At 63.1% G+C, this 43,480-nt stretch carries 35 protein-coding genes; 21 read left to right on the forward strand and 14 right to left on the reverse strand.

Annotation, left to right across the window (positions count from 1 at the left end):
• Window positions 1-452 precede the first annotated feature (452 nt).
• The 3 genes from SAZ10_RS32280 to SAZ10_RS32290 form a co-directional block, all read right to left on the reverse strand.
• Window positions 453-1,619, reverse strand: a complete 1,167-nt coding sequence (locus SAZ10_RS32280) for a DUF2865 domain-containing protein (protein WP_318613636.1) — start codon at window positions 1,617-1,619, stop codon at window positions 453-455.
• 68 nt (window positions 1,620-1,687) lie between these two features.
• Window positions 1,688-4,009: an NADP-dependent malic enzyme gene (locus tag SAZ10_RS32285; protein ID WP_318613637.1), complete on the reverse strand. Its 2,322-nt coding sequence runs from the start codon at window positions 4,007-4,009 to the stop codon at window positions 1,688-1,690.
• Window positions 4,010-4,093: 84 nt separating this feature from the next.
• Window positions 4,094-4,858 (reverse strand): SDR family oxidoreductase, encoded by a 765-nt coding sequence (locus tag SAZ10_RS32290; protein WP_318613638.1) that lies wholly within the window; start codon window positions 4,856-4,858, stop codon window positions 4,094-4,096.
• A 120-nt stretch (window positions 4,859-4,978) separates the two neighbouring features.
• On the opposite strand from SAZ10_RS32290, the gene SAZ10_RS32295 reads away from it, so the two are divergent.
• Both SAZ10_RS32295 and SAZ10_RS32300 read left to right on the forward strand, forming a co-directional pair.
• Window positions 4,979-5,803, forward strand: coding sequence for a UDP-2,3-diacylglucosamine diphosphatase (locus SAZ10_RS32295; RefSeq protein WP_318613639.1), 825 nt, complete (start codon window positions 4,979-4,981; stop codon window positions 5,801-5,803).
• Between the two features lie 180 nt (window positions 5,804-5,983).
• Entirely contained in the window at window positions 5,984-7,213 is a 1,230-nt protein-coding gene (locus tag SAZ10_RS32300) for an MFS transporter (protein WP_318613641.1), read from the forward strand.
• Here the strand turns inward: SAZ10_RS32300 and dgcA are convergent.
• A complete protein-coding gene (gene dgcA / locus SAZ10_RS32305; protein WP_318613642.1) occupies window positions 7,161-8,144 on the reverse strand; it encodes an N-acetyl-D-Glu racemase DgcA in 984 nt (327 codons plus the stop codon). The genes SAZ10_RS32300 and dgcA overlap by 53 nt on opposite strands.
• 79 nt (window positions 8,145-8,223) lie before the next feature.
• Here dgcA and SAZ10_RS32310 point away from each other — a divergent pair, with 79 nt between their 5' ends.
• The 4 genes from SAZ10_RS32310 (at window position 8,224) to SAZ10_RS32325 (ending at window position 12,360) form a co-directional block, all read left to right on the forward strand.
• Window positions 8,224-9,411, forward strand: coding sequence for an ABC transporter permease (locus tag SAZ10_RS32310; RefSeq protein WP_318613643.1), 1,188 nt, complete (start codon window positions 8,224-8,226; stop codon window positions 9,409-9,411).
• Window positions 9,411-10,229 (forward strand): ABC transporter ATP-binding protein, encoded by an 819-nt coding sequence (locus SAZ10_RS32315; protein ID WP_318613644.1) that lies wholly within the window; start codon window positions 9,411-9,413, stop codon window positions 10,227-10,229. Before SAZ10_RS32310 ends, SAZ10_RS32315 begins: the two co-directional genes overlap by 1 nt.
• An 18-nt stretch (window positions 10,230-10,247) precedes the next feature.
• Complete coding sequence (locus tag SAZ10_RS32320) at window positions 10,248-11,690, forward strand: MlaD family protein (protein WP_318613645.1); 1,443 nt, start codon at window positions 10,248-10,250, stop codon at window positions 11,688-11,690.
• Between the two features lie 79 nt (window positions 11,691-11,769).
• Window positions 11,770-12,360, forward strand: a complete 591-nt coding sequence (locus SAZ10_RS32325) for an ABC-type transport auxiliary lipoprotein family protein (protein WP_318613646.1) — start codon at window positions 11,770-11,772, stop codon at window positions 12,358-12,360.
• Between the two features lie 74 nt (window positions 12,361-12,434).
• Here SAZ10_RS32325 and SAZ10_RS32330 read toward each other — a convergent pair whose 3' ends face one another.
• Entirely contained in the window at window positions 12,435-18,260 is a 5,826-nt protein-coding gene (locus SAZ10_RS32330; RefSeq protein ID WP_318613647.1) for a kinesin, read from the reverse strand.
• A gap of 326 nt (window positions 18,261-18,586) precedes the next feature.
• On the opposite strand from SAZ10_RS32330, the gene SAZ10_RS32335 reads away from it, so the two are divergent.
• Window positions 18,587-18,961, forward strand: coding sequence for an Hpt domain-containing protein (locus SAZ10_RS32335; RefSeq protein WP_318613649.1), 375 nt, complete (start codon window positions 18,587-18,589; stop codon window positions 18,959-18,961).
• Window positions 18,962-19,024: 63 nt separating this feature from the next.
• Here SAZ10_RS32335 and SAZ10_RS32340 read toward each other — a convergent pair whose 3' ends face one another.
• Window positions 19,025-19,672 carry a phosphotransferase-like protein gene (locus tag SAZ10_RS32340; protein WP_318613650.1) on the reverse strand — a complete coding sequence of 216 codons (648 nt, stop codon included), beginning with the start codon at window positions 19,670-19,672 and terminating at the stop codon, window positions 19,025-19,027.
• Window positions 19,673-19,819: 147 nt separating this feature from the next.
• On the opposite strand from SAZ10_RS32340, the gene SAZ10_RS32345 reads away from it, so the two are divergent.
• Together SAZ10_RS32345 and SAZ10_RS32350 are read left to right on the forward strand one after the other, a co-directional pair.
• Complete coding sequence (locus SAZ10_RS32345; protein WP_318613652.1) at window positions 19,820-20,140, forward strand: 2Fe-2S iron-sulfur cluster-binding protein; 321 nt, start codon at window positions 19,820-19,822, stop codon at window positions 20,138-20,140.
• 118 nt (window positions 20,141-20,258) lie between these two features.
• Window positions 20,259-21,284, forward strand: coding sequence for an NAD(P)/FAD-dependent oxidoreductase (locus SAZ10_RS32350; RefSeq protein ID WP_318613654.1), 1,026 nt, complete (start codon window positions 20,259-20,261; stop codon window positions 21,282-21,284).
• Between the two features lie 6 nt (window positions 21,285-21,290).
• Here SAZ10_RS32350 and SAZ10_RS32355 read toward each other — a convergent pair whose 3' ends face one another.
• A complete protein-coding gene (locus SAZ10_RS32355) occupies window positions 21,291-21,905 on the reverse strand; it encodes a DUF922 domain-containing Zn-dependent protease (protein ID WP_318613656.1) in 615 nt (204 codons plus the stop codon).
• 241 nt (window positions 21,906-22,146) lie between these two features.
• Here SAZ10_RS32355 and folK point away from each other — a divergent pair, with 241 nt between their 5' ends.
• Window positions 22,147-22,662 carry a 2-amino-4-hydroxy-6-hydroxymethyldihydropteridine diphosphokinase gene (gene folK, locus SAZ10_RS32360; RefSeq protein WP_318613657.1) on the forward strand — a complete coding sequence of 172 codons (516 nt, stop codon included), beginning with the start codon at window positions 22,147-22,149 and terminating at the stop codon, window positions 22,660-22,662.
• Between the two features lie 164 nt (window positions 22,663-22,826).
• Window positions 22,827-24,011, forward strand: coding sequence for a low temperature requirement protein A (locus SAZ10_RS32365; RefSeq protein WP_318613658.1), 1,185 nt, complete (start codon window positions 22,827-22,829; stop codon window positions 24,009-24,011).
• Between the two features lie 59 nt (window positions 24,012-24,070).
• Here SAZ10_RS32365 and SAZ10_RS32370 read toward each other — a convergent pair whose 3' ends face one another.
• The 5 genes from SAZ10_RS32370 to SAZ10_RS32390 form a co-directional block, all read right to left on the reverse strand.
• Window positions 24,071-24,532: a GNAT family N-acetyltransferase gene (locus SAZ10_RS32370; protein ID WP_318613659.1), complete on the reverse strand. Its 462-nt coding sequence runs from the start codon at window positions 24,530-24,532 to the stop codon at window positions 24,071-24,073.
• A gap of 176 nt (window positions 24,533-24,708) precedes the next feature.
• The gene (locus SAZ10_RS32375) at window positions 24,709-25,245 is read right to left on the reverse strand and encodes a hypothetical protein (protein ID WP_318613677.1); all 537 of its coding nucleotides are present in this window, start codon (window positions 25,243-25,245) and stop codon (window positions 24,709-24,711) included.
• Between the two features lie 121 nt (window positions 25,246-25,366).
• Complete coding sequence (locus SAZ10_RS32380; protein ID WP_318613661.1) at window positions 25,367-26,452, reverse strand: TIGR01620 family protein; 1,086 nt, start codon at window positions 26,450-26,452, stop codon at window positions 25,367-25,369.
• A complete protein-coding gene (locus tag SAZ10_RS32385) occupies window positions 26,449-27,924 on the reverse strand; it encodes a YcjX family protein (RefSeq protein WP_318613663.1) in 1,476 nt (491 codons plus the stop codon). Before SAZ10_RS32385 ends, SAZ10_RS32380 begins: the two co-directional genes overlap by 4 nt.
• Before the next feature lie 130 nt (window positions 27,925-28,054).
• Window positions 28,055-28,558 (reverse strand): histidine phosphatase family protein, encoded by a 504-nt coding sequence (locus SAZ10_RS32390; protein ID WP_318613665.1) that lies wholly within the window; start codon window positions 28,556-28,558, stop codon window positions 28,055-28,057.
• Between the two features lie 421 nt (window positions 28,559-28,979).
• Between SAZ10_RS32390 and dksA the strand changes: the two genes are divergently transcribed.
• The gene (dksA, locus tag SAZ10_RS32395) at window positions 28,980-29,396 is read left to right on the forward strand and encodes an RNA polymerase-binding protein DksA (protein ID WP_318613667.1); all 417 of its coding nucleotides are present in this window, start codon (window positions 28,980-28,982) and stop codon (window positions 29,394-29,396) included.
• Window positions 29,397-29,465: 69 nt separating this feature from the next.
• Here the strand turns inward: dksA and SAZ10_RS32400 are convergent, their stop codons facing one another.
• Entirely contained in the window at window positions 29,466-30,551 is a 1,086-nt protein-coding gene (locus SAZ10_RS32400) for a citrate synthase/methylcitrate synthase (protein ID WP_318613668.1), read from the reverse strand.
• A 103-nt stretch (window positions 30,552-30,654) separates the two neighbouring features.
• On the opposite strand from SAZ10_RS32400, the gene SAZ10_RS32405 reads away from it, so the two are divergent.
• Complete coding sequence (locus SAZ10_RS32405; protein ID WP_318613669.1) at window positions 30,655-31,800, forward strand: citrate synthase; 1,146 nt, start codon at window positions 30,655-30,657, stop codon at window positions 31,798-31,800.
• A 39-nt stretch (window positions 31,801-31,839) separates the two neighbouring features.
• On the opposite strand, the gene SAZ10_RS32410 is transcribed toward SAZ10_RS32405, so the two are convergent.
• Window positions 31,840-32,613, reverse strand: a complete 774-nt coding sequence (locus SAZ10_RS32410; protein WP_318613670.1) for a flagellar biosynthetic protein FliO — start codon at window positions 32,611-32,613, stop codon at window positions 31,840-31,842.
• 205 nt (window positions 32,614-32,818) lie between these two features.
• On the opposite strand from SAZ10_RS32410, the gene cckA reads away from it, so the two are divergent.
• The 8 genes from cckA (at window position 32,819) to SAZ10_RS32450 (ending at window position 43,350) form a co-directional block, all read left to right on the forward strand.
• On the forward strand, window positions 32,819-35,440 hold the full coding sequence (gene cckA, locus SAZ10_RS32415; protein WP_318613671.1) for a cell cycle histidine kinase CckA: 2,622 nt from the start codon (window positions 32,819-32,821) through the stop codon (window positions 35,438-35,440).
• Window positions 35,441-35,586: 146 nt separating this feature from the next.
• Entirely contained in the window at window positions 35,587-36,306 is a 720-nt protein-coding gene (gene deoD / locus SAZ10_RS32420; protein ID WP_318613672.1) for a purine-nucleoside phosphorylase, read from the forward strand.
• 326 nt (window positions 36,307-36,632) lie between these two features.
• Entirely contained in the window at window positions 36,633-37,943 is a 1,311-nt protein-coding gene (gene urtA, locus SAZ10_RS32425) for an urea ABC transporter substrate-binding protein (RefSeq protein WP_318613673.1), read from the forward strand.
• Between the two features lie 102 nt (window positions 37,944-38,045).
• Window positions 38,046-39,845 (forward strand): urea ABC transporter permease subunit UrtB, encoded by a 1,800-nt coding sequence (gene urtB / locus SAZ10_RS32430; protein ID WP_412535339.1) that lies wholly within the window; start codon window positions 38,046-38,048, stop codon window positions 39,843-39,845.
• On the forward strand, window positions 39,842-41,065 hold the full coding sequence (gene urtC / locus SAZ10_RS32435; protein WP_412535340.1) for an urea ABC transporter permease subunit UrtC: 1,224 nt from the start codon (window positions 39,842-39,844) through the stop codon (window positions 41,063-41,065). Before urtB ends, urtC begins: the two co-directional genes overlap by 4 nt.
• Window positions 41,066-41,070: 5 nt before the next feature.
• Window positions 41,071-41,832, forward strand: a complete 762-nt coding sequence (gene urtD, locus SAZ10_RS32440; RefSeq protein ID WP_318613674.1) for an urea ABC transporter ATP-binding protein UrtD — start codon at window positions 41,071-41,073, stop codon at window positions 41,830-41,832.
• Window positions 41,833-42,108: 276 nt separating this feature from the next.
• Complete coding sequence (gene urtE, locus SAZ10_RS32445) at window positions 42,109-42,804, forward strand: urea ABC transporter ATP-binding subunit UrtE (protein ID WP_318613675.1); 696 nt, start codon at window positions 42,109-42,111, stop codon at window positions 42,802-42,804.
• 309 nt (window positions 42,805-43,113) lie between these two features.
• A complete protein-coding gene (locus SAZ10_RS32450) occupies window positions 43,114-43,350 on the forward strand; it encodes an Lrp/AsnC ligand binding domain-containing protein (protein ID WP_318613676.1) in 237 nt (78 codons plus the stop codon).
• Window positions 43,351-43,480 lie beyond the last annotated feature (130 nt).

Consider the following 43,480-nt stretch of genomic DNA (forward strand, 5'->3'; position numbering starts at 1 on the left):
CTGGATGGAGGCCAACCGCTACATCAACATGGACGACCTGCGCGAGCACAAGAAGCTCGCCCTACGCCAAGCCGCATGACCAGCTCCAACGGCCGCCCCAATTTGCTGAACTTGACGCACAGAACCAGCGCCTGTTGAGGCGCTGCCGGGTTCTGATGAGGAACAGATGACTTCGTGGGATCGCCGGGAATAATAGCGCCAGCGTGCCGACCGCTCTCTCATACCTCTTTCGAGGTAGGCAGCGCTTACCTAAAATGAAGTATTAGGCGGCTACACTTTTTTCTGAAACGATACTTCCTGCAGGGGATGCAGCAAGTGCTGCGGGCGGGCCTGTAAGGCGAGCGGAGGAAGCTTTTATTCCCTCTAGCTCGCCGATCCCGTGCTTTCGAGCACAGCCAAGCCAAGCTAAATGCGATGGTGCATATACAAACGATCGTCACGGCGCTCCAGCACTATTTCGGGTGTTTCAGATCGATATTTTCTCCTTGGTCGGGAAGGAATACCGGCCCGACGACCCTGACCTTGCGATCGCCGGGCGGCGGGATCGGCGCTGCTGAAGGCTTCGGCTCCAGGTCGGGCTCGCTGGCGTCCATGTCGGGCTTGCTCCTGGCGTTGGCGAGCGTCTCGGGATCGGGTTCAGGATCGGCCCGCGCAGCAGGCGCCGGGATGACCGGTTCGGCGGGAGCCTTGCTATTCGCCGAGCCGCCGCCGATGACGGAAAAATTCGGATTCGCCGCCACACTGTTGCAGCCGCAAGCCGCGACGCGCGGCTTCGAGATGTCGCGGTAGACATAGGCGGTCGGCAATGAGGAATAGGGCTCGCCGCTTGCCGCCGAAATCATCGTATCGGTCTCTTCGCTTTGCGTCGGGCGATAATAGAGCTGCACCTCCGCGCCCGGGCAGGTCGCGGCACAGTTCCTCTGATCGCGCTCGAAATCGGCCGCTGACGAGTTGGGCGACACCGGGAAATAATAGCCGTCGCAGGTGCGCACGCACATCGTGCTGAATTGACCTTCCGGCCCGCCCAGAACCGTGGTTTCCCCGTTCGGGTTGAGGATGCGTGTGACGTTCATCGGCGCGCCGAGATCTTTGGAAGAGACGCCTTCGTGGGCATTGCTCCCAAACAACCGGTTGAACAGGTCCGCATCGCTTTCGCGCAGGCGATCCGGCTCCTCACCTGCGGGGTTGCGACCAGCAACCGCCTCGTCACGGCAGCCATTGGCATCGAGCGCGGCGAGGATGCGCGCGCGGCTGCGCTGCGGAGCAGCATCCAATGCGAGCTGCTCGCGTTTGCGCTCCAGCGCGGCGAGATTGGCCTCCATCCGCGCGATCTGTTCGTTCAGCGGTCCGCAGATTTGCGGCGACAGAAGGCCGAAACCGCAGCCGGCGCGCTCTGCGCGGCTTTCCGCCGTCGCAAGCTGCTGGCGCTGTGCATTCACGGCGCGGTCGTATTTCCTAAACATGGTCCCGCTGTCGACCCTGCCGGCAGAGCTAAGCTCGGCTTCGAGCTGCCGGCAAATGCGGGGGACTGCGAAAGACGGGCCGGCAACCGCAAAAGACAGCAGCACCGCACCGATCGCTGCCGCGGATAGCGCCCCGCTTCCGACAAATCGCCTCAATCCATCCGCTCCCGCCGGAGGTTAGTCCACTATGCCAGATTCGCTGCGCCTTCGGAATGAGAGGGCGGTCACGAAGCCGGCACGACCGCCTGCGCCTTGTGGGCGGCCTCGACTACGGCAAGCGCGGTCATGTTGACGATGCCGCGCGAGGTGACCGACGGGGTCAGGATATGCGCCGGCATTTCGGTGCCGAGCAGGATCGGCCCGACGTGCAGCGCGTCCAGCATCTGCTTGGCGATCGTGAGGGCGATGTTCGCCGAATCGAGGTTCGGGAAGACCAGCAGATTCGCTTCCCCCTTGAGGTCGGAATGCGGGTAGACGCGGTTGCGCAGCAGCTCGGAAAGCGCGGAATCGCCGTGCATCTCGCCGTCGCAGATCAGCTCCGGCGCAACACGTTTCAGAGTGTCGGCCGCTGCGCGCATCTTCAGCGCGCTCGCCGAATCGCGCGAGCCGAAATTCGAATGCGAGAGAAGTGCTGCCTTGGGCTCGATGCCGAAGCGCCTGATCTCTTCCGCTGCAAGCATCGTCATCTCGACGATCTCCTCCGCCGAAGGGTCGACGCTGACATAGGTATCGGTGAAGAAGGTGATGCCGCGCTGCCAGATCAACATCGACAGCGCTGAAAGGTCTCGGTCCCTGACGCCCGCGCGCCGGCCGATGATGACATTGACATTGCGAAGGTGCCGCTCGAAGCGGCCCTCGAGGCCGCAGATCATGGCGTCGGCGTCGCCGCGCTTCACGGCGAGCGCGGCGATCACAGTGGTATCCGTGCGCACGACAGTGCGCGCGGACTCCTGGGTAAAACCGCGCCGGCCGCCCAGCTTGATCAGGAGGTCCACATAGTCGCGATAGCGCGGATCGTCCTCCGGGTTGATCAGGTCGAAGTCAGTGCCTGCCCTGATCTTCAGCCCGTAGCGCCGCAGCCTGACATCGATTACCTGCGGACGGCCGATCAGGATTGGCTTGGCGATCCCCTCCTCCAGCACGACCTGCGCGGCGCGCAGCACGCGCTCGTCCTCGCCGTCGGCATAGATCACGCGCTTCGGCATTGTCTTGGCGGCCGAGAAGATCGGCTTCATGACGAGGCCGGAGCGGAAAACGAACCGCGTCAGCCGGTCCATATAAGCTTGCCAATCTTCGATCGGCCGTGACGCCACGCCGCTCTCACAGGCAGCCTTCGCAACGGCCGGCGCGATCCTGAGGATCAGTCGCGGGTCGAAAGGCGAGGGGATCAGGAAGTCGGGCCCGAACATGGGCGTCTCGCCGGGATAGGCCCGCGCCGCTATGTCCGATGGCTCCTCGCGCGCCAGCGCTGCGATCGCCCGGACCGCCGCCATCTTCATCGTCTCGTTGATGGCTCGCGCGCCGCAGTCCAAGGCTCCCCGAAAGATGTAAGGAAAGCACAAGACGTTGTTGACTTGATTGGGAAAATCCGATCGACCCGTGCAGATCATGGCGTCCGGACGCGCCGCGCGGGCCACGTCCGGCATGATCTCCGGGACCGGATTTGCAAGCGCGAGGATCAGCGGCTTTTCCGCCATGTGGGCAAGCAGTTCCGGCTTCAGCACGCCGGCGGCCGAGAGCCCGAGGAAAATATCTGCGCCGCCGATCACGTCGGTCAGTGTGCGGGCATTCGTGTCCTTGAGGTAAGGCTCCTTCCAGCGATCCATCTCCTCGACGCGGCCTTTGTAGGCGACGCCGAAGCGGTCCGTGACCCAGATGTTTTCACGCTTGGCACCGAGCGAAACGAGCAGGTTGAGGCAGGCGAGTGCCGCCGCGCCCGCGCCAGAGGTCACGATCTTTACCTCCTCCAGCTTCTTGCTGGCGAGTTCCAGCCCGTTCAGAACTGCGGCGGCTACGATGATCGCCGTGCCGTGCTGGTCGTCGTGGAAGACCGGAATACGCATATGCGCTTTCAGCTTCTCTTCCACGTCGAAGCATTCAGGCGCCTTGATGTCTTCCAGATTGATGCCGCCGAAGGTCGGCTCCAGCGCCGAGATCGTCTGAACCATCTGGTCGATGTCCGGCGCCTCGATCTCGATGTCGAACACGTCTATGCCGGCAAATTTCTTGAAGAGGACGGCCTTGCCCTCCATCACCGGTTTTGCCGCAAGTGGCCCGATATTGCCGAGGCCGAGCACGGCCGAGCCGTTCGAGATTACGGCTACCAAGTTGGCGCGGCCGGTATAGTCCGCGGCCAGGTCGGGATTGTCCTTGATCTGAAGACAGGGTGCGGCGACACCCGGCGAATAGGCGAGTGCCAGGTCGCGCTGGTTGCCGAGCGGCTTGGTTGCCTGGATCTCAAGCTTTCCGGGAACTGGATATTTGTGGAAGAACAGTGCTTGCTCGTCGAGATCGGAAGGCCCCGGCTTCATGATCTCGGCGCTCATGTCTCTCTCCTTAAATCTGCTTTCGTTTCAAACAATTGAGGCGCGTCTCTCCAGTCGACTATGCAACTGGGTTCCGGTGTGCCCTCAGAACGCGCTGGTATAGAGCCCGCCGTCGACCGGGATGTTCTGGCCGGTGAGATAGCCGGCATGGATGGAACAAAGGAAGGCGCAGACCTGACCGAACTCCTCCGCCGTACCGAGCCTCTTGGCCGGGATTTCGGCGACCAGCCGCGCGCGATGCTCGTCTTTGTCCGCACCCTTGGGCACGCCGCCCCACAGCCGGTCGGTATCGAGTTTGCCAGGGAGCAGATTGTTGATCGTCACGTTACGGCTGGCGACGGTGCGGCCGACGCCGGCAAGAAACGAGGTGAGCCCGGCACGGGCGCCTGACGACACGTCGAGCCCGGGGATCGGCACATAAACCGACAGCGAGGTGATGTTCACGATTCGGCCGAACCCGCGCTCCGCCATGCCGCCTATCACCGCCTTGGTAAGCTCGATCGGCGTGATCATGTTCTGGATCACTCCGTCGAGTATGTTCTGGCGCGTCAATTCGCCGAACTCACGGCGCGGCGGGCCGCCATTGTTGTTGACGAGAATGTCGGGAGAGGGACATGCGGTAAGGAGTTCGGCCTGTATCTTCGGGTCTGAGACATCGCCCGCGACCTCCGTCACCTTCACGCCGAAGCGTTCACGGATTTCGGCCGCGGTGGCGGCAAGCGTCTTTGCGTCGCGGCCGTTGACGACCAGCTCGCAGCCTGCCTCGGCCAGTGCGAGGGCCGAGCCTCTGCCAAGTCCGCGACTCGAAGCGCAGATGATTGCCTTCCTGCCTCTGATGCCGAGATCCATGATGCAAGCCTCCTTGAATGCGAGTTTGGTCTAGCGCAGCGCGCCTGCAGCCTGCAACCGTCACATGCTTGTTGCATGAATCGGCGCATAGCCTGCGCAGCAAACGGGCTTGATTGGCGCATGGCGAAAAACACGACCCGCAGGTTCAGGTCGCTTTTCCTCTCCGACATCCATCTCGGGTCGAAGATAGCGAAGGCGGAATACCTGCTCGACTTTTTGAAGCATCATGACGCGGAGACGATCTACCTCGTCGGCGACATCGTCGACGGCTGGCGCCTGAGGCGCTCCTGGCACTGGCCGCAGAGCCACAACGATGTCATCCAGAAGCTCCTGCGCAAGGGCCGCAAGGGCGCCAGCATCATCTACATCGCCGGCAATCACGACGAGTTCCTGCGGCCATTCCAAGGCGTCCATTTCGGCGGCATCGTTGTCGCCGATCGTGTTCTCCATAAGGCTGCCGACGGCCGCAATTTCCTCGTCATCCACGGCGACCAGTTCGATGCCATCGTGCACAATGTGCGCTGGCTGGCCTATCTCGGCGACAAGGCCTACGACCTTTCCATCATCATCAACCGCACGGTGAGCAGCGTGCGCCGGCTGCTTGGCCTTCCATATTGGTCGTTTTCGTCCTGGGCCAAGGTCAAGGTCAAGAAGGCGGTCAAGTTCATCAGCCATTTCCAGATGATCGTGGTGGACGATGCGCGCCGTCACGACGTCGATGGCGTGATCTGCGGCCACATCCATCATGCCGCGATGGAAATGATGGACGGCATTCAGTACATCAACACCGGCGACTGGGTCGAAAGCTGCACGGCAGTTGTCGAGCATTTCGACGGCAGGATGGAGATCATTCACTGGATGGACCAGGAAGCTCGGCATCTCGCGCCTGCCGAACGTTTCCTGCCCGTCATTGTGGAAGGCATCGACAGCAAGGCAGCCGCCTGACTGCAGCCTTCGAGCCCTGCTTGCAGTTCTCTTCACTCTGCCTTTCCGCTTGTGACGAATTGTGGCTGCCAGATCATGAATCGATTCAATAAGCCGTTTCGACAACGACAGCAGCGTGCTATGCCGGAGACGCACCGGTGAATTCCCTGCGCCGGGTCGCTTTCCAGAACCCGTCGCCAAATGCAGCGCCCCCCGCTCCGCCCGGAACAGCTTATCAAGCCGCGCCATTTCGAGGCGCGGATCGCGTTGATCTTCGCCTCCCTCTTCGTTTCGACCGGCATCAACCTGCCCTACTTTCCGCTTTGGCTGGAGGCGAATGGCTTCGGCGCCGAGCAGATCGCCGTCATTCTCGCGGCGCCGATGTTCCTTCGGGTCGTTACCACGCCCTTCCTCACGGCTTACGCCGACAGGGCAAAGGACCGCGTCGACGTGCTGCTGACGCTGGTCGGCGGCTCCGTGGTGCTGTCCTGCGGTTTCTTCCTGCCGCCGGTCTACGGAATCGTGCTCGCAGTCTCATTGGCGCTCTCGGTCGTCTGGACCCCGCACGGGCCACTCGCCGATTCCCTCGCCCTTTCAGGGGTCAGGCGCTTCGGCTCGAACTACACGAGGATGCGTATCTGGGGCTCGATCTCTTTCCTGGCCGCCAATCTCGGTGGTGGCATCATCCTGTCCCGGACGAGCCCGAATGCCGTTCCGGCGATCATCACGGCAAGCCTGGCGGTTGCATTTGTCGTGGTGCTGATGGCGCCACGGCTCGGCAGGCCGCGGCTCGCCTCGCCGCTCTCGGTAGAGGAGCTGCAGGAAGCTCCCAAGCTGCTCAATCGACAATTCCTGCTGTTCATTGCCGGCGCGGGCCTGATTTCCGGCAGCCACGGCTTCATGTACGGCTTCGCTTCAATCTACTGGAAATCGATCGGCCTGGGCGACACGCTGATAGGCTTCCAATGGGCGTTCGCCGTTGTTGCAGAAGTCTGCGTGTTCATGATCTTCACGCGCGTCTTTGGACGTTTTCGCGCCACGACCCTTGTTCTGATAGGCGGCGCGGCCGCTATCGTGCGCTGGATCGCCTATCCGCTTGTCTGGCCGGCAGGTCTCGGCGTTGCCGGCTTCTTCTTCGTGCAGGGCCTGCACTGCCTTTCGACGGCTATCGTCATCATCGCCGTGCAGAAGTTCATCGCCGAGGCGGTGGACGAAGAGCGTACGGGCGCGGCACAGGGAGCAGCCTTCTTCGCCAACGGGATATGCATGGCAGTGGTCACGCTGCTTTCGGGCCCGCTCTACGGCCGCTTTGGCGCCGACGGCTTCTTCGCCATGATCGGCGTCGCCGTGCTCGGCATAGGCCTGATCCTCGTGGCTCTCAGCCCCAGAGTGCCGGTTCCGGCGGCGATACGAGCGAGCCGCGATAGGTAAGCGCAGGCGAACGATCCCGCGCGAGCAGAAGCGGCCCGTCGAGGTCGACGAAATCGGCATTCTGCGCAAGAAGCACGGCCGGAGCCATGGCGAGCGAGGTGCCGACCATGCAGCCGACCATGATAGTGAATCCGGCCGCCCTCGCACTGTCCCGCAACTCGATGGCGGCCGTTAGCCCGCCCGCCTTGTCGAGCTTGATGTTGATGGCGTCGTACCGGCCTGCGAGTTTCGGCAGATCAGCGGCTGTGTGCACGCTTTCGTCGGCGCAGATCGGAACCGGATGCGGTATTTTCGCCAGGATCGCATCACGGCCCGCAGGCAATGGCTGCTCGATCAGCGCCACTCCGAGCTCGGCCGCGGCGGCCAGGTTCGCGGCGATATTCTGCTCGCTCCAGCCTTCGTTGGCGTCGAGAATGATCCGGCTTTGCGGCGCGGCCCCGACCACGGCGCGGATGCGCTCGATGTCGCCTTCGTCGCCGATCTTGACCTTGAGCAGCGGGCGGTCGGCATTGGCCCGTGCCTGCGTGGCCATCGCCTCGGGTGTCCCGAGCGACAGCGTATATGCCGTAACGATTGCCGCCGGCTCGGCCCTGCAGATGCGTGACGCTACGCTGCGCCCCGAGGATTTGGCCTCGAGGTCCCACAGCGCGCAATCGAGCGCGTTGCGGGCGGCGCCCGGGGGCAGCAGCTTTCCGAGCTCGTCGCGGCCCACCCCGCCCACTATCTCATTACGAACGTTCTCGATCGCGGCGGTGACGCCCTCCATGGTTTCCCCATAGTGCCTGTACGGCACGCATTCGCCATGGCCGGTAAAGCCGTTTTCCGAGATCGTGCAGCGTATGACCTCCGCCTCGGTCTTGGAGCCGCGGGAGATGGTGAAGGTTCCGGCGATCGGGAAGCGTTCTGCCGCGACTGAAAGGACACGCTGCATGAAATTCTGGTCTCCAGGGCTTCCGGCAGGCGGTGTGCCAAAGTGACAGGTCCACCGCGTCCGGCTAAGAGTCTGCGCCATGTTGTTCAAACGTCGCAGCGATGCAAGCCAGGCCGATGCCGCCGATGCGGATATCGAGCCTCGCATCGCGCTTGCCGAAAACGAAGGCATCCATGAGGCAATTCTGAAGGGGAACTGGACGACCCGCCGTGTTGCAGTCGTCGACGCGACTCTTCGCAAAATTGAAAAAAATAACAACATCAAGAATTTGCGGGTCGATCTTTCGGGAGTAGGCAGGATCGATACCGCCGGAGCCTGGCTGATCGAACGACTGCTTACCGCCATGCGCGCCCGGGGACTGCAGCCTGAGGTGACGGGCGCCAGCAACGCCGCCAATATTCTCCTCACGGCTGTCCATGACGCGACCACACGCGAGGGCGAATCGGCCCCCGAACGCCGTGACAACATCCTGATCAGGGCGCTTGGGGCGATCGGAGAGGCTGTTTACGGGATTTTGGAAGACCTGATCGCTGCCCTTTACATCCTCGGCGCCACGATCCGTGGAGCGCAGATGAAGATCGGCCGCGGCCACAGCGTCAACGTCGCCGCGATCGTCACTCAGATCGATCGCATGGGCGTTGGCGCGGTACCGGTAATCGTTCTGATGTCCACCATTGTCGGGGCCATCGTAGCGCAGCAGGGCGCTTTCCAGCTGCGGTTTTTCGGCGCTGAGATATTCGTCGTCGATCTGGTCGGAATCCTCGTGCTGCGCGAAATGGGGGTGCTGCTCACCGCGATCATGATTGCCGGCCGCTCAGGAAGCGCCATTACCGCCGAGATCGGCTCCATGAAGATGCGCGAAGAAGTGGATGCGCTGACGGTGATCGGGCTGAACCCTGTCGGCGTGCTGGTTTTCCCCCGCCTTGTCGCGCTGGTCATCGTGTTGCCGTGCCTGACGATCATCGCCAATTTTGCCGCGCTCGCAGGAGCGATCGCGATCGCCTACTATTATTCGAACATTGCGCCGGCGGCCTTCATCGACCGGCTCCGCGCCGCCATCGATCTCAGCACCTTTCTTGCCGGGCTGATCAAGGCGCCCTTCATGGCGCTGGTTATCGGCATCATCGGCTCTGTGGAGGGCCTGAAGGTCGGGGGCAGCGCTGAATCGCTTGGCTTGCACGTCACGGCGTCTGTGGTGAAGTCGATCTTCATCGTCATCCTGCTCGATGGCTTCTTCGCGATCTTTTACGCACAGATCGGTTTCTGATGCCGCAACAGGATGGAACCATAGAGCATCTGAATGGCGGCCCGCCGGGGGACGACGTCGTGCTTTCGGTACGCGACGTGACGGTCGCTTTCGGTAACAAGAAAATTCTCAAGAAGTTGTCGCTCGACGTCCGCCGCGGTGAGATACTTGGGTTCGTCGGCGCCTCGGGGGCGGGCAAGTCGGTGCTATTGCGCACGGTACTCGGGCTCAATCGCAAGCAGTCCGGCACAATCAAGCTCTTCGGCGTCGATCTGGACAAGGCGAGCGAGCGCGAACGGCTGCGCCTGGATACGCGATACGGTGTGCTCTTTCAGCAAGGTGCACTGTTTTCGGCGCTCACCGTTCAGGAGAACGTGCAGGTGCCGATGCGCGAATATCTGGATCTGCCGAAGAAGCTGATGGACGAACTGGCGCAGATCAAGATCGAGCTCGTCGGCCTGCCACGCGATGCTGGCGCGAAATTCCCGTCGGAGCTCTCTGGCGGCATGATCAAGCGTGCCGCCCTTGCCCGTGCGCTGGCGCTCGATCCGGACCTGATCTTCCTCGATGAGCCCACGTCCGGGCTCGACCCCATCGGCGCGGCCGAATTCGACGAATTGATCTCCAAGCTGCGAGATACGCTCGGCTTGACTGTTTACATGGTGACCCACGATCTGGACAGCCTATTCTCGGTATGCGACCGCATCGCTGTGTTGGGAGACAAGCGTGTTCTGGTCGAAGGCACGGTCAAGGACATGCTGGCAAGCGAGGAGCCCTGGGTGAAATCCTATTTCCGCGGTAAGCGCGCGCGCCAGCTCGATCTTGCTGCGCGGCATTGACGGAAGCCTGAGAAGCATATGGAAACCAAGGCAAACTACGTCATCGTCGGCATCTTCACGCTGCTCGCGATCCTGGCCGCCTTCGCCTTCGTTTACTGGTCGGCGGCAATCGGCGAGCGCGGCGAGACCGCGCTGCTGCGCGTGCGCATCCCCGGTTCGGCTGCCGGGCTCAGCCGCGGCAGCGGCGTGCTCTTCAATGGCGTCAGGGTAGGCGACGTCCAGCGCGTCTACATCGACGTCAATGACCCGACGCTCGCGATCGCCGACACGCAGGTCGACCGGCTGACCCCCATCACCAAATCGACGCGCGCCGACATCGGTATCGCCGGCCTCACAGGACAGGCCAATATCGAGCTCAGGGGCGCAAACCTCACCGAGCCGAAGCTGCTCGATCAGGCCGAGGAAGAAGGCAAGATCGCCGAGATCACGGCAAGCCCCTCCGCGGTTACCAACCTGCTCGAGCGGGCGCAGGACATCTTCAATCGCGCCGACAAGGTGCTCACAGGCCTCGACGGATTCGTCACGGACGTACGCACGCCCCTGACCAACACGATCACGAATGCCGAAAAGTTCTCCCAGGCGCTCGGCAACAATGCGCAAGGTGTCGACGAATTCCTGGCGAGCGTCACCAAACTATCCGGCCAGCTTGCGCGCGCCTCCGACAAGCTTGATGCGACCCTGGATGCCGCCGAAGGACTGATCAGATCTGTCGACAAGGAACAGGTGAAGGAGATCGTCAGTAATGTCGAGACGCTGACCAAGAGCCTCAGCCAGTCCGTCGACAAGGAACAGGTGAAAGACATCGTCGGCAACATCGCGACGCTGACCAAGAACCTCAGCGAGAGCAGCAAGCAGGTCGAGGGTGTTGTTGCCCGCGTTGACGGCGCAGTGAAGTCGATCACTGAATTTTCGGACGGGGCGCGTGAGACGTTGGCCAGGGTCGACAAGGTCATCGAGAGCGTCGATCCGAATTCGGTGCGCGAAACCATCGGCAATATCCAGACCGCCTCGAAGAACGCCAACAAGGTTGTCGAGGATGTCTCCAAGGTGACCACGAGATTCCGCGACCGTGCCGATGACGTCGACAAGTTTATCGCGGATGCTCGCCAGCTTGCCGACAGGCTGAACAGGGCTTCCGTGCGGGTCGACGGCATACTCGCGAAGGTCGATTCGCTGCTTGGGTCGGGTGAGACGCGAGGCCTTGTCACCCAAGCGAGCGAGACCTTGAAATCGTTCAAGCAGGCGGCCGACACCCTGAACTCGCGGCTTGGCACGATCATGGATGGCCTTTCCCGCTTCTCTAACCAGGGGCTGCAGGATGCAACCGGCCTGATCCGCGACGCCCGACGCTCCATCAACCGTATCGAGGAAGCCGTCACCGACTTCCAGCGCAATCCGCAACGCCTGATTTCTGGGGGAGAGGGCACCGTGCGCGAGTTCGACGGGCGGGCGCGGCGTTGACATTACGCAGGCTGCACAGCAAGAGAAATGCCAGGGGGTTTTCCGCTCATGGTTGCGGAGTTGCGGGGAGCAAGCGCTTTTGAATCCACGCATTTTGTCGAGCGTCGCGCTGCTGGCTTTGCTGCTACCGGGCTGTGCGCTGCTCCGGGGGGCACCTGCACTCGACACTTATGAGCTTTCTGCGCCGACCCCGGAGGGCGGTCCGCGCCACTCGCACCTGCAGGTGCTGATCGCTGAACCGTCGGCGCTGAAGGCGCTCGATGGTCAGAACATCGTCATCAGGCCCGCCCCTGGCGAAATCCAGTATCTGAGTGGTGCGCAGTGGGCCGATCGCCTGCCGAGAGTCGTGCAGGCGCGGCTCGCGGACGCCTTCCAGAAGTCCGGACGTTTTGGCGGCGTCGGCAAGCCGGGTGAGGGGCTCGCCATCGATTATCAGGTAATCGTCGACATCCGCGCCTTCGATGTGATGGTGGATCGGAACGATTATGCCCACGTCGTGCTGTTCGTGCGCGTGCTCAACGACCGCAATGGTCAAGTCAAGGCTTCGCGCAACTTCGAGGCGAGTGCCCCTGTTTCCGGCAGCGGCAATAGTGCCTTTGTCGCGGCCTTGAACGCTGCCTTCGGCGAGGCTGCGAGCGAGATCGTCCGATGGTCGGCATCGGTCATGTAGGCTTCGCTGCCACCTGCAAGCAATGAAAAAGGCGGGCCAAGCCCGCCTTTGTTCATTCCGCTCATCACCGAGCGCTATTTCAGTCGCCCTGAAGCATGCGCGAGCATGGTGTAGACCTTGCCTGTGTCCGAGGTCAGGTAGGTTTGCGCCATGATGTTGTCGCGGTCGTTGCGGGCTATGTCCTTGAGCAGCTTCTCGAAATCGTCGCAGTAGCGGTCCACGGCCGAGCGGAATTCGGCATCGCTTTGATACTTGCGGCGGATGTCGTCGAAGGTTTGCTGGCCTTTCAGCGTGTAGAGGCGCCGCGTGAACACATCGCGCTCGCCCCGCCGATAGCGGTCCCAGAGCTCGATCGAGGCTTCATGGTCGATCGCCCGGGCAATGTCGACCGAAAGCGAATTGAGCGATTCGACGACATGGATGGGCGAACGCTGCGGCGTGGCAGGGCGCGGCGCCGGCTCGGCTGCGACGGCGACCTCGTCTTCCTCACGGGATGCCCCACGCAACAGGTCACGGACCCAACCGCTTTGCGGCTGGCTGTTGCCGTTGCGCGTCGGAGCCGTCTCGGCCGGGCGCTCGAGTTCGAGCGTGCCGCGGAGCGGTTGCTCGGTCGGTGCACGCCGTTCTGCAGCAGGCGAGTTCTGGCGGCGAGGCTGTTCGGGATTACGCAAGGTCGGCTGCGCGGGCGCGGCACGAGGTTGGGAGTTGCGATCGGAAACGTCATACACGCGGCCTGATTTGGCAACGATGTCGGACAATTCCTTCAGCGCGTTGATCTGCTCGGTCACTGCGCGGCGGATCGCAGTGGTCGATTCTTTCGCCTCGACCGGCATGTCGATCACACCCTTCTTCAGCTCGGCGCGCGTCTCCTCAAGCTCGGTGCGGATGGCGGCCGCGGTGCGCCGCATGTCCTCCGTGGCGTCAGAAAAGCGCTTTGTCGCTGCCTCGACGACCTGATTAATGGAATCGCGCATCTTCTCAGTTGATTCCAGCGTCCGGCCCTCGGCCTTCTCCAGCGCCGACCCGACCAGGTTCTCGAACGACTTCATGACCCGTTCCAGGTCCTCTGACTTCTGGACGAGGCCGACCGCAAGATCCTCCAGCGAGGACTGCCGCTCGAGCGTGTGCTCGAGATTGGACTGCGCCGCCGAAATCAGGTTCGAGGCATTGGAGAGCAGCCTGCCGTGCTCGTCGAAGCGGCTGGCGATGGCCGCCACTTCGCGCAGCGCAGACTGTGAAAGCTCCGTAAGCCGCGTGGTGTTGGTATCCATAAGGCGGGCAGAGCTCGCAAAAGTCTGTGCCGCTTTGTCGGTGGTCGTCGAGAACTTGTCGGTCGTCACGGACAGCTTCTCGTCGACGCCGAGCAGATTCTCCTTGGCGGCCTCGACGAGGACGCTCAGCTGAGAGCTCGAAGCGGCGAGGCGGCCGATGAGGTCGGTGATGTTCTCCGAAAGCGTGTGCCTGGCGCTGTCGACCGCAGCGAGCGTCTCGGCAGTGCGATTCGCCATCGCGTTGACGAGCGCTGCGTTCTCGGTGCGAAGCCGCTCGGTCGCCTGCTGCGTCGCAGCCTCCAGGCTCTTCTGCAGCTCGCCGCCGCTGTCGGTGAAACGCTCGACCAGCGGCCGTGCCGTCTCGTCGAGGATTTTGTTGAGCTCGGCGGAGCGGGCGGCAAGCATTGCATTGAGCTCGCGTGTGTTGACGCCGATCGTCTTGGCAGCCTCGTTGGTGCTCTTGCCGATATGATCACCGACCGCAGCGAAGGTCTGGGCGATGACATTGGCGCGCGAGACCAGCTGAGTTTCGGCCTGGGAGACCTGCTCGCCGATCTGCTGCGCCATGGCGTCGGCACTGTAGGATAGCCGGCGCTGGGCCTCGTCGACCTGGCCGGCCACTCTCGCGGCAGCCTGCGCAGCGCTTTCGGCAATGCGCTGGTCCGCTGTCGTCAGCGCCTCCTCGATCGCCCGGGCGCGATTTGTCAACTCCGCCGAGGTGATGTGGGTGCGCGCCGCGATCTTTTGCTCGGCGTGCTCGAATACACCGACAACGTCATTGGCGCGTGCACCCAGCGTCTCGGCACTTTCGTTCACCCGCGCCGCAATCTGGCGATCGACTTCCTCGAAGATGCGGCCGAGCTCGCCAGCACGACCGACGATGGCGCCGGCGGTCTCGTCAACGCGCGCCGCAAGCCGCTGGTCGGCAGCCTCGAAGATATTTCCGAGTTCAGCGGCACGGCCGGCAATGGCGCCGGCTGTCTTGTCGACGCGCGCGGCAAGCCGCTGATCGGCCGCCTCGAAGATGCTTCCGAGTTCCGCAGCACGGCCGGCAATGGCGCCGGCGGTCTCTTCGACCCGTGCGGCGAGTCGCTGATCGGCGGTCTCGAAAATGCTTCCGAGTTCAGCGGCACGGCCGGCAATGGCGCCGGCTGTCTCGTCGACGCGCGCGGCAAGCCGCTGATCGGCGGCCTCGAAGATGTTTCCGAGTTCCGCGGCACGGCCGGCAATGGCGCCAGCGGTTTCGTCGACGCGTGCGGCAAGCCGCTGGTCCGCGGCCTCGAAAATGGTTCCGAGTTCTGCAGCGCGCCCGGCAATTGCGGTGGCCGTCCGGTCGACGCGGGCAGCAAGGCGCTCGTCCGCAGTCTCGAAGAGCCGGCCGAGCTCGCTTGCGCGGCCGGCAATTGCTTCCGCACTCTCCTTGACACGTGCTGCGAGACGATCGTCCGCGGCCTCGAAGATGTTTCCGAGTTCCGCCGCACGGCCAGCGATTGCGTCGGCGGTCGAGCTTACGCGCTCGGCAAGGCGGCCGTCAGCCTCCTCGAAGCTGCGTACGATTGCATCGGCACGCGAGCTGAGCGTCGCATCGCTCGCCGAAATGCGATCCGCCAGGCGCTGATCCACCGCATCGAAGATGCCTGACAGCTCGGCCGCGCGGGTGGCAAGCGCCTCGGCTGATTCGCTGATACGGGCACCGAGGCGCTGGTCGGCATCATCGAAGCCGCGCACGATATCGCCGGCTCGAGCCGCAAGCATCGTCGCCGTCTCTGCCGCTTGTGCTGCGAGCGAACGGGCGTTCTCTTGCGCGCGGCCCGCCAACTGACGATCGGCCTCGTCAAAGGCGCGGGCAATATCCGCTGCCCGCACGATCAGCGCATTTGCGGTCTGCTCGGCGCGTTCCGCAATCCTGCGGTCGGCATCGTTGAAGGCGTTGCCCGCTTCCTGGGTGAGCGCCGTGGTGACCTCGAGCACCTTCTCGCGCAGTGCGCCTGCGACTACCACCGCGCTCCGCTCCAGCGCGTTGCGCACATTGTCGACACCCGCCGCGAGCGCCCGCTCCATGGTGCCTGTGCGCTCCTCGATCACTCCCGTCTGCCGGCGGAAGGCATCTTCGATCCTGGTCACGTCTGCCGCGAGCACTTCGGAAATCTCGGTGCGGCGATCGGCAAGCGCCTTGATGTGCCCTTGCACGACCTCATCGAGTTCGCCGCGCGCTTCCAGGATCTTGCGCATGTCGTCCTCGAGTGCGCGAGCCAGCATGTTGCGGCCATCGGCCAGCTTGCCGACGTGACCGGTGACTGCCTCGTCGATCGCCGTACGGCTTTGATTGACCGATTCAAGATCGGCCTCGAGGGCGCGGGTAAGGATGTCCCGACCCTGAGCAAGCTTCTCGACCTGTCCGGCGACGAGGCCGTCGATGCTGGCGCGGCTCTCGGCAAGCTTCTTCAGGTCGGCCTCGAGGGCGCGAGTGAGGATGTCGCGGCCCTGGGCAAGCTTCTCGACCTGTCCCGCGACAAGGCCGTCGATGCTCGCACGGCTCTCGGCGAGTTTGGCAAGGTCGGCCTCAAGCGCTCGAGTGAGGATCGAGCGGCCCTCGGAAAGCTTGCCGACATGCCCCGCGATCATGTCATCGATGTTCGACTTTGTCTGGTCGAACGTCTGCAGATCATCAGCGAGCGCACGCGTAAGGTTCTCGCGGCCGGCATTGAGGCGGGCAAGCTGGTTCTCCAGCGCCTGGTCGATGCTGGAGCGCGTCTCCGCAACTTTGCGCAGATCCTCTTCGACCGCGCGTGACAGCATTGCACGGCCCTCGGCGAGCTTCTGCACGTGCTCCCCGACAATACCTTCGATGGAAACCCGATCGTCGGCAAATTTCTGCAGGTCCTCGTTGAGCGCAAGCGACATGCGCTCGCGGCTCTCGGCCAGCTTCCGGGAATGCTCCTCGATCGCCTCGTCGATGCCGGCCCGCGCCTCCGAGAGGCGCTGGATATCGGCATCGAAAGCGCGGGAAACGACGTCCCGGGCCGCATTGAGGCGGCCGGCGAAATCGCTCACGCGGCCTTCGAGCATGGCTGCCGTCGAATCGACGATGCCGGCCATTTCGGAACCGATGCGGGTCTTGCCTTCCTCGATCATGTCGGCAAGCGTCTGCCGGCTGTCTGTAAAGGTCGCCGAGATCTCGCGGGCGCGCTCGACCAGCGTCTCATTGATTTGGCGTGCGCGCGCCTCGAGCGCTGCGTTGAGCTTCTGCGTGCCTGTGTCGAGCGCCTCGGCGCGCGTCTGGAACTCGCTGATCAGTGCCTGACCGCGTTCAGCCAAAGTGTTTTCTATGTCGCGCAGCCGGCTCTCGAACTCGGTGTTGAGCTCGCGCGTCGCGCCGCCGAGCAGCGAGACCATGCCCGTCGTGCGCTCGTTGAGCATATCGGAGAGCGAGCGGGTCGCGTCGTCCGTGCTCTGAGTCAGTTTGGCGATGCGCGTGTCCAGCAGGCTCGCGAACGCCTCGCCCGAAGTCGAGATTCGGTCGGAAATCGTATCCATTCGCTGGTCGATGGATTCGTAGATCGAATTGCCGCTCTCGTTGATTCGGTCGATCAGCGTGTCGCCGGAATTGGTGATCGTCATCGACAATTTGGTCGAGGCCGAAAGGATCGAATCACGGATGATGTCGCTCACCGAACTGATCTCTTCGCGCAGCGTCTCATGCGCACCGGTGATGGAGGCACGCACGCGCTCCGAGTGGCTCACAACGGCATCGCGTTCCTGCCCGAGACCGTCGACGAGCGTACGGATACGCGCTTCATTTTGGGCATAGGCGCGCTCCAGCTCGTTGACCTCGGTATGGACCAGAGTTTCGAGTTCCACTGCGCGCGCCAGCGTGCGCTCGATCCCTTCGCCCATCGCGGCAACTTCGCGGCGGACAGCCTGCCCGACCATCATGACGCGGTCCTGGGCAAGTGATTCGGGTTCGGCGAGCCGGAAGGCGACTTCCGTCATCGATTGTGCCGCAATACGCATGTCCTGCGCGCGGCGCACCATCACGGCGAAGCCCCAGAACAGGATGATCGGAATGATGATGCCGAGCGCGAGCCCGATAAGGGCGGGCTGGGCGAGTAGCGCCTCGACGGAGCGGACCTTCAAGACGTCCGGGCCGAGCAGGAGACGGGCAAGCACCACGCCGCCGCTGACCCAGACGACGGAGAGCAGCGCCACCATCCAATAGACGCTGTTCGAGCCGCGGCGGCTGATTGCGCGCTTGAAAGCCCGGAAATCCCTCTGGCGGTCGTCATTGGCGGGCGACAGCCCGGCCGGCTGCAGCGGCTGCTGCTCGGGCGTCGAGGGCTGCCAATCATTGGCCGGCTTGCTTTGAGATGCGCCGCCGTTCAGCGCCCTTGCGCCGTTCTGCTGTTTGGCAGCAGGAGCAGGCGGAGGATTAGGCGCTGCGGCCTGATTCTTGCCGCTTTCCCTCGCGAGCTCGTCTGCCGCTTGCGAGATCTGGGCTTCGAGGTCCTCCATCGAAGCAGCGATGTCCAGATCTTCACCGCTACCGATCAAGTCGAGATCGAGGGCCTCTTCGAGTTCTTTCGCGACGTCATTATCCAGATTCTTCGTGGTCGTCGGTTTTTGCGCCATGCCGCCGTTACCCTGTACAAACGATGCGGACAGCCATCCGACTGCCCGCAAAGTGGCCCATTATGCACCGCCTTGCGTATCGTACTGACACAGCCGGGTAAAGGAAACCTTCATTCCGCCACATGTGTAAAACTTTAAAGATACGGTTAACACCGCATCGATTTGCCGGCCTTTTGATGCCCGTTTGCCGCACCAGAAAAATTAACCTGATTTGCACCTGCTCGACCTAAGCAGGCTCAGCAGAATTTTCCCATGATTGCACTGTAAGACCCCCCGCGACAGGCAAAGCGTGCCGGGTTCTTGGGGTGAGTGCGAGGAGTTGATTGATGTTTCCGCGTAGTTCCGCCGCTGCGGCGTTTGCGATGCCGGGCGGCGAGGGGTCCGCTGCTCCCCGTGCCCGGCCAGTCGATCTTTCCCATCTCGCGAAGCAGACGCTGGGAGATCGCGCTCTCGAGCAGGAGGTACTTCGGCTTTTCGTGCATCAGGCGCTTGCCGTGCGCGACCAGATCGCCGAGGTGACGATGCCGGAGCGTCTGCGGCTTTGCCACTCGCTGAAAGGCTCGGCGCGCGGCATCGGCGCGTTTGGTGTCGCCAATTGCCTCGCCGAGATCGAGGCGAAGCCCGATGACAAGCAGCTGTTGAAGCGGCTTTCCTCTCTGATTGACGAGGTTCGCGACTTCATCGCTGCGATCAGCCGCTGATTTTCCCCTTGTCCGAAGTGCCTGCAATTTTTTGCGACGCTGACCCCCCGTGGGGATCATGCTCTACCCCGAGGCGCTGGCGATTCGCTGAATGGCGGTGGCGTTCTCGAGCCCTTCGGCAAGCCGCCTGCGGATGGTCTCCGCGCACTCCTGCGGGCTCATGACGGCGGTATCGACCTCGAGATCGTAGATGCCGGGAATGTGGACTTCCCGCTGCCAGGCGGACACCGGCTCCGGGATGGGCTCGTCCCTGGAACCTGTCACGTAATGCCCTTCGCGCCCGGCCTGCACGACCCTTCGCCGCTCCATGATCACCTCGATCGGGCAGCGGACGCCGACGATCAGGACAGGCAGGCCGATCAGCCTTCGGGTGCAGTCGATCAGAATGCTGCGGCGCCTTGCATAGGCCTCGTGGTGCCCGACGTCGACGACCACATTGAGGCCGAGCCGGCTGTGCGCGGCGACCGATTCATAAAGTGCGGCATAGAACGCTGCTACGAATGGTTCGAGGTCGGGCCTTTCGCCGCCTGGCCTGAGGCCAATGCCCGGGCGGTAGCGCTGCGGCGTCATGTGCCGTGCGTGGACATCGACGCCGAGGTTCATCCATGGCCCGTCGAACGTTTCCTGGATGACCTCGACGATGCTCGACTTTCCTGAGCGCGGTGCTCCGTTCAGGATGACGATCTGCCCGGTCGCGCTTGTCTTTGCCATTTCGCTCATCGTCGCTCACAGTCGATCTTGTCGCCCGTCGGGAACTTCGGTTCGCATCTGACCGGGTTGGCCGGTTGATTTGGCCGGTTGACTTGGACAGTGGAGTCATTATGTCCGCGAGGGGCTTTCTCGGGGACCCGGGCTTCTATGACCAAGATTTCCTATATAGCGTTTGATGGGACGCGCTTCGACGTCGAGGCAGAAAACGGCTCGACCGTCATGGAGAATGCGATCCGTAACGCCGTGCCGGGTATTGAGGCGGAATGCGGCGGCGCTTGTGCGTGCGCGACCTGCCATGTCTATGTCGACGAGGCGTGGACCGACGTGGTCGGCAGCCCCGAGGCGATGGAAGAGGACATGCTCGATTTTGCCTACGACGTCAGGCCGAACTCACGGCTCTCGTGCCAGATCAAGGTGCGCGACGAGCTCGACGGCCTTGTCGTAAGCATTCCCGAACGGCAGGGCTGAGCCGGCGCGCCGAATTGCGGCGGTTTGCGGGTTTTCACCGACCCACCTGATGCTTTTTCCGGCATTCCGTGCCGGTTCTGAAACAGCGTCCGCGTACAAGGTTTTCGAGGATCACCTGATGAGCGACATAAAGAAGACAGACGTGCTGATCGTGGGGGCAGGGCCGGTCGGTCTGTTCGCCGTGTTCGAGCTCGGGCTCCTCGACATGAAGTGCCATCTCATCGACATCCTCGACCGGCCAGGCGGGCAATGCACGGAGCTCTATCCCGAGAAGCCGATCTACGACATCCCGGCCTGGCCTACCATCTCGGCTCAGGGGCTGGTCGAGAAGCTTATGGAGCAGATCGCACCCTTCAAGCCGGAATTCACCTTCAACCGCATCGTGGCCGGCCTGGAGAAACTCGAGGACGGCACCTTCCGCGTCACCACGGACGAGGGGGAGGTGTTCGACGCGAAGGTGGTCGTCATCGCTGCCGGCGGCGGCTCCTTCCAGCCGAAGCGCCCGCCCATCCCAGGTATCGAGGCTTTCGAGGGCAAGAGCGTCTTCTATTCCGTGCGCCGCATGGAGGATTTCCGCGGCCATGACATCATGATCGTCGGCGGCGGCGATTCAGCACTCGACTGGACGCTCAATCTGCAGCCGATCGCCCGCAGTGTGACGCTGGTCCATCGTCGCCCGGAATTCCGCGCCGCCCCGGACAGCGTCAACAAGATGTATGCGCTGCAGGAAACCAAGGAGCTCGAATTCCAGATCGGCCAGGTAACGGCGCTGACCGGCAGCAATGGCGAGCTGCGCTCAGCCACCGTGAAGGCGCCGGAAGGCGATATTGAAATACCGGTTACCCGGATGCTGCCCTTTTTCGGGCTCACCATGAAGCTCGGGCCGATCGCCGAATGGGGGCTCAACCTTCACGAGAACCTGATCAAGGTCGATACCGAGAAGTTTGAGACGTCGGTGCCCGGCATCTTCGCGGTCGGCGACATCAACTGGTATCCGGGCAAGTTGAAGCTGATCCTCTCCGGGTTCCACGAGGTTGCTTTGATGGCGCAGGCGGCCAAGCGCATCGTCAGCCCCGGCGAGCGCGTCGTCTTCCAGTATACGACCTCTTCGACCAACCTGCAGAAGAAGCTCGGAGTGGCTTGAGGCTACTCACCCGGGCCGCTGGCCGTTGGCGATGCGTTCCATGCGGTAACGCAGAAGCCTGATGATGCGCCGCTCGAAATTGATGCCTTCGACGCGGTCGAACTCGACCTGCGCGCGGTCGTGCTTGGCGAGGATCTTCTGGGTGACCTGCTTCGCTTCGGCCTGGGCGGTCTCGCAATCGGGCTGGCGTGGGATCTTGAGGAGCGCCTGCTCGAGCTCGCGCGCATGGTTCTTGGCGATGATCACGTGACTTTCCTCATGCCGCTTGATGTCGGCTGAGAGCGTGTCCCAGATCAGTCGGACGTCGTTTTCGGCCCCACGAGGCCGCGTCCATTGCGGCAGGATGATCTTGGCCTTCACGGTCACGGACGCTTTGGCGATCGTGCAGCCTTTCGTGCCCTTGGCGTAACCGACGCGGCTGGTGAACTCCATCTGCGTCGCGCCGGGATGGCGGCGCCCGGTGGTCTTGACTTTCGGGCCGCGCACGTCGAGCTGGTTCTGAATCTCCTCCAGCGTCGACCCGCCGATCGAGAAATAGCTGTAGCTCTTCGCGACGCTGGCGGCGTCGGCGGGGGAAACAAGCCCTGCGATCAGCAAGGCGAAAATCAGCTTCGACTTCATCTCTTGGCTCGATGGGCAATCTGCGCGGGACTGCGCGGGTGCGCAACGGCAAAGGAGATGCGACATCCGATAGCGCAACCGGCGTTGCATTTTTGCGACGCACAAAGCTAGAGCACGATGCAAGAGCGCAGTTATCCACGCTGCACTAGCTTTTTGTTTTTGCAGCATTATCTCACCCGAAAATCTGCAACTTTTCGGGACCATGCTCTAGAAGCAGGATCGTGACCACAGAGGTGACTATTTGTCTGGCCCGAGCAACGAACGCGTCTTTCTGGGGCTGGGAGGCAATCTCGGCGACCCGGCTTCCGCGATGGCCGCGGCGTTGCGCATTCTCCAGGACGATGAGAGCACGCAGGTTATAGCCGTCTCCTCGCTCTATCGCACGCCGCCATGGGGCAAGACCGATCAGCCTGATTTCATCAATGCCGCTGCAGAATTGTGCACCAGCCATTCGCCGCAGGATTTGCTCGAACTTTGCCTCGATGCCGAGCAGGCGCTGAAGCGTGTGCGCCGCGAGCGCTGGGGGCCCCGGGTGATCGACATCGACATTCTTCTCTTCGGTGAGCGAACCGTCCACGAGGCAAATCTCGACATCCCGCATTCGCGCATGCTGGAGCGCGCCTTCGTGATGGTGCCGCTGGCCGAGATCGCGCCCGGCCTGAGCATCGGCGACAGGCCGTTGTCGGAACATATTGCTTCGATCGACAGCTCCGGGATCGTAAAGCTGCCCGGCGGCAAGGATTGGTGGAAAGCGTAGCCGCTGTTGCCAAGCTACTGCGTCCGCGTGCTATTTGCGGTCGGGAAACTATTGCAGCAGACCGAAAACTACGTAGCGGTTTCCGGACAAATGCGGTGCGTAAGAAAAGAGATAAAGCGGCGTAGCGATTCATCTCGATCGTACGGCGCTCTATGCGAGGCGCAATGGACGGTTTCGGATCGAGGCATGATCTGGCGCGCAGCCTGGCTGAGGGCGAGGAAGCGAAGGTCGAGTATGTCGAGCTCTTCTTCGACCTGGTCTTCGTCTTTGCGGTAACCCAGATATCGCATTTCCTGCTCGGCCATCTCTCCGTCCTCGGCGCGTTCCAATCTGCCTTCCTGCTGCTCGCAGTCTGGTGGGTCTGGGTCTTTACCGCCTGGGTCACCAACTGGATGGACCCGCAGCGCACCGCCGTAAAGTTTCTCCTTTTCGTCTTGATGCTCGCCGGGCTGGTCCTGTCCAGCTCGCTCCCGGAGGCGTTCGAGGATCACGGGCTCGCCTTTGCCGCAGCCTATGTTTTCATGCAGGTCGGCCGTTCGTTCTTCATGATCTGGGCACTCAGGAATCACGACCCCGACAATTTCCGTAACTTCCTGCGCATCACCCAATGGCTCGTTCTCTCCGGCATTTTCTGGCTGGCTGGGGCCTTCGCTGAGGGCGAGAAGCGCTTCGCGATCTGGATCGCCGCTCTCGCCATCGAATATGCGTCGCCCGCGCTGCGTTTCTGGACGCCATGGAACGGCGCATCCTCGACTGCCGATTGGGATATAGAGGGCGGTCACATGGCCGAGCGCAGCGCGCTCTTCGTCATCATTGCGCTTGGCGAATCTGTGCTGGTTACTGGCGCCACCGTCGCCGAGATGGAATGGAACGGCTCGGTCGTTGCCGCCTTCCTGGTCTCTTTCCTCGGCACGGTCGCGATGTGGTGGCTCTATTTCAACATCGGCGCCGGGAAAGCCCGGCACAACATAGAGCACGCTGACGATCCAGGCCGCATCGCACGTGTGGCCTATACCTACCTTCCGGTCATGCTCATTGCGGGCATCGTCGTTGGCGCAGTTGCCGACGAAGTGGTGCTCGCCCATCCTGTCGGCCGCCACGCAGACCTATCTGCCATCTTGGTTATCCTGGGCGGTCCGGCGCTCTACGTGACCGGCAACATGCTGTTCAAGCGCATCTCCTTCGGCCGGTTGCCGCTTTCGCATATCGCGGGGCTTGGCCTATTCGTCGTGCTGGCCACGGCCTCGCCGGCCTTGGGCCCGTTGCCGCTCAGCGCGTTTGCAACGACGATCCTGATCTTGGTGGCGGTCTGGGAGAACGTGTCGCTGAGGTCGGGCCGGGACCGGTAGCGGCTCGGAAGACCGAAGTCTCCGCTTGAAGCATGGTGATCCTTCCTCCTGCTCCGGCTTTATGCAGGAAGACGTTCCAGGATGATGAGTGGTCGCGTCGGCTGGCGCATGCGGAAGACGCGCGCAAGGCTGCTCATCCGCTGGTTGCGCCGTACCTCAACCGGTGCCGACGGCGCCTCGATCGGGCGGAAGCCCCACCGTTTGCAAACGGCTGTGAAAACATGTGCCGTGACCATCCATACCGGCCCGGGTTCCGCAGCGACGAGCGCATCCATGAGCCGCTTGGCAACGCCTTGCCCGCGCATTTCCTTGCGTACGACGAGAGGGCCGAGCTCGTGTGAGCCGTCGGAATGCCTGCGCATCTGGACGATGCCGACAATCTGCTGCCCAGCTGCCGTGGCCACCCAGCAGCTTGACCATTTCACGTCGGTCCGGTTCAGTTGCCCAGTGCGCGCCAAGGCGCGAATTGCCGGCTGATCCAGCTCCGTCGCCCGGCGAATGCTGATATCAGCTTCGCTCATGAAAGCCTCCTGCGGTGCCGTGGGCATTGCTGCCATTACAACATGCTGCAGGGCGTCTGTTTCGGACGAATGCCGCCGCGCTCGGATCCGTATCTCAGATGTTTCGGATAGATCTCGGCTTTGTAACGGTCGGCCTGTGCAGCGCCTGCACGTCGACAGAGCGAGGTGCGTTCGGACTACTGCTGCGCGACCGAGCCGACCGGAGTGGCGTCGACACGCTTGAGGTTCATGCCGATCACCGGCACCATCTCCTTCTCGACGCGCACGGAGACTGTAACGACCATCGAATTGTCGTCGGGAAGCCGCGCCAGCATGGCACCCTTCAGCGCTTTGCGGTTGAGGCCGAAGACAACCTTGCGGCTGTTTACGACATTGCCGGAGACGACGTCGAGGCCTTTGCCTGCAGAACCGTCATTGAAGACGCCGGTATAGCCGCTCTCGGTCTTCTTGATGGAAGCGCTCATCTTCTGAGTGAATACGCCGACCCGACAGCCGCCGTCGAGGGTCATGCCGGTCTCGCCCGAAGCCGGCATGCCAGTGAAATTACAGACGAATTTGGTGCCCTTGTACTTGCCCGCGACCACTTCGCCTGGTCCCGTCCAATGTCCCGCGACAGATTGGAAGAAGAGTTCGTCGCGTTCCCCCGCCGAAACAGTGCCGGGCACGCATGCCGCGGCCGCGAGCGTCAGGATTGCGGACAGCACTGTGCGCATCATCAGGAAGACCCGAAACACCAATGGGACAAGAGACGAAACCCCTGAAACCATGGACAAGATTGGTTAATGCTTCGTCTATTCGAAGCAGAGAATGGACGGCTGAGGCTCCCGCCGCAAGCTATTTTTCTGCTGAGCTTTGTTCCGACGCTTTGCGGGTTGTGAAGGTCGTCAGAGCCGTGAGAAAGTCGCCGAGGCCGGGTCGCTTCACGGCGCTGAAGGGCAGTGGACGCGCCGTCTCCATGGCGGCGATGCCGATGCGCGCCGTCATCATGCCGTTGACGACACCTTCGCCGAGTTTCGCTGAAAGCCGTGCAGCGAGCCCGTGGCCAACGAGCTGCTGCACAAGGCTGTCGCCCGCGGCGAGAGAGCCGGTGACCGCAAGATGAGCGAGCACGTCACGCGCCAGCCGGAAGAAGCCGAGCGTGCCCGGCCTGCCGCCATAGAGTTCGGCAAGTCGTCGGATCAGGCGCGCGCCCTCGAACACTACATAGGCAATGTCGACTAACGCACGCGGGCTGACGGCCGTCACGATCGAGACTCGCTTTGCCGCATCGAGGATGAGAACCTTCGCCTTGGCATCGAGCGGTGCCAGGATCTCCGCTTCGGCCAGGCGGACGAGATTGGCGCCATCGATGATCTCGTCGCTCAGATCCGCCAGCGAGCGGCGGCCTGCTGCCGTTTCCGGCTTGCCGGAGACGAAGGCGGTAAGCTCCCTGACCACGGCGCGCCCCGCCTTGAGGTCGTCGCGCGCGATGGCGTCGAGCGCGCGCCTCCTGATCTTCTCGACAGATGCGAGGCGGGCGAGCGCGATGAGCTCGCGGCCAAGAATGATCACCAGCGACAGAAGCGCGACAACCGCGGCCGCAGCGGCAAGCCAGCCGAGCCACCCGTAGTGCGCGAAGAGGTCGCGGATCAGCCGGTCGGTCCACAATCCGATCCCGAGCGACACCAGTGCGCCGAGCGCGGTGAGGAAGATCGCGCCGAGCCTCGAGCGACGCCGCGGTGCGGTCGCCGGCGGCGGCTCGCGCAACTCGAGATCGCCCTCATCGAAGACATCTATCTCGGCCGGCACGACGACAGCCACCTGCGATTTCGGCAAGGCGCGCGGTCTGCGATTTGCCTCGGCCTGTCGACTTTCCTCCGGCTCGCGCCGCTCTGGCTCCGGCTCGACACGGAATGCGGCGGGTCTGCGCTGTTGGCTCATGCCAGCCTGTCTCCGACCAGGAATTGCAGCGCGCGGTCGAGCCTGATGTGCGGCAACGACAGCGAGACGCCTTCGGAGGTACGCTCGATCCGGGGCGGCCGAAAACGCACAAAGCGTATCAAAGGGTCGTCCATTACCTTGGCTCGTTCCTTTGGCGGTGCAAACACGGCTCCAGGCTTCTCCGGCAAATCTCCGGGAAATACAGCGGTTTCGGTCTCTCCGTCGAACGTCTCGTTGCCTATCGTTTCGCCCTTCAGCGGCGTCCCGATGATGACCGGCAGCGTCTCGCGGCCCTGCTTTACCGTGCCTTCGCGCGTTGCCCGCACTGCGGCCATGGCGAGCACGTCGACATCCGCCCCAGAGAAGTTGGCCCGTGCGATCGCGCGGTCGGCGAGCCGACGCACGATCGCCTGGAGCCGATCATGGCTTTCGTGGTGGAGATGGTCGGCCTTGGTCGCCGCGATGAGGATGCGGCCAATGCGGTGTGAGAAAAGATCGCTGAGCAAATTGCCGCGTCCCGGCCTGAAGCAGCTGAGGATCTCCGTCAGCGCCCTTTCCAGGTCGACCAGGGCGTCCGGACCGGCATTCAGCGCCTGCAAGGCGTCAATCAGCACGATCTGCCGGTCGAGCCTCGCCACATGCTCTCGGAAGAACGGCTTAATGACATGCGTCTTGTAGGCTTCGTACCGGCGCTCCATCATCGCGTGCAGCGAGCCGGGGCGGCCGCGGTCTCCCGCGAGCTTCGGCAGCGGCGCGAAGGTCAATGCCGGCGAGCCATCGAGGTCGCCCGGCATCAGGAAGCGCCCGGGCGGTAGGGTCGAAAGCGCCCGCTGGTCCTGTTTGCAGGCCCTGAGATAGCCTGCGAACACTTCCGCAAGACGCCGCGCCAGCGTTTCGTCGGCCGGCGCCGAAGCATCGACCGTTGCTGCAAGCTCACGCCACTCGGCTGAAAGCTCCTCGCGTACGGGCAAGTGTACCAGCTCGAACGCCTCATGCGAAAATTCGGCATAGCTCTTGCCGAGCAGCGGCAGGTCGAGCAGCCATTCGCCGGGATAATCGACGATGTCGACCGAAAGCCGGCCGCTGGAAAGCAGGCGGCCCCAGGCAGAGGCCGATTCATATTCGATAGTAAGCCTGAGCTCGGAGATGGCGCGGGTCGAATCCGGCCAGACTCGGTCGTCGACAAGCGCGCCGATATGGTCCTCGTACTGGAAGCGCGGCACCGCGTCGTCGGGCTGCTCTTCGAGGAAAGCGCGTGCGATGCGCCCCGACTTCTGCGCTTCGAACAGCGGCAGCCGGCCGCCATGGATCAGATTGTGAACAAAGGCCGAAATGAATACCGTCTTGCCCGCGCGCGATAGCCCTGTGACGCCCAATCTGAGCGTGGGCGAGAAGAGCCCGGTTGCACGCTCCGCGAGCGTGTCGAAGGCGATCAGCGCCTCGTCGGTGAAGGTCGTCAGCGATGTCGCCAAATTGTATCTCTCGGCTCGCGGCTTCCCGATATAGGCAAAGCCGCGGCGCTTTGAAATGGTGAGCGTGAGCGGAGTGCCGCCCAAACCGGTTGAGCGGGCATGCGACGGTTGCCCGACTGATCGGGCAACCTCAGAGATCTGCCGGCGTCAGGAATGCCTCGAGATAGCCCTTGCCGGGTGCGGCTTCGCTCAGCTTGCCGGGAAAGCGGATCACAGCCAGCGCCGATGTCGGGAAGCCCTGATGCAGCACGGCGTTCGCATGGGGGTCGCCCTCGCCGGAAAGCGCCTCTGCCACGTCCTCCATCATCGGGTTGTGGCCAACCAGGAGAACCTCGTTTGCGTCGGCCGTCTCGCGGATGAAATCGACATAGCCGGCAGCATCGGTGCTGTAGAGGGAATCGGAATAAATGACTCGGCCGTTATCGATATGGCGGGCGATCCAGTCGAGCGTCTCGCGCGCCCGCTTGGCCGAAGAGCACAGCACCAGTTCCGGAATGTAGGAGCAAGCCCGCATCGCGGCGCCGATCGCGTCGGCATCGGTTCGGCCGATCGGTTCGAGCGGCCGGTCGAAGTCGCGCATTCCAGGCTCTGCCCAGCCTGCTTTGGCGTGGCGCAGCATAAACAGACGGCTCATCGACGCTGGGTCCTCCCGGGCTCGGCCGGCTCATCTAAAGCATCGGACCCGAAAGTGGAAACCGGTTTCGGGAATAATCCGATGCGAGAGGAAAGCATCGGACCCGAAAGTGGAAACCGGTTTCGCGACTAATCCGATGCGTGAGATGAACGTCGGCGCCGAAAGTGGAAACCGGTTTTGAAGAAAATCTTGCTGAGAAAGGATCGGCCGATCTCGCGCAAAGCGCGGTTTGTGCGAATGCGGCGCCATAAAAAGCTGATGGCCTTCGCTGAATTTCGGCCACAAACTTAGTGAATAGCGCGCCAGTTCACGCCTTTCGCCTGACGCTGACAAATGCGTGAGAGGTAGTTTCTTTGGCCTTGTGCGGGTTTTTTCTGCCGAGTATATGGGCCCGCAAAACAATGGGTTGTGGGGTGAGTCGATGAACGACCTCGTTGATGCGGATTATATCCCCTCCGAAGACGAACCGTTCATGAACGAGCGTCAAAAAGCCTACTTCCGGGCCAAGCTCATAGCCTGGAAAAACGATATCCTCCGCGAAGCGCGCGAAACTCTCGAAATCCTTCAGCAAGAAAACGCCAATCACCCCGACCTCGCCGACAGAGCCTCTTCCGAAACCGACCGCGCGATCGAGCTTCGCGCCCGCGACCGGCAGCGCAAGCTGATCGCGAAGATCGACGCTGCGCTGCAGCGCATCGAGGAGGGGACATACGGCTATTGCGAGGAAACCGGCGAGCCCATCGCGCTCAAACGCCTCGATGCGCGTCCGATCGCGACCCTGTCGATCGAGGCGCAGGAGCGCCATGAGCGCCGCGAGAAGGTCTATCGCGACGACTGATCGGGAAGCGGGCGGCAGGGCCGGCTTTTGATTTGATGAATTCGAGGCGGCCTTCGGCCGCCTTAGCTGTCACGCCGCCTGCTTCGGCACCGGCCCGACATAGCGCGACTGGGGCCTGATCAGCCGACCGTTCATTTCCTGCTCGCGGGCATGTGCAATCCAGCCGATGATGCGCGCGGTAGCGAAGATCGATGTGAAGCTGTCCGCCGGGAAGCCGAGCGCATCGAGCAATACGGCGGTATAGAATTCGACATTGGTCTCGAGCGGCCGGTTCGGCTTTGTCTTGTGCAATATGTCGAGTGCCGCCTGTTCCACCGCTTCCGCAAGGGTCAGGCGGTTCGGCGCACCGCCGGCGCGGGCAAGCGCCTTCACCGCCGATTTCAGCGCGTCGGCGCGCGGGTCGCGCACCTTGTAAATGCGATGCCCGAAGCCCATCAGCCTGTCGCCGCGCGCGAGTGCCTGGATGAGCCAGGCTTCCGCCCTGGATGCTTCCCCGATCTCGTGCAGCATGTCGAGCACCGGCCCTGGCGCGCCGCCATGCAGAGGCCCCTTGAGCGCTGAAAGGCCGGCGATCACCGCAGATCCGAGCCCGGCCTTCGTCGAGGCAGCGATCCGCGCTGCGAAGGTGGACGCATTGAGGCCGTGCTCCGAGACTGTCGCGAGATAGGCGTTCAGCGCACGCTCTTCCGCCTGCGAAGCTGGAGCGCCGGAGGTCATCCGGATCATGTCTGCCGACTGGCCTATCTTCGGGTCTGGCGCGATGGCCTGCTGGCCGCCGTTGAATCGGATGATCGCGGGCGTCAGAACGGCCGCTGCCCCTGAGAGCATCAGCGCCGTATAAAGATCGTCGCCGTCTGGAATGAAGGACAGTCCTGCTCGAAGCGCCTCGACCGGCGACAACGCTGCGATTGCGGGGAGGTGCGGCTCCAGCCGCTGGAATGCGTGTCGACGTGCGGTGCCGATCGCGCGGGCGAGGCCTCGCTCATCGGGCAAATCGGGAAAGAAACCCTCGAATAACAGGTGTGCGACGGATTCGGCGGTGCCGTTACGGGCAAGTTCCTCTACCGGAAGGCCGCGTACTATCAGGCGGCCATTCGCCCCGTCGACATCCGAGAGCACGGTTTCGGCCGCGATCACATCATCGATTCCAGGCATGTATTTCTCCTTCGGATTCTCTTGAGATGTGTGATACGAACGGACGATCGTCAATCTTGATCAACATAATCAATATGCCTCACAATCGAATCGCTTGGCTGACATGGCTGCGTGGCTGAACCGCGACGAGACGCTCGACCTGCTCGGCATCAAGCCGCAGACGCTCTACGCCTATGTCAGCCGCAAGCTGATCGCTGCGCGGCCCGACCCGAAGGATCCACGCTACAGCCTCTATTCCCGCGCCGACGCGGAACGGCTCCTGGCGCGGCGAGGGCGCCGGGCGGCGGAGGTCGCCGAACATGCGATCTCCTGGGGAGAAGGCGTCCTGCCTACCTCCATTTCGACGGTTTCCGGCGGCAGGCTGTTCTATCGTGGCCGAGATGCGGTGAGGCTCGCCGGCAGGGCCACGTTGGAAGAGGTCGCCGCGTTGCTATGGGATGCGCCGGCCATTCCTTCCTTCCGCAAGCTGCTGGCGTTCGATGACGGCCGGCCGCCCGTCGAGGCCGCACTTTCGATGCTGGCTGGCGCCGCCGCTCGCTCCGACCCGACATTCGGCCGCGCGCCGGCTTCGCTGCTCGATGAAGCAGCCCTTCTGTTGTGTTCGACAGCCGCGGCCCTCGGCGCTGATCTTTCGAAGGGACTCGGGATTGCCGACGGCTTTGCTCGGCACTGGAAGTGTGACAGCCAGGCCACCGCGGCGATCCGGACGGCACTGGTGGTCTTGGCCGACCATGAACTCAACGCCTCGACCTTTGCCGCGCGGGTCACCGCCTCCACCGGGGCCCCGCTCGCCGCGGCCGCGCTTTCGGGGCTATCGACGCTGCTCGGACCGGTGCATGGCGGTGCGACGCTCAGGGTTCGCGCACTGTTCGGGGATGTCGAGCGTGTGGGCGCCCAGCGCGCGGTCCAGGAGCGTCTCGCGCGCGGCGAGCCGCTTCCCGGTTTCGGGCACCCTCTCTATCCCGATATCGATCCGCGTGGTGCCGTGCTTCTCGAACTGGTTCGCTTGCCGGCTGACCTCGATGAGCTGGCTCGATACGGATCGGCAGCCACCGGTTTGCAGCCGAATGTCGACTTTGCCACGGCCGCGATGGCGATGGCTTATGATCTGCCGAAGGATGCGGCTTTTCGGATATTCGCCGCGGCACGCATGGCAGGGTGGCTGGCGCATGCCATGGAGCAGGCGCGGAGCGGCCGGTTGATCAGGCCGCGCGCCCGCTATTCCGGGCCACCCCTGGAATTCACCTAATGCGATCGGAAGTCCGGCAAGTGTCGCCGCGGGAGCCTGCTACTTCTTGTTCGACAGCTCGCCGAGCAGGCGGTTCATCTCGTCTTCGAGCGACAGATCGCCCGACTTCTGCCTCTGGTTGGCATCGCCGCGGTTGCTGTCGCTGGCCGGTGCCTTTGGCGGATCGACCGGCTTCACCCGCGGTGCTGCAGGGGTGGCGATGCTGGCTGAGCCAGTGCCGCTACTCGGCGGGGGAGGAGGCGTGCGCGGCATCGAGAAGTTAGGCTCCTGGGCCGGCGGCAAGCGCACCGGTCCGGCCTTTGCCGCCGGTGCCGCCGGGGTCGCGGGCGCGGCCGCAGTCTTCGCCGGCTGCGAGGGGGCGCTCTGCTGCGCCGGTTGGGCGGGGCGTGCCTCCGTCCTCACGGGCTGCTGCACCGGCCGCTGCGGCTCGGAGCGAGGTTGCGGTGTCTCGGGCGGGCGCTGGCGTGCCGGGGCCTCGGCCAAAGGCTCAGCCTGCCCAGCAGGCCGTCGCGAGGGAGTGTGGAGCCTGATGTCGCGCTCGACGACGACGTCGGTCGGCCCGCCGATCAGGATCAGATGCTCGACATCGTCGCGGCGCACCAACACCAGCCGCCGCTGGCTGTCGACCGCGGCAGCGTCCATCACGGCGAGCCTGGTCTTGCGGTTTCGGCCGCCGGCGACGAATGTCCCGAAGGTCATGGAGCGGAAGATGCGGATGACGATGAGGACGATCACCAGGACGACGAGAGCCAGCACTGTCCACAGCACCGCGGGCGCGAAATTCGGCCCCGCCACGTCATTCAACCAGTCCATCGACATCTCCCCGCATCCATCTGGGCGCGAAAGGTAACGGTGCCGGCCGGCGACGGCAAGCAGCGTTTGGTGTCGCCCGCGGTCCTTTCATCGCAGTTGACCACACGTTTTTTAGGCTGCAATCCGGGTCGGGTCTTTCCGGTGTATAGAGAATGTGATTCAACCGGCTGGGCGCGAACGCATCAGAATGGCAAGCATTGGGCGAATGTCGAGGGAGACCCGCAGCGATTTCTACCCGGCGCCGATCGTGGACAAGGATCTGCGGTCCGGCGTGATCGCGCGCCTTGTCGTCTTCTTCATCGTGCTGACCGGCGCGTCTGTCGTCTTCGCAATATATCGGGAGCGTCTTGGCGATCCGTTCCTGCTCGGCATGCTGGGCGTTCTCGCCATGATCGGCGTGGGCTATCTTTTCGCAACGGCCATCGGCTTCGTGCAGATTGCGCCGCGCGCCAGCAATGACGAGCTCGCCAAAGCCTTCGCCGATTCCATGTCGCAAGGCCTCATCGTCACCGACCTCAAGGGCCGCATCATTTACGCCAATCGCGCCTATGCCGAGATGACCGGCGCAACAACGGCCGCCGACGTCAAGGCTGTCGAAGCCTTGCTTTCAGACGTTCCCGAAGCGTCTTCGACCGTCTACCGTCTCGCATCCGGCATCAAGGATGGCCAGGGTGGCGACGGCGAATTCCGGCTGGGCCAGGCGATCCGGCCGGGTGCGGAGCCCGGCGCGCGCTGGTACAGGCTGAGGGCCCGCACATTCAGCGTTCCAGGAGAGCGTCAGCCTCTCGCGGCTTGGCAGCTCGCCGATGTCTCGCGCGAGCGCGCCGAGCAGGAGCGGTTCTTCCTCGACCTGCAGCAGGCGATCGATCACCTCGACCACGCCCCGGCCGGCTTCTTCGCTGCCGACCAGGAGGGTCGAGTCACCTATATCAATGCCACACTCGCCGAATGGCTCGGCATCGACCTTGCAAGCTTCTCGCCGGGTGATGCGACGCTCCCCGAGATCATCGCCGGCGATGGAATCGCGCTTGTCCGCTCTGTCAGGGCCGAGCCGGGCACGACGCGCGACACCATCATCGACCTCGACCTCGCCAAGATGAACGGCGAGGCGCTCCCGGTGCGCTTCATGCATCGCGTCAGCGCCACGCGCGAAGGCGTGCCAGGGCCGAGCCGGACCATCGTGCTCAACCGTACGCTCGGGGAGGATTCCTCCGCCGAGCTGCGCGCCTCCGAGATCAGGTTCACGCGCTTCTTCAACTCGACGCCGATGGCGATCGCCGGCGTCGACAAAACCGGCCGGATTCTGAGGACCAACGCGCCTTTCCTGTCGCTGTTCTCCTCGGTGGTCGATCGCGACGCCGTCGACCGTCGCGTCAGGCTCGAGACCGTGGTTCACGAGCGCGACCGGGCCGCCTTTGCGGCTGCGCTCGACAAGGCGAAGCAGCGGCAGGCTAACATCGCGCCCATCGATACGGTGTTGCCCAACAACGAGGAGCGGCACGTCCGTTTCTACGTCAACCCGCTCGCTGACGGCGCCGCTGGCGAGGGGGCGGAGGAATCGGCAATCGTCTATGCCGTCGAGACGACCGAGCAGAAGGCGCTCGAGCTCAAGATGGCACAGACCCAGAAGATGCAGGCGGTCGGGCAGCTTGCGGGCGGCATCGCGCACGACTTCAACAACGTGCTCACCGCAATCATCATGGCCTCGGACCTCCTGCTCACCAATCATCGTCCGTCGGACCCATCCTTCCCGGACATCATGAATATCAAGCAGAACGCCAACCGAGCGGCTTCGCTGGTCAGGCAGCTGCTGGCCTTCTCGCGCAAGCAGACGCTCAGGCCCGAGGTGCTGAATCTCACCGACGTTCTCGCCGACCTCAGGATGCTTCTTGCCCGCCTCGTCGGTCCCGATGTCAGGCTCGCCATTGACCATGGCCGCGATCTTTGGCCGGTGCGCGCCGATATCGGCCAGTTCGAGCAGGTGATCGTGAACCTCGCCGTCAACGCGCGCGACGCGATGACGGAGGGTGGCGATCTCACCATTCGCACCCGCAATTTCGGCCTGGAGGAAAGCAGGTCATTCCACCATCGCGAGCTCATGCCCGGTGATTATGTCATGGTCGAGATCGAGGACACGGGTACCGGTATTCCACCTGATGTCATCGAAAAGATCTTCGAGCCATTCTTCACGACCAAGGAGGTGGGCAAGGGCACCGGCCTCGGCCTGTCCATGGTCTACGGCATCATCAAGCAGACCGGCGGCTTCATCTTCTGCGATTCCGAGGTCGGCAAGGGCGCGATCTTCCGCATATTCCTGCCGAGGCACGTCGCTCAGACGAAGCCGGCCGAGCCGGCGGCGGCGTCCGCGAACGGGCAGGGCGAGCTCATTTCGGCGAATGGCTTCCGTAACGGCGAGGCTGCCGCCAAGCCGCAACCCGAGCTCGCTCGCGATCTCTCCGGCACAGCGACCGTGCTGCTCGTCGAGGACGAGGATGCGGTCCGCATGGGCGGGGTAAGGGCGCTCACCTCGCGCGGTTATACCGTTCGCGAGGCATCGTCGGGCGTCGAAGCGCTCGAGATCTTCCGCGAGCTAGACGGCAAGGTCGACATCGTCGTTTCCGACGTGGTAATGCCCGAGATGGACGGGCCGACCCTGCTGCGCGAACTGCGCAAGCTGCAGCCCGACATCAAATTCGTCTTCGTCTCCGGTTATGCCGAGGATGCCTTCGCCAAGAACCTGCCCGAGGATGCGAAGTTCGGTTTCCTGCCGAAGCCCTTCTCGCTGAAGCAGCTCGCGACCGTCGTGAAGGAAGTGCTCGAAAGCTGACGAGAAATCGGCGCTATTGCGCGCCTCCCCGTGAACTGCTTCACTGAGCCATTCGCCCTGGGGAGGGGAATGAGACGGGTTGTCACTTCAGCTTGGCCGGTGCTCGATGCGGCGCGCCCTTTGATGCGCCCCGATGAAACGTCCCTATGACGCCGCACATCGAGGCGAGAAAGGGAGACTACGCCCCTGCCGTCCTGCTGCCCGGCGACCCTCAGCGCGCAGAATGGGCGGCCGAGAATTTCCTCGATGACCTCCGCTGTGTGAACCGCTGGCGCGGCGAGCCGGGTTTCACCGGAATATTCCGCGGCGTTCCGATCAGCGTCCAGTCGACCGGCATGGGCGGGCCTTCGCTCGCCATCTATGCGCACGAGCTGCTCGATGCCTATGGCGTTCGCACACTGATTCGCATCGGTAGCTGCGGAGGACTTATCGAAGAGGCGACGCTAAGGACGCTCGTGATCTCGCAGGCCGCATGTGGCGACAGCGCGGGCAATCGGCAGCTGTTCGCCCCGTTCGACTACGCGGCCTCGGCCGACTTCGGGCTGTTGAGGCTTGCCGCTGATCGTGCGGCAGCGCTGAAGCTCGACCACCTCATCGGTCGGACAGCCTCAAGCGACTTCTTCTACCACCCCGAAGGCCTGGAGCGCCTTGCCCGCCTCAGGCAATATGGTGTCATCGCCATTGATATGGAGACCAGCGCTCTCTACACGATTGCGGCGCGCTTCTCGGCTCGGGCGCTTTCGATCTGCACGGTGGTCGACAATATGATCACCAGGGATGCGATCGCTCCATCCGAGCGCCAGGAAGTGTTCCGGCCGATGATTGAGCTGGCGCTGGACATCGTCGCGGCGAACGGCGGCTGCTGAAGCGCTTTCTTTTCTGAGTGGAAGGCAGGTACCCATGCCTATCCCCAAAGATTTACCGCAGCGCGTATGCGCCTTCGCCTTGGCTGCTCAGGAGATAGGCATATATAAAAAATGCCTAAATAAAAGGCAGCTGCATTGTGCGCTGCGTAAAGATGCCTCAACCCCTCGATAGTTGGCGAAAGAACCTCCGCGAATCTGCATCAGGAATGGCGCGTAAGACGTTCTAAAACTGGGATTTATACCCGACATCCGAAAGCCGGATTTGCAAGTGGCACGGCGGTTGCATTGCTTTGTGCGATGCAACAACCGGTTCGGAGGCGTCATCCATGAGGGGAACTTACACAACCATAAAGGGCCTGGCCGCAGCCAGCGCCATCGCGGCGGGCCTTGCCGTTGCCGCTCCGGCCCACGCGGCCGACGAGACGATCAAGGTCGGCATCCTGCATTCGCTGTCGGGCACCATGGCGATTTCGGAGACGACGCTGAAGGACACCATGCTCTTCCTGATCGACGAGCAGAACAAGAAGGGCGGGCTGCTCGGCAAGAAGCTCGAAGCCGTCGTCGTCGATCCCGCCTCGGACTGGCCGCTATTCGCCGAGAAAGCCCGCGAGCTGATCGAGAAGGACAAGGTTGCCGCGGTGTTCGGCTGCTGGACCTCCGTCTCGCGCAAATCCGTGCTCCCTGTCTTCGAGGAGCTCGATAATCTGCTCTTCTACCCCGTCCAGTACGAAGGCGAGGAAAGCCAGCGCAACGTCTTCTATACGGGTGCTGCTCCGAACCAGCAGGCCATTCCAGCTGTCGACTATCTGATGAGCGAGGAAGGCGGCGCGGTGAAACGCTGGGTGCTCGAAGGCACGGACTACGTTTATCCGCGCACGACCAACAAGATCCTCGAAGCCTATCTCAAGTCCAAGGGCGTGCCCCCCGAGGATATCAGGATCAACTACACGCCCTTCGGCTTCTCCGACTGGCAGACCGAAGTTGCTGCGATCAAGGAATTCGGCTCGGCCGGCAAGAAGGCGGCAGTGGTCTCGACCATCAACGGCGATGCCAACGTGCCCTTCTACAAGGAGCTCGGCAATGCCGGGATCAAGGCCGAGGACATCCCTGTCGTCGCCTTCTCGGTAGGCGAGGAAGAGCTTGCCGGCCTCGACACCGCGCCGCTCGTCGGCCACCTCGCCGCCTGGAACTATTTCGAGAGCGTCGACACGCCTGAGAATGCCGAATTCATCAAGAAGTGGCACGAGTTCATCAAGAACGACAAGCGCGTCACCAACGACCCCATGGAGGCCCATTACATCGGCTTCAACATGTGGGTGAAGGCGGTCGAGAAGGCGGGCACCACCGACCCAGACAAGGTGATCGACGCGATCGTTGGCGTCTCAGTATCCAACCTCTCGGGCGGCTACTCGACCATGATGCCCAATCACCACATCACCAAACCCGTGCTGATCGGCGAGATCCAGGCCGATGGCCAGTTCGAGACGGTGTGGCAGACCCCGGGCCTCGTGGTCGGTGACGAATGGTCCGACTTCCTGCCGGACTCCAAGAACCTGATCTCGGACTGGCGTGCCCCGCTCTCCTGCGGAAACTTCAACGTCGCCAGCGGAAAATGCGGGGGAAAGGGCACCAACTGACGCGCAGCCAGCGTGTCGGGAACTTCTGACCGCGAGGCTTCCGGGCGGATCCTCCTCCCTCCGCCTGGAAGCCGAGATCAGGATGCAGGCGCGAATTTAACGATGCTTTTTGCCCCTTCGCACCCCCCTCTGGCCTGCCGGCCATCTCCCCCTCAAGGGGGGAGATTGGACGGCCGGGTTGCTTTCGCCAATCTGCAGCGTTGCAGATATAGAGCCGTCCGAAATGAAGGCCAATCTCCCCCCTTGAGGGGGAGATGGCCGGCAGGCCAGAGGGGGGTGCGAAGGGGCGCCCTGCTAGCCGTTCTCGCGCTGATTCTTGCATCCATCTCCGCCTTGGCGCTTCCCGCCCAAGCCGACGAAGCCTCTCTGCGCACCACCATCGCCAAATTCGCCACCGCCAAAGGCTTCCTCGCCATCGAAGCCGTCGTGCGGGAGCTCGTGTCAACCGGCGACCCGGCCGTCGGCAAGGTGCTTACCGCACTCTCCGAGGGCAATCTCAGCTTCCGCAAGTCCGACTCCGAGGTCTTCATCGTCAAGGAAGAGGGCGGCAGCGTCAGCCTTTTCGACCCGCTGAGCAGCGAGCCGGCCGGCCAGATGCAGAAATCCGAACTCACCAAGGTGAAGGTCAACAACGGGCTGCGCGGCGTCATCCGCGACATGCTGGGATCGCTGACGCTGGGCTCGCCTGACCCGACGGTACGCCTTGCGGCGGCCGAGACCATGTTCAGGAGCCCAGCCGCTGACACCATCCCCGCGCTCGATGCGGCGATCGCGAAGGAGACGGACACAGCCGTCAACACAAAACTCGAGCAGGCGCGAGCCGCCGCGGTGCTCGTTTCCGATCGTTCCGAGGCCGAAAAGCTGAGGGCCATCGACGTCATCAAAACGCGCGGCGACCGTGATGCGCTCTCGCTGCTTACCGCCTTCGCGGCAAGCGCCGAAGGCTCCTTGAAAGAGACCGCGACCGCAGCCGTCGCCGGCATCAACAGCACGCGCGCGGTCTGGGGTGCCGCTCAGAACGTCTGGCATGGCATCTCGCTGAGCTCCGTGCTGCTGCTCGCCGCAATCGGGCTTGCCATTACCTTCGGCGTGATGGGCATCATCAACATGGCACATGGCGAGATGGTGATGCTCGGCGCCTATACGACCTTTGTCGTGCAGGAGGTGATGCGCGCTCACGCGCCTGGTTGGTTCGATTGGTCGCTCGCCTTCGCGCTGCCACTTGCCTTCCTCGTTTCCGGGGCGGTGGGGCTGGCGATCGAGCGCGGCATAATCCGTTTCCTCTACGGTCGGCCGCTGGAGACCCTGCTTGCCACCTGGGGCATCTCGCTCATCCTGCAGCAGGCGGTTCGCACTATTTTCGGGCCGACCAACCGCGAGGTGGGCAACCCGTCCTGGATGTCGGGCGCCTTCGACCTCGGCCAGATCGCCATCACGTGGAACCGGCTCTGGATCCTGCTTTTTGCGCTAGCTGTTTTCGCTGTGCTGCTCGCCGTCATCAACCGCACGAACTGGGGCCTCCAGCTGCGCGCCGTGACGGCCAATCGACGCATGGCGTCGTCCATGGGTATTCGCACCCCCTGGGTCGATGCGCTCACTTTCGCGCTCGGCTCGGGCATAGCGGGCATTGCCGGCGTAGCGCTCAGCCAGATCGACAATGTTTCGCCCAATCTTGGCCAGGGTTACATCATCGACAGCTTCATGGTCGTGGTGTTCGGCGGTGTAGGCAATCTCTGGGGCATGCTCGTCGGCGCGCTTTCGCTCGGCATCGTCAATAAGTTCCTCGAGCCCTATGCCGGCGCCGTGCTCGGCAAGATCGTCGTGCTCGTCCTCATCATCCTCTTCATCCAAAAGCGACCGCGCGGCCTGTTCGCGCTGAAGGGCAGGGCGGTCGAAGCATGATGACGGGCCGTTTCTTCTTGGGCACAGCCGACCGCCGCGTCTCGACCATGATCGCGCTACTGGTTGCGGTAGCGATGGTCGTGCCGATCCTGGCGTTAGTCGTTCCGGCCGGCAGCGTGATGCACATGCCGCCCTACATGGTCGCGCTCACCGGCAAATATCTCTGCTACGCGCTGCTTGCGCTCTCGCTCGACCTGGTGTGGGGCTATTGCGGCATCCTGTCGCTCGGACACGCCGCCTTTTTCGCGCTCGGGGGCTATGCGATGGGCATGTACCTGATGCGCCAGATCGGCTCGCGCGGGGTCTACGGCAACCCGCTGCTGCCGGATTTCATGGTGTTCCTCAACTGGCAGGAATTGCCCTGGTACTGGTACGGCTTCGACCGGTTCTGGTTCGCCGCAATCATGATTGTGCTCGTGCCTGGCAGCCTCGCCTTCGGCTTCGGCTGGCTCGCCTTCCGCAGCCGAGTGACCGGCGTCTATCTGTCGATCATCACCCAGGCGCTCACTTACGCGCTGCTGCTTGCCTTCTTTCGTAACGACATGGGCTTTGGCGGCAACAACGGCCTCACCGACTTCAAGGACATCCTCGGCTTCAACGTCCAGGCCACGCCTACCCGCGTAGCGCTGTTCTCGGCGAGCGCGCTGATCCTGGCGCTTGCCGTTTTCGTCACCTGGCGCATCGTCACCTCCAAATACGGTAAGCTGTTGGTCGCTGTGCGCGACGCCGAGAGCCGCACACGCTTCCTCGGCTGGCGGGCGGAGAATGTGAAGCTCTTCGCCTTCACCGTCTCGGCAGTAATGGCCGGCGTCGCCGGCGCGCTCTATGTCCCGCAGGTCGGAATCATCAACCCCGGCGAGTTCGAGCCGGGCAACTCCATCGAGGTGGTCATCTGGACGGCGGTGGGTGGCCGCGCCACGATCGTCGGACCGATCGTTGGCGCGGTCTTGGTCAACGCAGCGAAATCCTGGTTCACCGGCGCATTGCCGGAGCTGTGGCTGTTCGCTCTGGGAGGCCTGTTCGTGCTGGTCACGCTGTTCTTGCCCAAGGGTATCGTCGGCGTGTGGGGTGAGTGGCGTTCTGCACGCCATGTGCGGGCCGCCAAGCCAGGCGAGCGGATCGAGGTCGAGGCTCCCGCCGCGATCGCGCGCCCGGCTGCAAAGCCGGCCAGCTGGGTACCGCCGCAAGATGCCTCGATCAAGGCACAGCCTGCGGAGTGACACCCATGAGCCACAATCGAACCAGCCGCAGCCACACGATCCTTTATCTCGACGGCATCTCGGTCTCCTTCGATGGCTTCCGCGCCGTCAACAATCTGTCCTTCACGGTCGACAAGGGCGAGATGCGGGCGATCATCGGCCCAAATGGCGCCGGCAAGACGACGATGATGGACATCGTCACCGGCAAGACCCGGCCCGACGAGGGCGAGGTCTTCTTCGACGGCGATATCGATCTCACGCGCCACGACGAGGCGGAGATCGCCATGATGGGCATCGGCCGCAAATTCCAGAAGCCGACCGTGTTCGAGAGCCATACTGTCGAAGACAACCTGCTTCTTTCGCTGAAAGGCCCCCGGTCGATCCTGCCGGCCCTGTTTCACCGCCGCTCCGCCGCGGAAGCGAAGCGCATCGACGACATCCTGGGCATGATTCGGCTGGCTGACCGCCGCGATGCGCTGGCGGCCAGCCTGTCGCATGGCCAGAAGCAGTGGCTTGAGATTGGCATGCTGCTCGCCCAGGACCCCAAGCTCCTGCTCGTAGACGAGCCGGTCGCCGGCATGACCGACGCAGAGACCGAGGAGACGGCCCGGCTCCTCAAGGACATCGCAGAGAGCCATTCGGTGGTGGTGGTCGAGCACGACATGCATTTCGTGCGCGAGCTTGGCGTGAAGGTCACCTGCCTGCACGAGGGCTCGGTGCTCTCGGAAGGCACGCTCGACTTTGTCTCCGCCGACGAGCGGGTCATCGAAGTTTATCTCGGAAGGTGACCATGTGGTGGCGGGTGGACATTGAGAGGTTTGCTGGCGGTTGCGCTGCCGGAAAAACCACGACCGACATGCCGCCAAGCCTGACGATTTTCACCAACCCCCTCTGGCGTACCGGAAGGACCGCCACCTCCGCTGTCAACAGTGGAGGCGCAGGGGGACCAGAGCGGGCAGATGGGGGCAGTTTACTTCTTCCCGCGCACGCCAAGATGCGCGTTGCCGAGCCCTATCTGCGGGAAAAAGTAAACTGTCGCCGGCAACCGAACCGGGAGCCTGCCCGTGCTTGAGGTCACCAGCGCCACTCTCCACTACGGCGCGGCGCAGGCGTTGCGCGGCGTCTCGCTGAAGGCGCCGGCGGGCAAGATCACCTGCGTGCTTGGGCGCAACGGCGTCGGCAAAACCAGTTTGATGAGATCGATCGTCGGCCATCACCGGCTGACGTCGGGAAGCATAGCCTTCGAGGGGAAGGCGCTCGACCGGAGCGCGGCGTACGACCGCGCCCGGTCGGGCATCGCATTCGTGCCGCAGGGCAGAGAGATCTTTCCGTTGCTCACGGTACGTGAGAATTTGGAAACGGCCTTTCCGTCGTTGAAGCGCGCCGAACGTGCGATCCCGGACCACGTTTTCGGGCTGTTTCCGGTACTGAGAGAAATGCTGTCGCGCAGGGGCGGCGACCTCTCCGGCGGCCAGCAGCAGCAACTCGCGATCGGCCGCGCCCTGGTCATGCGGCCAAAGCTGCTCGTGCTCGATGAGCCCACCGAAGGCATCCAGCCCTCGATCATCAAGGAAATCGGCCGCGCCATCCTTTATCTGCGCGATCAGTTCGGCATCGGCATCTTGCTGGTCGAACAATATCTCGACTTCTGCCGCGACCTTGCCGACGAGGTGAACATCATGGAGCGCGGCGAGATCGTGCACACTGGCCCGGCTGAAGACCTCGACAGGCCGGAAATCCGCAAGCTGCTGACGGTGTGATCGATCAACGGCGATTGACAGCCATCTTTAGGATCCGCGTCCGCCGCTGTTGCGGGTAAGCGCTATGCAGCTCCTGTGGCAACGTCACGGGCCACAAATTCCGCGTCGAGCGTGGCATTACGCAACGTGTGAGGGAAGGGAGGTGACCGAGATGGTTTTCTGGTTTCGGCTCGCATGAGACTGCCGATGCTTCGGCGTCGTTGCGGGAAAGGTCAAACTATCCTCGGAGTGGCCTCGTACGAGGGGAACTGGAAACTCCTGCGCCGGCGTTGTAGGAGGTGTTCGAATTCTCCTGCAGAAAGCGGAGCGATGAGAGCTGTCTTCGTCCAATTGCAATGCGCGCCCGGCCGCACCTATGAGGTGGCCGATGCGCTTTATGAGAAAGAGATCGTCTCGGAGCTCTATTCGACGAGCGGCGAATACGATCTCCTGATGAAAATCTACATCGAGGACGAATCCGATATCGGCAAGTTCATAAACGAACAGATCGCAGTCGTCCCCGGCATCGTGCGCTCGCTGACGACGCTGACTTTCAAGGCATTCTAAAATAGTCGGCCGTGAAGAATTGCCAAGTCGCTGATTTGCAGTGGGAATTTGGGGCAGTCGAAGCTGCCGATTTTGCCGGAAAATAAGTCTTCGGCTGGGGATTCCTTGCAAAATGGATTTGTGATTCCGT

This window comes from Mesorhizobium sp. BAC0120, assembly GCF_033542235.1.
GTDB lineage: Bacteria > Pseudomonadota > Alphaproteobacteria > Rhizobiales > Rhizobiaceae > JAWRCU01.

Excerpts from the sequence above, each read along its gene's own strand:
- SAZ10_RS32285 (WP_318613637.1), bottom strand. The coding sequence starts at position 4,009 with ATGAGCGCCGAGATCATGAAGCCGGGGCCTTCCGATCTCGACGAGCAA.
- SAZ10_RS32290 (WP_318613638.1), bottom strand. The coding sequence starts at position 4,858 with ATGGATCTCGGCATCAGAGGCAGGAAGGCAATCATCTGCGCTTCGAGT.
- SAZ10_RS32295 (WP_318613639.1), top strand. The coding sequence starts at position 4,979 with ATGGCGAAAAACACGACCCGCAGGTTCAGGTCGCTTTTCCTCTCCGAC.
- SAZ10_RS32300 (WP_318613641.1), top strand. The coding sequence starts at position 5,984 with ATGCAGCGCCCCCCGCTCCGCCCGGAACAGCTTATCAAGCCGCGCCAT.
- dgcA (WP_318613642.1), bottom strand. The coding sequence starts at position 8,144 with ATGCAGCGTGTCCTTTCAGTCGCGGCAGAACGCTTCCCGATCGCCGGA.
- SAZ10_RS32310 (WP_318613643.1), top strand. The coding sequence starts at position 8,224 with ATGTTGTTCAAACGTCGCAGCGATGCAAGCCAGGCCGATGCCGCCGAT.
- SAZ10_RS32315 (WP_318613644.1), top strand. The coding sequence starts at position 9,411 with ATGCCGCAACAGGATGGAACCATAGAGCATCTGAATGGCGGCCCGCCG.
- SAZ10_RS32320 (WP_318613645.1), top strand. The coding sequence starts at position 10,248 with ATGGAAACCAAGGCAAACTACGTCATCGTCGGCATCTTCACGCTGCTC.
- SAZ10_RS32330 (WP_318613647.1), bottom strand. The coding sequence starts at position 18,260 with ATGGCGCAAAAACCGACGACCACGAAGAATCTGGATAATGACGTCGCG.
- SAZ10_RS32335 (WP_318613649.1), top strand. The coding sequence starts at position 18,587 with ATGTTTCCGCGTAGTTCCGCCGCTGCGGCGTTTGCGATGCCGGGCGGC.
- SAZ10_RS32340 (WP_318613650.1), bottom strand. The coding sequence starts at position 19,672 with ATGGCAAAGACAAGCGCGACCGGGCAGATCGTCATCCTGAACGGAGCA.
- SAZ10_RS32345 (WP_318613652.1), top strand. The coding sequence starts at position 19,820 with ATGACCAAGATTTCCTATATAGCGTTTGATGGGACGCGCTTCGACGTC.
- SAZ10_RS32350 (WP_318613654.1), top strand. The coding sequence starts at position 20,259 with ATGAGCGACATAAAGAAGACAGACGTGCTGATCGTGGGGGCAGGGCCG.
- SAZ10_RS32355 (WP_318613656.1), bottom strand. The coding sequence starts at position 21,905 with ATGAAGTCGAAGCTGATTTTCGCCTTGCTGATCGCAGGGCTTGTTTCC.
- SAZ10_RS32365 (WP_318613658.1), top strand. The coding sequence starts at position 22,827 with ATGGACGGTTTCGGATCGAGGCATGATCTGGCGCGCAGCCTGGCTGAG.
- SAZ10_RS32370 (WP_318613659.1), bottom strand. The coding sequence starts at position 24,532 with ATGAGCGAAGCTGATATCAGCATTCGCCGGGCGACGGAGCTGGATCAG.
- SAZ10_RS32375 (WP_318613677.1), bottom strand. The coding sequence starts at position 25,245 with ATGCGCACAGTGCTGTCCGCAATCCTGACGCTCGCGGCCGCGGCATGC.
- SAZ10_RS32380 (WP_318613661.1), bottom strand. The coding sequence starts at position 26,452 with ATGAGCCAACAGCGCAGACCCGCCGCATTCCGTGTCGAGCCGGAGCCA.
- SAZ10_RS32390 (WP_318613665.1), bottom strand. The coding sequence starts at position 28,558 with ATGAGCCGTCTGTTTATGCTGCGCCACGCCAAAGCAGGCTGGGCAGAG.
- dksA (WP_318613667.1), top strand. The coding sequence starts at position 28,980 with ATGAACGACCTCGTTGATGCGGATTATATCCCCTCCGAAGACGAACCG.
- SAZ10_RS32400 (WP_318613668.1), bottom strand. The coding sequence starts at position 30,551 with ATGCCTGGAATCGATGATGTGATCGCGGCCGAAACCGTGCTCTCGGAT.
- SAZ10_RS32405 (WP_318613669.1), top strand. The coding sequence starts at position 30,655 with ATGGCTGCGTGGCTGAACCGCGACGAGACGCTCGACCTGCTCGGCATC.
- SAZ10_RS32410 (WP_318613670.1), bottom strand. The coding sequence starts at position 32,613 with ATGGACTGGTTGAATGACGTGGCGGGGCCGAATTTCGCGCCCGCGGTG.
- cckA (WP_318613671.1), top strand. The coding sequence starts at position 32,819 with ATGTCGAGGGAGACCCGCAGCGATTTCTACCCGGCGCCGATCGTGGAC.
- deoD (WP_318613672.1), top strand. The coding sequence starts at position 35,587 with ATGACGCCGCACATCGAGGCGAGAAAGGGAGACTACGCCCCTGCCGTC.
- urtA (WP_318613673.1), top strand. The coding sequence starts at position 36,633 with ATGAGGGGAACTTACACAACCATAAAGGGCCTGGCCGCAGCCAGCGCC.
- urtB (WP_412535339.1), top strand. The coding sequence starts at position 38,046 with ATGCTTTTTGCCCCTTCGCACCCCCCTCTGGCCTGCCGGCCATCTCCC.
- urtC (WP_412535340.1), top strand. The coding sequence starts at position 39,842 with ATGATGACGGGCCGTTTCTTCTTGGGCACAGCCGACCGCCGCGTCTCG.
- urtD (WP_318613674.1), top strand. The coding sequence starts at position 41,071 with ATGAGCCACAATCGAACCAGCCGCAGCCACACGATCCTTTATCTCGAC.
- SAZ10_RS32450 (WP_318613676.1), top strand. The coding sequence starts at position 43,114 with ATGAGAGCTGTCTTCGTCCAATTGCAATGCGCGCCCGGCCGCACCTAT.